The sequence below is a fragment of the Salibacterium salarium genome (assembly GCF_030813635.1).
In the GTDB taxonomy this organism is placed as follows: domain Bacteria; phylum Bacillota; class Bacilli; order Bacillales; family Marinococcaceae; genus Salibacterium; species Salibacterium salarium.
On the sequence record NZ_JAUSUM010000002.1, the window covers coordinates 403,700 to 461,370 of the forward strand.

The following is a 57,671-nucleotide window of genomic DNA, read 5'->3' on the forward strand; positions in this document are numbered from 1 at the left end:
GGAGAATCGCTGCTCAAACAGCTAAGCAAGTAGTGACTCAGCGTGTTCGGGAAGCAGAGCGAGGTATTATCTATTCTGATTTCATTGACCGTGAAGAAGATATTATGACAGGTATTGTTCAGCGCCAAGATAACCGTTTTATTTATGTTGATCTTGGTAAAGTAGAAGCATTATTGCCTCAAGGAGAGCAAATGCCTAATGAAGCATACAATCATAATGACCGTTTGAAAGTCTATATTACAAAAGTGGAAAAAACGACAAAAGGACCCCAAATATTGATTTCACGTTCTCATCCAGGACTTTTAAAGCGGCTGTTTGAACTTGAAGTTCCGGAAATTCATGATGGGACAGTTGAAGTATTATCCGTTGCCAGAGAAGCTGGGGATCGCTCAAAAATATCTGTGTATGCAGAGGATCCAGAAGTAGACCCTGTTGGTTCCTGCGTCGGTCCAAAAGGACAACGCGTACAAACCATTGTTAATGAATTGAAAGGCGAAAAAATTGATATTGTTCCTTTTTCTGAAGATGTTTTTGAGTATGTATCTAACGCGTTAAGCCCATCAAAAGTACTTGATGTACAAGTGAATGAAGAAGACAAAAGTACACTCGTCATCGTTCCAGATTATCAATTGTCACTTGCCATTGGAAAACGTGGTCAAAATGCAAGGCTTGCTGCAAAGCTGACTGGATGGAAGATTGATATAAAAAGTGAATCGGAAGCAGAAGAAAGTGGCCTTTATGACCCGGAAAATCCTTCATATGGGGCAAGAGGAAATATTGCTGAAGACGATACGGATGATGATTCTGAAGAAGACTTATTTGAATTAGATGATGTCGATTTTGAAGAAGACGTTGAGGATGAAGAAGAATATCTAGAAGAAGAGTGATGGAGGCAAAAGGAGCGGAGAACATTGAAGAAAAAAAAGCCGATTAGAAAATGCATTGTTACAGGCGACACAATGGAAAAAAAAGAGTTGATTCGTGTCGTCAGAAGTCCGGACGGAGATATATTTGTTGACCATACTGGCAAAAAAAACGGTCGTGGCGCTTATTTAACGAACAACGAACAATGTTTCTTAGAGGCGAAAAAGAAAGATGCTCTGTCTCGTCATTTGAATGTGAAGGTTTCGGAGGAAGATTATGAACGCTTGCTTGAAGAAAGGAAGAAAGGAACAAGGCGATGAAGGATGCATTCTATTCGTTTTTGGGACTTGCGGTTAGAGCAGGCAAAGTAAAAACTGGAGATGAGACGGTACTACATGAAATTAGAAAGCAGTCTCTTTCTTTAGTAATCGTCGCCGGGGATGCTTCACCAAACACGCAAAAAAAATTTAAAGATAAATCCAGCTATTATCAGGTTCCGTTATATATAACGGGAGACCGGGAAAGCCTAGGCGGTGCGATTGGGAAAGACAGTCGTGTAGTGATTGGTATTTCAGATAATGGGTTTGCAAAAAAGCTGATCTCAATGCTGGATGAATAAAGGTGGAGGTTATGCTTATGACTAAAATGAGAGTATATGAATATGCGAAATCAATCAATAAATCTAGCAAAGAAGTAGTGAACCAGCTCAAAAATATGGACGTTAATGTAACAAATCATATGTCTGTCATAGACGATGAGACTATAGCGAAATTAGAAGGTGAAAATAAGATCGAAAAAACTCAAACGAACCAAGAAGAACAAGGCTCTAAAAATAATAATAAAAATGCCAATCAAAAAAATAAATCAAATGACACGAAAAAGACAGGAAGTCAAAACAAATCCAACAATCAAAACCACTCGCAAAAAAATAACAAGCCAAACAATCAACAAAAAGGCAAAAAGGGCAAAAATAACCGCTTTTCTCAAGGTGGTAACAAACCAGCCTCAATACCGGAAAAAATCACATTCAGCGGTACACTAACTGTCGGTGAGCTAGCGGACAAGCTTAATAAAGAGTCCTCTGAAATCATTAAAAAGTTAATGAACCTTGGAGTGATGGCGACTATTAATGAGGATTTAGACAAAGAATCCATTGAATTGATCGCTACTGATTTTAACGTTGAAGTAGAAGAAGAAATTGAAATTGATGAGCTTGACCTTGAAAATCAGGTAGAAGAAGATGATCCGGAGACAATCGAAGAACGCCCTCCGGTTGTTACGATTATGGGACATGTCGATCACGGAAAAACAACGTTGCTCGATTCCATTCGTCACACAAAAGTGACGGAAGGTGAAGCAGGCGGGATCACCCAGCATATTGGTGCTTATCAAGTAAAAGAAAACAATAAAAAGATTACATTTCTAGACACACCTGGTCACGCAGCGTTTACAACAATGAGAGCCCGGGGTGCGCAAGTAACGGATATCACTATCCTTGTAGTGGCAGCAGATGATGGAGTGATGCCCCAGACCAAAGAAGCCATAAACCATGCGAAAGCAGCAGAAGTACCTCTTATTGTTGCTGTAAATAAAGTGGACAAAGAAGGAGCTAATCCAGACCGTGTCATGCAAGAGTTGACAGAGTTTGAACTAGTGCCGGAAGCATGGGGAGGAGACACGATTTATGTAAACGTCTCTGCGATAAATAATCAAGGCTTGGACGAGTTATTAGAAATGATTTTACTTGTAGCCGAAGTGGAAGAATTAAAAGCTAGTCCTGAAAAACGTGCCCGTGGAACAGTAGTAGAGGCCGAACTTGATAAAGGTCGAGGTCCTGTTGCTACACTATTGGTTCAAGAAGGTACAATGAAAGTTGGAGACCCAATCGTTGTCGGCAACACGTATGGAAAGATTCGAGCTATGGTTAGTGACACCGGTAAACGGGTGAAATCAGCAGGACCGTCGACCCCAGTTGAAATTACTGGATTGAATGGTGTACCACTTGCAGGCGATCAATTCGTACAATTTACAGATGAGAAAAAGGCGCGACAATTCGGAGAAGCCAGAGCAGTTAGAGCCCGTGATGAAGAAAGAAGCCAGACTTCTAAAGTAAGTATCGATGATTTATTTAGTCAAATTCAAGAAAACGAAATGAAAGAAATTAATATTATTGTCAAGGCAGACGTTCAAGGATCTGTTGAAGCGGTGAAAGGTTCTCTTGAAAAAATTGAAGTAGAAGGTGTGAAAATAAATATTATTCATGCCGGTGCTGGCGCTATTGCAGAGTCAGATGTTATTTTAGCTTCAGCATCTAATGCAATTATTATCGGCTTTAATGTTCGTCCGGATGCAAACGCAAAACGCACAGCAGAAGTGGAAAAAGTTGATATACGTCTGCACCGTGTCATTTATGATGCAATTGAAGAAATTGAAGCAGCCATGAAAGGTATGCTAGACCCTGTTTATCAGGAAAAAGTGATAGGCCAAGTCGAAGTACGTCAACTCTTCAAAGTTTCTCGTATTGGTACGATAGCAGGCTCTTACGTAACCGAAGGTAAAATAACACGCGATTCAACGGTTCGACTTATCCGGGACAGCGTAGTTATTTACGAAGGAAGCATAAATGCGTTGAAGAGATATAAAGATGATGTGAAAGAAGTTCAAGCAGGTTATGAATGTGGTGTAACACTACAAAAATTTAATGACCTGAAAGAAGGAGACATCATTGAAGCATATATCATGGAAGAAGTTAAACCAACATGATAGGAGCCGCTCATTGCGAATGTTTCATTTACCAAGCTCAATCTCTTAAAGAAAAGCGAGCGGTAGTAAAGAGTATAACAACGAAGATGAAGCAAAAACTAAATGTATCTGTTGCAGAAATGGATTACCATGATTTGTGGCAGCGTACAGCTATTACTATCGTATCGGTCAACCGTGACACAACGATTGTTGAAAAAGAGTTACAAAGAGCGTGTGAGTTTATGGATCAGTTGCCGGAGTTGGAACGTACCATAACCGAATTCGAATGGCTTTAGTCAAAGGAGGCAGCAGGTTATGAGCAATGTGAGAGCGGATAGAGTAGGGGAACAAATAAAAAAGGAATTGGCGGATCTTTTAGCACGTGAAATAAAAGATCCCCGGGTTCAATTTGTAACAGTAACTGGTGTTGACGTAACTGGAGATCTTCAGCAAGCAAAGGTATTTGTGACGGTTCTTGGAGATGAAGAAGATAGAGAAAAAACACTTCAAGCGTTACAAAAAGCTCGTGGTTTTATACGAAGTGAAATCGGTAATAGAGTCCATTTACGTAAAACACCAGAAATCTCGTTTGCTTTTGACGAATCCATTGATTATGGAAATCGGATAGAAAGATTACTGAAAGAACTTAATGAAGAGGAAAAGTAATTGATGCAACGCTTATCTCTACTCTTATTAAGTAGTTATTAATAAAAATGGTAAAAGGCTTGACAGTACGCCAAGCCTTTATCCTGTATTTTACAATGCTTATTTAAAGTAAAGCGTTAGAAGGTGTCATAATACATATGGTGGATGGAATTATCCCTGTTTACAAACCGGCTGGTGTCACTTCGCATGATTGTGTCATTCAAGTGCGGCAGCTTTTTGGGACAAAAAAAGTAGGACATACTGGTACCCTTGATCCTGATGTAGAAGGAGTATTACCTGTATGTACAGGAAAAGCAACAAAAATAGCAGAATACATTACGGATTTACCGAAGCGATATGAAGCGGAGGTGACACTCGGGTTTTCAACTACAACCGAAGATGCGAGTGGTTCTATCGTGGAAGAAACAGAAGTTAATGAGGAAATAACAGAAGAAAAACTAGAAGAAGCGGTTGTCCGTTTTCAAGGTAATCAAATTCAAACTCCTCCTATGTATTCGGCAGTGAAAGTCAAAGGGAAGCGTCTGTATGAATATGCACGTGAGGGTATAGATGTAGAACGGCCATCTAGAAACATTCAAGTATTTGACATAACAATGATTTCAGGTACACTGAATCAACAATCAAACACGGTACGGTTCAATATAGAAATGACTTGCAGCAAGGGGACTTATGTTAGAACTCTAGCTGTCGATATTGGTCGTTCTCTTGGATATCCTTCACATATGTCCTATTTAAAACGAACTCAATCTGGTCCGTTTCGTCTCGATCAATGTTATACTTTAGAACAACTTAGAGATTTGAAACAATCTGATAAATTGGCAGAGACTAGCTATTCTATTGAAGATGTATTGTGTGACTTTCCACACATACCTGTATCTTCGGAGCTTGCCGAGCAAATAAAAAATGGAAAAGTATTAATGCGTTGGAATGAAATAACTTCTTCTCCGTTCGTTTTCACATATAAAGGGAAAGCTCTCGCAGTGTACCAATACCATCCTAATAAGGTAGGACTTGTTAAACCGAAGACAATGCTGTCTACGCCCTGACTTACATTTCATTGAATAATTCAATACGGCAGGTGAAATCCGTTGGAAACTTATTATATGTATCATCAAAATGAGTATAAAGCTTCTTCTTTCCCGGAAATGGTGTTAGCTCTAGGTTACTTTGACGGTGTTCACATTGGCCATCAAGAAGTAATACGAACGGCAAAACAGATTGCCGTTCAAAAAGGATGCGCTCTTGGTATCATGACATTTCACCCCCATCCTAAAGCTGTGTTATCACCAAATGCTACAGAAGCAAATATGCGTTATATAACGCCGCTGTCTCATAAGCAGAGCCAATTAGAAAACGAAAAGCCAGACTACTTGTTTATTATCCATTTTGACAGTGCATTTGCAAAACTTGAGCCGCAGGAGTTTATTGATAAATACGTCATCGACCTTCAAGCTATACATGTTGTTGCTGGATTTGATTTCTCGTATGGACGTCTAGGTAAAGGGACAATGGAGACTCTTCCTTTTCATTCAAGGGAACAATTCAGCCAAACAACGGTGAGTGAAGTGAAACAATACGGTGATAAAATCAGCTCGACTCTCATAAAAAACTATATTGAACTCGGACAAATGAATGATGTTAAAATGCTTCTTGGACGTTCTTATAGTATGAGAGGAACGGTAGAGCAAGGGGAACAAAGAGGAAGAACGATTGGATTTCCAACTGCCAACATACAGCCTAGTGATGCTTATGTGATGCCAGCAACCGGAGTATATGCGGTACAGATGAAAGTGAAAGAAGAATGGCTTGATGGAGTTTGTAACATTGGTTATAAACCGACTTTTCATGAAGATAAACCAAAAAATCCAATTATTGAAGTTCATATTTTTGACTTTAACAACGATATATACGGATATGACACGGAAGTTTGTTTTGTTGAGTATATTAGACCCGAAGCGAAGTTTGAAAATGTAGAAGAACTGATTAAAGAAATGAACAAAGATGCTGAAACAGCACGAAATATTCTCGGCAGCGTATCAAAATAGTTAAGGTTTAATCTTCTCTTGCATTATGTAAAAAAAACAGGTATTCTTATGAATGTAACATGAAACTAGCCATTGCTTGGTTACTACGTTCCTCCGGCGTTTAACTAGGGAATTGGCGATTATTAAGATAAGGAGGTGCTAGGGATGGCATTGACATTAGAAAGAAAACAAGAGCTTGTGGAAGAATTTAAGACTCATGATAATGATACTGGTTCTCCAGAAGTACAGGTAGCTATCCTCACTGAGCAAATCAACACACTAAATCGGCATTTGCGTGATCACAAGAAAGATCACCATTCTCGTCGCGGCCTTTTAAAAATGGTCGGGAAACGCCGTAACTTGCTGACGTTTTTGCGTAAGAAGGATGTTACAAGATACCGTGATTTGATTAACAAGCTCGGTTTACGTCGATAAGATTGAAAAAAGCGGGAGTAATCCCGCTTTTTTGTTATAAAGATAAGTATTATATAATGAAAACGTCTATTTATTAATGTGGAACGTGCCCTAACAATAGAGCAAATGCTTTTATTTCAACGTTCACCATTGTAAAATGAGGACGGAATGGCAACACTTTACTTAAAGATTAAAATAACAGGAGGAAAATCATTTGGAAATGGAACAAGAAAAAAAATCATTTACATTTGACTGGGCTGGTAGAGAATTAACGATTGAAACCGGTCAGCTCGCAAAACAAGCAAATGGAGCTGTAATGGTGAGATATGGTGATACTGCCGTTCTTTCTACAGCTACAGCTTCAAATACAGCTAAGGATTTACCATTTTTCCCGCTTACCGTAAACTATGAAGAGCGCTTGTATGCAGCGGGGAAAATTCCAGGTGGATTTATTAAAAGAGAAGGACGCCCTAGTGATACAGCGGTATTGACAAGTCGTCTAATCGACCGTCCGATTCGTCCGCTATTTCCTGATGGATTTCGAAACGAAGTACAGGTTGTAAGTATGGTAATGAGTTCGGACCAAGATTGTTCTTCTGAAATGGCTGCTATGCTTGGTTCATCTTTAGCTTTGTCGTTATCTGATATCCCTTTTTATGGACCCATTGCTGGTGTGAAAGTTGGGAGAGTTGATGGGGAATTCATCATCAATCCAACAACAGAACAAGAAGAAAAAAGTGATATTGAGTTAACTGTCGCCGGCACAAAAGATGCAATAAACATGGTTGAGGCAGGTGCGAATGAAGTTCCTGAAGAGAAAATGCTTGAGGCTATTATGTTTGGGCATGAAGAAATAAAACGTTTAGTTGCGTTTCAAGAAGATATTATTCAAAAAGCAGGCACTGATGAAGTGATGGACGTTGAATTGCAGCAAACAGATGCTCAATTGGCGGAAAGAGTCCGGAACACGGGAGCTAGTCGAATTAAAGAAGCTGTTTTGGTGAAAGAAAAAAAAGCTCGGGAAACAGCAATAGAGGAAGCAAAAGAAACGATTGCTCAAGAATTTGAAGAAGAAGAACAAGAAGATGTAAAAGAAATTTTGCAAGGCTTTGTTAAAGAGGAATTTCGTTTATTCATTACGAAGGATAAAATACGTCCTGATGGAAGAGGTCCTGATGACATTCGAAATCTTGACTCGCAAGTGGACATGTTGCCGCGCACCCATGGTTCTGGACTTTTTACACGTGGCCAAACACAAGCACTTAGCGTTTGTACTTTAGGGCCGCTTGGTGATGTGCAAGTATTGGATGGGCTCGGAATGGAAGAGTCTAAACGATTTATGCATCATTATAACTTTCCTTCGTTTAGTGTAGGGGAAACAGGACCGATTCGTGGTCCCGGCCGCAGAGAAATTGGTCATGGTGCGCTTGGTGAACGAGCTTTGGATCCAGTCATCCCCCCTGAAAAAGATTTTCCATATACAATACGACTTGTATCAGAAGTACTTGAGTCAAACGGTTCTACTTCACAAGCCAGTATTTGCGCAAGTATTCTTGCCATGATGGACGCAGGGGTACCAATTAAATCTCCAGTTGCAGGTATTGCGATGGGCCTTGTTAAAGAGGGAGAAGACTTAAGTGTGTTAACCGATATTCAAGGCATGGAAGATGCTTTAGGAGATATGGATTTTAAAGTAGCAGGGACAAAGCAGGGTGTTACAGCGCTACAAATGGATATTAAAATTTCCGGGATTAACCGTGATGTACTTGAATACGCACTAGAAAAAGCCCGTATTGCTCGTCTGAAAGTGTTAGAAAACATGCTCTCTGCTATTAGTGAAACGAGAAGCGAACTATCAGAATATGCGCCAAAAATATTAACGATGTCGATTTCACCTGATAAAATCCGTGATGTCATTGGACCAAGCGGAAAAACAATTAATCAAATTATCGAGGATACTGGTGTGAAAATTGACATTGAACAAGATGGAACCATTTATATTTCATCTACGGATGCTCAAGCTAATAACGATGCAAAAAAACAAATTGAGGATCTTATTCGTGAAGTTGAAGTGGGAGAAACCTATCTTGGCAAAGTGAAACGAATTGAAAAATTTGGAGCATTTGTGGAACTATTTAAAGGAAAAGACGGACTAGTCCATATTTCCCAACTTGCTGAAGAGCGAGTAAATAAAGTGGAAGACGTTCTTCAAATTGGCGACGAGGTGATGGTTAAAGTAACTGAAATCGATAACCAAGGAAGAGTTAATCTTTCTAGAAAAGCGCTATTAAAAGAAGAAAATAAAGAATAGGTATGACGAAAGATACTTGGCATTGGCCAAGTTCTTTTTTCATGTTATATCCCCTTTAGATTCACATATATTTGTTGAAGAGGAGGGGAGAGAAATGAAAAGACAAATTCTTTCTATAAGTATCTTTGTTCTTATTTTTGTTTTGATGGTACAGGCAGGAACTCCTTTACATTCTTTTTCAACTATACATAAAACAGAACCAGCAGCCGCGCACTTGTCAAGTCCATCTGCTTCGTTATACGAAAAGTTAGAAAAAGCGTCTGATATGTATAATGAAGCCCCTCGTGATGCGGTTATTGATAAAGTTTGGAAAGCAATCCCCGGATATAATGGAAAGATGGTTAATGTGAAAGAATCGTATGAAGTAATGAAAGAGAGTGATACCTTTAAAGAAGAAGATTTAGTCATGGATGAGATATCCCCAGACGTTCATTTGAAAGATCTCCCTCCGTCTCCGATATATAAAGGTAACCCTGCTAAACCGATGGTTTCTTTCTTAATAAATGTCTCCTGGGGAGAAGAGCATATTCCGTCCATATTAAAAACGCTACGTGAAGAAAATGTAAAGGCAACCTTTTTTTTAGAAGGAAAATGGGTGCAAAAGCAACCTAAATTAGCTAAAATGATTAAGGAAGAAGGCCATGAAATTGGTAGTCATGCCTATTCTCATCCGAATTTAGGAGAGTCGACCGGAGCACAAATTAGACAAGAATTGCGACAAACGAACGAAACACTTGAAGCTGTATTAGGTGAACAACCATCTTTATTGGCGCCACCTTCAGGAAGTTTTAACAATGATGTCGTACAGATAGCGTCAGAATTAGATATGTATACCATTTTATGGACCGTTGATACCATTGATTGGAAGAATCCAAATCCCATGGAAATGGCTGAAAAGACAGCGGCCAAAGTAGAGAATGGTTCGATGATATTAATGCACCCTACAGCTCCCACCGCGCAAGGTTTGAAGAAAATGATACATCTCATAAAAAATAAAGATTTACAATTAGATACCGTAACAAGACTATTAGATGAAACACGTATAAATCAAAAATAGTCTTAACGTTTCATGTATGTTGAAGGAGGCATTATATTTTGGTACAAACAAGAACATTAACAAATGGACTTAGAATTGTAACAGAGGATATACCAACAGTTCGTTCGATGACAATTGGAATTTGGATTGGTTCTGGATCTAGATATGAATCGGCTGAAGAAAATGGAGTTTCCCATTTTTTAGAACATATGTTTTTTAAGGGAACGTCCACAAGGACTGCTTCAGAAATAGCGGAAAGTTTCGATAAAATAGGCGGCCATGTTAATGCATTTACTTCAAAAGAATATACATGCTTTTATGCAAAAGTATTAGACCAGCATGCCAAAAAGGCGTTATCCATTCTAGGTGATATGTTGTTTTATTCTACGTTTGACGAAATAGAATTGGAAAAAGAACGCCAAGTCATTGCGGAGGAAATTAAGATGGTTGATGATACGCCTGACGATATTATACATGACTATTTAGATGAAGCCAGTTTTGGCAATCATCCGCTTGGCCGTCCGATTCTTGGGACGGAGGAAACGATTCAAACGTTCACCCGAAATTCGCTTATAAAGCATATGGACCGTTGTTATACGGCGGATAATATTGTCATATCTCTAGCAGGTAATAAAACAGAAGAAGTGATGGAACATATAGAGTCTTTATTCGGGGGACTTCCTTCACGGCCAAACCATGTGGAGCGCTCCATTGTGGCCCCATCTTTTTTAACAGGTAAAACAGCAAAACAAAAAGAAACAGAACAAGCTCATCTTTGTCTTGGTTTTCCCGGGCTGCCTGCTGATCACGAAGATATATATTCATTAACACTGTTAAATAATGCATTAGGTGGAAGTATGAGTAGCCGTTTGTTTCAAAGCATTCGAGAGGAAAAAGGTCTTGCCTATTCGGTCTTCTCCTATCATGCTCCATTCATAGACAGTGGTTTACTTACGATTTATGCTGGTTCGAGTTTAGAACAGCTTGATGAAATGTATGAGGCTACAATGGCTGCGATTCAAGATGTTAAAGCAAAAGGATTAACTGTGAAAGAGCTGGAAAATGGGAAGGAACAGTTGAAAGGAAATATTATGCTTGGACTTGAGAGTACGAGTAGCAAAATGAGCAGAAATGGGAAAAATGAACTAATGCTTGGACATCATCGTCCATTGGATGAGGTAATACAACGCATTGAAGCGGTTGGTCTTGAAGATATAAAGAAGACAGCTGAGTATGTTTTTCAGACTGACTACTCGTTATCGTTAATTAGCCGTGAAGGGACATACCCAACGACACTATGGCAAGAATCTCTTCTTTAGTAATGAGTCATTCCGATTGAAAGGGGTGCTGTAAAGGATGTTACTAAGTGAAGTGAGTAAAAAAGAAGTATTGGATGAAAAGTTGGCAAGAAAGCTTGGTTTACCGGGAAAAACCGATTTAATTATAGATGAAAACACCGGACAAATTGAAAAGCTAGTTTTCCCTGGATCTCCGTTACAGAAAAAGTCAAAGGAATGGCTGATTTCATGGAATAATATAACTAAAATAGGACCCGATTTTATCATTATAGATACAACATCCATCTCTTCTGCAACCACATTTGAAAAATAAAGAAGTTAGGCATTCAGTAAAATGGACGGTTTTTGGGCGATTCTCCCAAGAGCCGTCCATTTTGTATCTAAGATAAGGAAGTATAAAATGTTGGCTTTTTCGGGATCCAGTTTCAGCACCCAGATGCTCGGAGTTACTGTAGGATGCAGGTCCGTTCGGTGTTAGGCAGTTTTAACCAAACCTCCTCTCCCTATGACGTCCACTATCCAGGGTGCTTGCGCTTTTCTCATTTGCTTAATGTTTTTGCTTTATAGGCATTTGCTTTTCACTTCCTCCTCCTTTCCTCATAAAGTATTAAAGGCCGAAAATATAAAAAGGAGGGAGAGGATGTATGAATTATACAGTGGCTGTTATTGGTGGAGATGCCCGGCAGATAGAAATGGCTGAATACTTGCAAGAATCAGGAGTAGATGTGATTTTGATAGGATTCGATCTATGGAATCGTAATCAAGCAGGTATTATGAAAGCAACTGGTAATGGCGATGTACCTTGGGATTGTTTGCATGCTGTTATTCTACCGGTTAGTGGATTAAAACCAAATAATAAGGTGGAAGCTGCTTTTTCAGAACAGCCGCTATATCTCGAACAAAGATGGATTCAGCAAATTAATAAAGAATGTCTAATTATAACAGGGATTTCAAGTAAGGAATTAGCTATGATCACTGAAAAAATGAATCGTAACAGTATTGCTTTATTAGAACGTGATGATGTTGCCATTTATAATTCCATACCTACTGCTGAAGGGGTACTTCTCATGGTGATGCAGGAAACAGATATAACAGTTCATCAATCTAACACCTTAGTTCTCGGTTTTGGCAGAACGGGTCAAACGATAGCAAGCACCTTTTTGGCATTGGGCGCATATGCAAAAGTAGGAACAGGTAATCCTTCTGAAAAAGCGCGGGCCGAAGCAATGGGTTTGGAGGTTTTTAATCTTTCAGAATTAAAGTCGGTTATACAAACGGCAGACATCTGTATAAATTCTATTCCAACCCGTGTTTTAACGAAAGATATATTGGTACACGTTCCAAATCATACCGTTCTTATTGATATCGCGTCACGACCCGGAGGCATCGATTTAGGATACGCTGAAAAAAGAGGAGTTAAAGCACTCCAAGCTCCAGGATTGCCAGGAGTAGTAGCTCCAAAAACCGCAGGTCGTGTTCTTGGAAGAGTGATTAGTCAATTGTTGGATGCAAACTAGGTAAACAAGGAGGCTTAACGTATGTTACCTTTTCAACAGAAGAAAATAGGATTTGGTGTTACTGGTTCCCATTGCACATTAGAAGAAGTCATTCCTTATATGAAAGAATTAAGAGACCAGGGAGCCGATGTTTTTCCATTTATTACACCAACTGTTTTAAAAACAGATTCTAAATTTGGAGCTGCCGAAAGATGGTTGAATGAAATCAAACAAGCGTCTGGTAAAGAAGAGGTTATTGATTCCATTGTTAAGGCTGAACCATTTGGCCCCAGCACTCCGTTAGATGCAATGATTGTTGCTCCGATGACGGGAAATTCAATTAGCAAATTCGCAAATGCTATGACTGATTCTCCAGTGTTGATGGCTGCCAAAGCAACTTTAAGAAATAGCCGTCCTGTTATTCTAGCTATTTCAACGAATGATGCTCTAGCATTAAATGGATCCAATATTATGAAATTGATGAATGCGAAAAATATTTATTTTGTTCCGTTTGGTCAGGATAGCCCGCACAAAAAACCAACGTCTTTAGTTGCCAGAATGGAAGAAATCTCTGCAACATTGAAAGAAGCCCTTTCTGGTCGCCAATATCAGCCTGTCATCGTAGAAAAATTCAATGATTGAATCTTTATGGCCCTTGCTAATTCTAACATTATCTTATATGTTAAAATAGACGAATCAAGAAACGTAATATAATCATTTTACGAAAAGTTGGAAGGAGCATTTATTCATGGCTAAGGAAACAGGATATTCTGTCGCAATACTTGGAGCAACAGGTGCAGTAGGAGAGCAGATTTTAAATACTTTAGATAACAATAACTTCCCAATTAGTGAGTTAAAATTATTATCTTCAAAACGTTCTGCAGGAAAAAAAATATCTTTTAGAGGACGTGAGTACACGGTCGAAGAGGCGAAGCCTGAGTCCTTTGAAGGTGTACAAATAGGTCTATTTTCTGCTGGAGGCTCCATTTCAAAAGAATTGGCTCCAGAAGCAGTGAAGCGGGGTACGATTGTCATTGATAATACAAGTGCGTATCGTATGGATGAAAGTGTTCCACTTGTTGTGCCGGAAGTAAATGAACAGGATGTAAAAAATCATAATGGAATTATTGCGAATCCGAATTGTTCCACTATTCAAATGGTTGTGGCATTAGAACCAGTTCGTAAAGCATACGGTCTCAAAAAAGTAATTGTTTCCACATATCAAGCCGTATCTGGTGCAGGTCTTGCTGCAGTAGAGGAAATGAAACAACAATCACAAGCGTTACTTGATGAAAAGGAAATTAATCCTGAAATATTACCTGTAGGCGGGGATGAAAAGCATTATCAAATCGCGTTTAATGCAATCCCTCAAATTGACAAATTTCAAGAAAACGGTTATACGTTTGAAGAGATGAAGATGATTAATGAAACAAAAAAGATTATGCATGAAAATAAATTACCTGTTGCAGCTACTTGTGTGCGTCTTCCAGTGGAGACCGGTCATTCTGAATCGGTGTATGTGGAGGTTGAAAATGGTACACCAGATGCAGAGGAACTAAAAAATACAATGGCATCAGGTGAAGGGATTACAATAAAAGATAATCCATCTGAGCAAGTTTATCCGATGGCAGTTGACAGTGTAGGGTTTCCTGACGTTTTTGTCGGAAGAATTCGACGTGACCTAGATCAATCAAACGCTTATCACTTTTGGGTCGTGTCTGATAATTTATTAAAAGGAGCTGCTTATAATACGGTTCAAATTGCAGAGAGCCTTGTAAAACTTGGATTAATCAAAGAATAAAAAGGAGTTAAACATGTCCATCATCGTTCAAAAATTCGGTGGTACGTCCGTGCGTAGTGAAGATACGAGATTAGCAGCATCCAAACATGTACAAAAAGCGGTTGAAGATGGCTATAAAGTTATTGTAGTGGTCTCTGCTATAGGAAGAAAAGGAGATCCGTACGCAACAGATACATTACTAGGTATGTTAAACAACGAAGGACCCGCATCATCAAGACGGGAACAAGATTTGCTCGTATCATGTGGAGAAATCATTTCTTCGGTTGTATTTACTGGTTTGCTTGGATCGCTTGGATTAGATGCAATGTCTTTTACAGGTGCGCAGGCTGGATTTAGAACGAATGAAGAGTTTGGAGGGGCTCACATTCTAAACATGGAATGTGAGCACTTACAAACTATGCTCCGTGATATCGATGTTGCTGTAGTTGCTGGTTTTCAAGGGGCGAGTATGAGCGGTGAAACGACAACTCTAGGACGTGGAGGCAGTGACACATCAGCGGCCGCTCTAGCAGCAGCTGTTTCTGCTGATTATGTTGATATATTTACGGATGTAAATGGAATAATGACGGCAGACCCCGGCATTGTGGAGGAAGCATCTATCATTGAATCTGTTACGTATCAAGAAATTTGTAATATGGCATATCAAGGAGCGAAAGTGATTCATCCAAGAGCGGTGGAAATAGCTATGCAGGCAGAAATTCCAATACGTATTCGTTCCACCCTATCAGATGAACCTGGGACCCTAATATCTACATCCTCCAGTAATAAAAGGATACTAGATGAACGTCAAGTGACCGGAATTGCTCATATGTCAGGGTTGTCTCAAATAACGGTCAAAAGCAATGATTATTTGACTTTGCAGGACAATGTATTTTACGAAATGGCGAGAGCAGGGATATCTGTTGACTTTATTAATATACAACCCTCAGCTGTCGTCTACACCGTTCCGGATGAGCGTGCAAATGAAGCAATCGATGTGTTGCGTGTGAAAGGCTATGAACCGGAATGTCTCTCTAGCTGTGCGAAGGTCTCGGCGGTTGGTGCAGGGATGACAGGTGTTCCAGGCGTGGCATCTAAAATAGTGACCGCTTTAACAAAAGAAAATATTCAAATATTTCAATCTGCTGATTCTCATACTACTATATGGGTACTTGTAAAGGAAGAAGATATGGAAAAAGCGGTACGGGCGCTTCATCAAATGTTTCAATTAGACCAATAGTAAGCATAGATCTGGGGCGGATGAAAAGGAAAGGGGCTGAATATGATTGGAATTCGGTCGATTGTTCACCGCTATGATCACCCCATTTGATAACAAAGGAAATTTAGATTGGCCAACACTTGAACCTTTAGTAGAGCATCTTTTAGCCACGGGTTCAGAAGGTTTAGTTGTTGCTGGTACAACTGGGGAGTCCCCTACGTTAAAAACAGAAGAAAAACTAGCTCTTTTTAAGCGTGTTAAAGAGATTGCAGATAATCGAGCTGTTGTAATAGCTGGAACGGGAACAAATGATACCGCTTATTCCGAAGAATTGACACAGCAAGCAGTGAAAACAGGGGTCGATGGTTTCATGGCCGTCACTCCTTATTACAACAAACCAAGTCAAGAAGGGATGTACCACCATTTTAAAATGATTGCGAATGCAGCGTCTTCATTGCCGCTTATGATATATAATATTCCCGGACGCTGTATTGTTAATTTAGATGCAGATACGTTGCTTCGTCTTACGGAGATACCAAATATAACATCTGTAAAAGAAGCAAGTGGAGATCTTGATCAAATTGCTTATGTCGTAGACAAGAGCCCGGATGATTTTTACGTTTACAGTGGGGATGATTCGTCTACGTTGCCAATCATGTCAATCGGAGGCTCAGGAGTGGTTTCTGTGGCAGCACATGTGATTGGAAACGAGATAAAAATGATGATTGATAACTTTGCAGCAGGAGAAACACTAAAAGCAGCAGCGGCTCACCGAAGGTTGCTGTCGCAAATGAAAGCTTGTTTTATGACACCAAATCCAGCTCCAGTTAAAGGTTTACTCGAACAAATTGGAATTGGTACAAGAATGACACGAGCACCAATTATTCCTTTGAATGAAGCGGAATTAAAACAGCTTGAGGAATGGTTCAGCCTGGCCTAAGCCAGGCTTTTCTTATTATAAAAAAGCAATTATAGGCTTGTATTCTGTTTTCTATTTGAGTTATACTACAAAGAAGTGATGTGTTCGGGTGCGTAATTTATTGTTATAGAAAAAACGATTATTTTTACAGGTACCGTGGAAGTGGTATGTAAAATAATAAGTGTGACTGTACAATAAAAAACATAACGATGTATGGTATCCATTAAACGACAGAATTGAATATTTAGGAGGAAATAACGTTGTCAAAGCAGTCATTAGAAACGATACGTGTTTTTGCTTTAGGCGGAATTGGTGAAATCGGTAAAAACATGTATGTCATTGAAACAGAAGAAGATATCCTCATTATAGATGCTGGATTGATGTTTCCAGAGGACGATATGCTCGGGGTTGATGTGGTAATACCAGATATCTCATATCTTGTACAAAATAAAGATCGAGTGCGGGGGATTGTTCTAACACATGGACATGAAGACCGCATTGGAGCTCTTGCCTATATATTAAGAAAGATTAATGCGCCGGTGTATGGAACAAAATTAACTATAGGTCTTGTTGAAGATCATATTAAAGAAAAAGGGTTGCGGAAAAAAACAGATTTGCGTTTAATACATGGTGACAGCCGCATCACTGTTGGACAGTTACCGGTTCAATTTTTTCGCACGACGCACAGCATTCCTGATTCTATCGGAGTTTGTGTAGATACACCACAAGGCAAAATTGTTCATACAGGGGACTTTAAAATTGATCAAACACCCGTTGACGGACGATTTACAGATATTGATAAATTGACGTGGATTGGGAAAAAAGGAGTATTATGCTTGTTGTCTGATAGTACCAATGCAGAACTTCCTGGTACTTCTCCTTCTGAAACGTCAACAGGTCAAGGTATAACCGACGTGTTTGAAGAAGCTGATGGCAGAATAGTGATTACAACATTTGCCTCAAATGTTCATCGAATTCAACAAGTAATTAACGCTGCTGAAAAAGAAAATCGAAAAATAGCCGTCGTCGGTCATAGTATGAGTAAAGTGATTGAAATTGCGAGAAATATGGAATACTTACACTGCTCTGATGACATGTTTATTGATACAAGCAAAGTGGAAGAATATGATGATAATCAAGTAGCGATCCTTTGTACAGGAAGCCAAGGTGAGCCGATGTCAGCTCTGACACGGATGGCAAAAGGAGCTCACCGTCAGCTGACGATTGAAAGCGGTGATACTGTCGTTATCGCAGCAAATCCAATTCCGGGAAATGAAAAGTCAGTTTCTCGCATTATTGATTTTCTTTATCAATTAGGAGCCGACGTCATTTATGGGGATGCCAATGTTCATGCATCTGGTCACGGAAGCCAGGAAGAACTTATGCTCATGCTTAACTTATTAAAGCCAACGTATTTCATCCCAGTACACGGGGAATATAGAATGCAGGCTGCTCATGCAGAATTAGCGGAGAAGACAGGAGTACTTCCAGACCATTCATTTCTTCTCGACAAAGGTGAAGTTGTTGAATTTACGAAAGGGAAAGCTAAGCGAGCAGGTAAAGTACAATCCGGTAACGTATTGATAGATGGACTTGGTGTTGGAGATGTTGGTAATATTGTCTTACGTGATCGTAGACTGTTATCTGAAGATGGCATCCTTGTTGTGGTGGTAACATTAAATAAAAAATCCAGTGGTATTGTATCTGGTCCCGATATTATTTCACGAGGTTTTGTTTATGTCCGGGAATCAGAAGAGTTGCTTGAAGAAGCTAACAAAAAAGTAACGTCAACGTTAGAAAAAGCATTGGCTGAAAATGTGAAGGAATGGTCAACGTTAAAAAGTAATATAAGAGATGTTCTTAGCCGCTACTTATATGAAAAGACTAAAAGACGCCCGATGATATTACCTATTATTATGGAAGTATAAGAAAAGAGGTTGGGACAAAAGAAAAATATGCGGTAGTAAACACGAATGTCTTGTGGCGCAGCGATTTGTCTTAGGAACGAAAAATGCCGAACGATTTTACAAAATCGTTCGGCATTTTTCGTTCTTATAAAGGTTTAGTCCCAGCCCCTTTTTAAATGGATGACTCTATTGGGAAAAGTATGAACGTTTCTTCTGCAGGGAGATGTTTTCTTATGTTACACAAGAAATAACGAATGAATGACAGGCTCTGTTGTCATACTATGAGTACAACAATAAAGGAGGTATTATACATGCCACAGGACGAAGATCCATCCACACCACAAAACCCGCCTGATACATCGCCGCAAACGCCATCTAAACAACCGGATAAAGAGGACCAAAAAAGCAGTCTTGTAAACAAAATACAAGAACTGGGGCAAACAAATGTTGCTGAGATGGAAAACTCTAATATTCATTGCATTACAGTAGTTGGTCAAATTGAGGGGCATATGCAACTCCCACCTCAAAATAAAACGACTAAGTATGAACATATTATCCCCCAGCTCGTCGCAGTGGAACAAAACCCTAAAATTGAAGGGCTTATGCTCATTTTGAATACAGTTGGAGGAGACGTAGAGGCGGGGCTTGCTATTTCTGAAATGGTGGCTAGTATGAGTAAACCGACGACAGCTCTCGTTTTAGGAGGGGGTCATTCAATTGGTGTGCCTATTGCCGTTGCCGCAAAGCATTCATTTATAGCGGAAACAGCTACCATGACGATTCACCCAATTCGATTGAATGGTCTTGTGATTGGAGTGCCTCAAACGTTTGAATATTTGGAAAAAATGCAGGAAAGAGTTATCAATTTTGTCACTCACCACTCCAATATTGAAGAAGAAACGTTTAAAGATTTGATGTTTGCGAAAGGAAATTTAACGAGAGATATTGGTACAAATGTTATTGGAGAAGATGCAGTGAAATATGGCTTAATTGACACTGTTGGTGGCATAGGTTCCGCTTTGCAGAGATTAAACGAACTAATTGAAGAAAGCAAGGATGATAAAAATGGAGGAATACTTCAATGATTTTATACACCCCACTGGGCATAGAATCTATATTTCCTCCGGATGAAAAAGGTTGGGAAAATATACGAACCATCCCTATTACTCACGGAAGCCTTACAATCGAAAAATCTGAAGATGGTACGTGGACAATAGTTGGAATGAATAGTTCGAATCCGCACGATTATATGGATCCAAACTACCAACCAGGATCAGTATGGAATGATTCATAGTGATCTTTGTGTAAGGGGAGGAAATAGAGGAAAGATATGCTATAATATAAAGAAGAAGCAAGATGACAAACAAGGCTGTCTCCCCTGCCATACATTTGGAGGCAGCCTGCTTTGTTATGAATAGTTCTTTTACATACAAATGCAATGAGATTAAACGAAGGACATGGAATGAGGTGAGAACATGGCGAAAAAAACGAAACAGAAGAAACGAACAACAAAGAAATCAAAGCAATGGAAAGAACAAATGAAATATGAACTAACCGGACTGTTTCTGTTTACTTTCGGTATTTTAGCCCTTTTTCATCTGGGTAGAGCCGGTGAAGTAACGCTGTCTCTATTTCGTTTTTTTGCTGGAGAATGGGCACCGTTGTTAAATATCGGTTTATTAATTATAGCTGCTGCTCTTATTGTGAAACGTCGGTTTCCGCCGCTCACTGGGAAGCGTTTGAGTGGAGTATATCTTGGTATTATTACTGTTCTGTTATTAAGCCACGTTCAAATGTTTGAAAATTTAGGAGCTCAAGGAACCTATCCTGAAAGTTCAGCGATTATAACGACATTTAATCTTTTTATGCTGGACCCCTTTGATCAAGGCATTATTAACGATTTAGGTGGAGGAATGGTAGGATCCCTTCTGTTCGTGCTAACTCGATTTTTATTTGACACAGCTGGAACAAGAATAATTGCAGTGTTATTATTCATTCTTTCTTTTATATTAATTACTGGTTTATCTATTCAAGATATGATTCAGTATATTTATAAAAAAACTGGACCAAAATTAAAACAGATTCAAACTTTTATTAAAGAAAAAGGAAACGTAGTGAAAAAACGAAGGGACAAAAACAAGAAAGAACAAAAAAGTACTTCAACAGCACCGGAAACTGTTACCGCGTCCGAAAAAAAATCTCTCTCTGGCCAAGGGGAAGGTGTACCAGAACCGGTAATCTATAACTTTGCCGAAAACGCTTATACATCGACAGAAAAAGAGGAAAAAACGCCGGCTAAAGTCGAAAATTCGAACGTGAAAGACATGCAAAGGGAAGAAGACGATAATGACTCGATTCGAGATGTGCCATTACACCGTGAAGAACAAGAAAACATAAATTATGAATTGCCTTCTCTTAGTATTTTGGGTTCTTCTCAGCATAACTCTCAAGAACAAGAGCGAAATTTAATTTCTTCAAATGCAAGAAAATTAGAAGAAACATTACAAAGCTTCGGGGTAAAGGCGAGGGTGAATGAAGTTCACTTAGGACCAGCTGTTACCAAGTATGAGGTGCAGCCTGATACTGGGGTGAAAGTAAGTAAAATAGTAAATTTAGCAGATGATCTTGCGCTTGCGCTTGCAGCTAAAGATATTCGTATGGAAGCACCAATTCCAGGTAAAGCGGCAATTGGTATCGAAGTTCCAAATGCAGAAGTAGCGATGGTCACTTTACGCGAAGTTATTGAAGCAGGCTATCAAAAAGAGGATCATGTCTTGTCGGTGGCTCTTGGTCGAGACATTTCAGGAGAGCCAGTATTGGCATCCCTTGATAAGATGCCACACCTCCTTGTGGCTGGGGCAACCGGCAGCGGAAAAAGTGTATGTATTAACGGAATTATCACCAGTATTTTGATGAAGGCACGGCCTCATGAAGTGAAATTGATGATGATTGACCCTAAAATGGTTGAATTGAATGTTTATAATGGAGTGCCACATTTGCTGACACCAGTTGTAACAGAACCTAAAAAAGCCGCACAAGCATTAAAAAAAGTCGTCGCTGAAATGGAAAGACGATATGATCTATTCTCTCATACAGGCACAAGGAATATGGAAGGCTATAATGAACTGGTTAAAAAGCAAAATCAAAAAAATGATGAAAAACAGCCGGAACTTCCATACATTGTTGTGATTGTGGATGAGTTAGCTGATTTAATGATGGTGGCTTCCAATGAAGTGGAGGATTCAATTACAAGACTTGCACAAATGGCAAGAGCTGCCGGCATTCACATGATTATTGCGACACAGCGTCCATCTGTTGATGTAATTACCGGTGTCATCAAGGCAAATATTCCGTCTCGTATTGCTTTTGGCGTTTCTAGTCAAACGGATTCCCGCACCATTCTTGATGCAGGAGGTGCGGATAAATTGTTAGGCAAAGGCGATATGTTATTTCAGCCTGTAGGTTCGAACCGGTCCACTCGTGTACAAGGCGCTTTTGTTTCTGATCAAGAGGTGGAACAAGTAGTTGAAGCAGTAGTTGCGCAACAAAAGGCCATTTATCAAGAGGATATGATACCCGAAGATAAGCCGGAAGTGAAAGAAGAAGTGCAGGATGATCTGTATGAAGACGCGGTAGAGCTTATCGTTCATATGCAAAGCGCTTCTGTCTCGATGTTGCAACGAAGGTTTCGAATAGGATATACAAGAGCAGCTCGTCTCATTGATGAAATGGAAATGAGAGGAATAGTTGGCCCTTATGGGGGGAGTAAACCTAGAGATGTTCTTGTAAGCGATCATAAGGAACAAGAAAGTGAAGAATTATCGTCACAATAATTATAATGTAGGAAATGAAGGAGGAAACGGTAAAATATGCATGAAGAACAAATGATAACGGTCAATGGACTAAATATCCATTTGATTCCAACTACAAAATATAAAACAGCAACGCTTGTACTTCAAATTAAAACAAAGCTATCCAAAGAGACAGCTACAAAGCGAGCGCTGTTAGCTAACGTATTACAAAGTGCAACGAATGAGTTCCCATCGAGAAAACAGATTAGATTATACTTGGATGAATTATATGGTGCTACATTTCAAACTGATGTTCAGCGAAAAGGAGAAAATCACGTTATAACAATGCGCATGGAATCTGCTAACGAAAGGTTTTTAAAAGAAGCTCCTCCGCTATTTAAAAAGAATCTTTCTTTTTTAAGAAATGCGCTTGAAGATCCTTATTTAAAGGAAGGTAAATTTTCAGAGAAAGTAATAAAAGAAGAAAAACGTACGTTAAAACAACGAATCCAGTCCATATACGATGACAAAATGAGGTATGCGAATAAACGGTTATTAGAGGTAATGTGTAAGAATGAGCCGTTTTCTGTTCATCCTTATGGAGACTTTGAAGAGGTAGATGCCATTACTGCAGATGATTTGATGGATGAATATAAACGGATGTTGGAAGAAGATGATATTCGACTTTATATCGTCGGTGATCTCAAAGCAGAAGAAGTAAAAGAAGCGGCTTCGATTTTTACAAAGGCAGAATCTAAGGCTGATGACACGACCACTCTGTCAGCTTCTGAACCGAATCAATCACAAGAAAAGATAGAAACAGATGATATTCAACAAGGTAAACTTCATATGGGATACAGAACGCCAATTACATTTTCTGACAATCGATTTCCGGCTGCTCAGGTGATGAATGGTTTGTTTGGTGGTTTTCCAAACTCCAAGTTGTTCATTAATGTACGTGAAAAGGAAAGTATGGCCTATTATGCTGCATCAAGATATGAAAGCCAAAAAGGAATTATCCTTGTTATGGCCGGTATTGAGGTAGATAATTATAATAAAGCAGTTAATATTATAAAAAAACAGCTTGAGGATATAAAACAAGGAAATATTGCTGATGAAGATGTGGAGCAGACAAAAGGAATGGTCAAAAACCAATTGCTTGAAACAGCAGATAATGCAAGAGGTTTAATTGAATTATATTATCAAGGGGTAAATGCTAATCACAATCGTTCTCTTGAAGATTGGCTTTCGGCAATAGATGCTGTCACTAAGGAAGATGTGGTTCAATCTGCTTCTACTGTTGAATTAGACACTATTTATTTTTTGAGAAGCGAGGAGGATAATAATGACGGAAGTAATTAAATTCAATCAGTTACAAGAAACGATTCATAAGGAAAAGCTCCCCAATGGATTAACCGTATATGTAATACCAAAACCTGGTTTTCATAAGACATTTGCCTCTTTTACAACAAATTACGGTTCGATTGACAATCGCTTCGTCCCGATTGGAAAGAATGAAACAGTAGAAGTACCAGACGGAATCGCGCACTTTCTCGAACATAAAATGTTTGAAGATGAACAAGGCGATGTGTTCCAAACCTTTGGCGAGCAGGGGGCGTCTGCTAATGCGTTTACTAGCTTCACAAAAACGGCTTATTTATTTTCGAGCACTCAGGAAACAGATAAAAATATAACTACTTTACTCGATTTTGTTCAGCATCCGTATTTCACCGAACAAAGTGTAGAAAAAGAAAAAGGAATCATTGCACAAGAAATCCGTATGTATGAGGATAATCCCGATTGGCAGTTATTTTTTAACTTACTGTCGAATCTCTATCAACATCACCCGGTTAAGATTGATATTGCCGGAACTGTTGATTCGATTCATAAAATTACCAAAGATGATTTATATGAATGCTATGAAACGTTTTATCATCCTTCTAATATGATATTATGCGTTGCTGGAGATGCAGATCCGGAACATATAATTCAGTTGGTAAAAGAGAATCAAGCAGCTAAATCGTTTAAAGCCCCAGATAAAATAGAACGAGTGTTAGAACAAGAGCCAGAAGCTGTGGCAAATTCTAAAACAGTAGTACCAATGAGTGTTAATACACCTAAAGTGATGATAGGCTATAAAATATTACCTACTGAAAAAGAAGGACAGGATTTACTCCGCTATGAACTTTCCGTTGAAATTTTATTAGAAGCGTTGTTTGGAGCAGGATCCGATGCCTATGAAGCCCTATATGAAGAAGGGTTGATTGATGATTCTTTTTCATCAGAGTTTATGCTGGAACGTTCAGTTTCTTTTGTTGCAATTGGCGGAGATACGTCTGATCCTGAAACGTTCGAACAGCGAATTATGGATACTTTAGATAAAGCAATGAATGATGGTATCGATGATGAACAAATAGAGAGAGTAAGAAATAAGAAAATTGGCGGGTTTTTAAAACAATTGAATTCACCAGAGTTTATGGCTAATCAATACACGGATTATGCTTTTCATGACTTGCACATGTTTGATGCTGTACCTTTACTAGAACAAATTACGGCAGAAGAAGTGAATGCCTTTCTTTCTACTTTGTTTCAAGAAAAAGCACGGGCGGTGTCCCAAATTACCAAAAAGCAGGCTGGATAATAATGAACGGTTTTACGCTTATTACAGGAGCTAGTGGTGCAATAGGTGGAGCAATTGCACTTTCTTTAGCAGAAGAAGGGCACTCTTTATTTCTGCATTACCATCGTTCTAAACAAGCCATTATGAAATTAAAAGCACAATGTGAAGCATTAGGCGTAAAGGCATATATTGTCCAAAGTGATTTGTCAAAACGGGAGGGGGTGGAGCAACTATACAATCAGCTCCATTCTCCTGTGGAGACGGTAGTGTATAATTGCGGAACACAAAACTACGGATTTTATCAGGATAATACCGATGATGAGTTATATGAACTGGCTCATCTTCACTTATTAAACGCGATGCTGCTAGTAAAAAAATTAATCCCATCCATGATTACCCAAAAAAGAGGACAAATTGTAATGATTTCTTCCATTTGGGGAGACAGAGGAGCTGCTCTTGAAGCGGCTTATTCTGCTATGAAGGGCGGTATTAACACGTTTGTTAAAGCGCTCGCGAAAGAAACAGCCCCCTCTAATATTCGAGTGAATGCTGTTGCTCCAGGTGTTATCGATACTCCAATGATGGAGAACTTTTCAGAAGACGTACGGGAACAGCTTAGAGAAGATATCCCATCCGGACGGTTAGGTACAGTAGATGAAGTGGCAGATGCCGTCACTTTTTTGATAGGAGAAAAGGCTCGTTATATAAATGGCCACATTCTCGATATAAACGGTGGATGGTAAAAGACCATGCAATAAAACACATATATTCCCTCTTTGTTGAGCATGCTAGAAAAGAAAACATCTTGAAGGAGGAAATAAAATGTCTGTTTTAGATAATTGGGATCAATGGAAACAATTTCTGGATGGAAGGTTGGATCAAGCTAAACAAGAAGGGATGAACGATGGTGTAGTGTCAGATGTAGCCTATGAAGTTGGAGAATATTTAGCAAATGATGTAGATCCAAAGAATGAACAAGAACGAATTCTTTCCGATCTTTGGCATGTGGCTGATAACGAAGAACAGCACGCGATAGCGAACATGATGGTAAAGCTGGTACAATCAGATTCATCAAAATAAGAGGACAAAGCTGCCCAACAAGGTGTACTCACCGAAGGGCGGCTTCTTTTATAGTTGAATATAAACAAGGAGATTATTCTTAATCTGGGAATAGTACTGTTCAAATGAAGAAAAATAGCGTAAAATGACAAATATCTGAAAAGATTGTCTGTCAAATAAGGAGAGAGTAGCATGGAAGGGAAGAAAGAATGGTACTTGGAATATGAAATCCATCAAAATCGTCCTGGACTTTTGGGAGATATTTCTTCTTTGCTTGGTATTCTTTCTATAAATATTATTACGATAAATGGTGTCGAAGATAGACGACGAGGATTGCTGATTCGAAGCAAACATGACGATCAGGTTATCCGTTTAAGAGCTATTCTCGATACGATGGACAACATTACAGTACGAAAGGTAAGAGAACCACGCCTTCGTGATCGACTCGCAGTAATGCATGGTCGTTATATAGAGCGAGATGCGGATGATAAAAAGACTTTCCGCTTTGTGCGTGATGAACTCGGCTTACTGGTTGATTTTATGGCAGAATTGTTTAAAAAAGACCGGCACTATCTCGTTGGTATAAGAGGTATGCCAAGAGTTGGAAAAACTGAATCTTTGGTGGCAGCAAGTGTATGTGCCAACAAACGCTGGTCTTTTATTTCATCGACACTGCTAAGACAAACGGTGCGTAATCAGTTAGCTGAGGACGAATTGGAAGAGGGGCATATATATATTATTGACGGCATCGTGTCGATGATGCGTGCCCCGGAAAAACATCAACAACTGGTTCATGATATTATGAAACAGCCGGCGGTTAAAGTGGTGGAGCATCCCGACATTTTTGTGAGGGAATCTAGGTACACAATGGACGATTTTGATTGTATGATTGAACTGCGTAATAATGAAACAGAAGAGATTACGTATGAAGTGATAGAATCTGGCTTTTCGTCTTTCGATATCAGTTAAGTGGTAGGTGTTAATAGTGTCAGAGCTTGGGCAATTTTTAAAAACAAAAAGAGAAGAACAAGGATTATCTATTGAAAAACTGCAAGACATGACAAAGATTCAAAAGCGCTATCTTACAGCGATTGAAGAAGGACGTTATGATTCTTTGCCTGGGGCATTTTACACGCGTGCATTTGTAAAAAGTTACTCAGAAGCTTTAGGATTATATCCAGACGATGTGTTTGAATCATTTGGAAATGAGTTGCCTCAACCTAAACAACAAACAACAGATTTACCATCTCGGGCAGAAAAAGCGAGTCCGAAAGTCCCGAAAAAAAAGCGCCGGAAATCTACGTTTCTTCCAGCTATAATGGGCATTTTATTTTTGGTAGTAGTAGCAGCAGGCATATATCTTGTTGTGCAAGATGCAAATCAAGGAAACTCGGAAGGAAATAATCCTGACGAAGAACCTTCTATTGAGATGGATGCAAGTGAGGAATCTGATTCAAATGAGCAAGATCAAGCAGATGAGAACGGGCAATCTGAACCTAATGAAGAACAACAAGAGGATGTATCTGAGGAAGAATCCGATTCTAATGAGAATACGGAAAAAGATAGTGAGGATGAAGAACCCGAAGAAACAATAAAACCAGAATTAGTTTCTACAGAACAAGGGAACCGCTCTACATATGATGTATCCGGAGCGAAAGAGATGCAGATTGAATTGCAAATTGATGGAAATTCCTATATCGATATTAAAGACGAAGAGGGAGCTACTCTTGAAGAATCAGCTACTTTTAAAGAGGAAAGTACGTTTGAACTTGACTTTAGCGATGAGGAATATGTGAAAGTCAATATTGGTAATACATCTGTTGTTACGCTCTATTTCAATGGCGAAGAAATAGATTACCCCGTAGATAATGCTCATCAGCATATTATCTTTGATAAACAGCCATAATAATAAAATTTCCTCCGGTAGGTTCCTATTCCTCCGGGGGATTTTTATTATAGAGAACAGCGTTAATACGAAAAATATACTTATTGTTCTTTTCTTTGTGAGCTTGCTAGTCACTTTTTGGTTGATTGTATGATACAATAGGAATGAATTCTTTAGGTGCGGACTGACATGCTCATTTTACGTACAGGTTAACACGGTAATGAAACGAGGGACCAACTGATGAACTTGCCTAACAAGATAACGCTCGCCCGGATTCTTCTAATTCCTGTTTTTATGGTATTGATGCTTGTTCCTTTTTCATTTGGAAATTGGAATTTTCAAGGGACTGTACTCCCTTTTACTCATCTTGCGGGTGCGATTTTATTTATTTTGGCTGCTGCTACCGATTGGCTTGACGGTTACATAGCTAGAAAGCAAAACCTTGTCAGTAATTTTGGTAAATTTCTAGACCCTTTAGCTGACAAATTGCTTGTAACAGCTGCTTTATTATCGTTAATTGAAATCGGAATTTTGCCGGCTTGGATGGCCATTGTGATTTTAAGCCGAGAATTTGCAGTGACAGGAATGCGGTTAGTTGCAGCTTCTGATGGACAAGTGATTGCAGCGAGTGGAATAGCAAAGTGGAAGACAGTATTTCAAATGGCTGCGCTTGCTATATTACTCTTGCATAACGTACCGTTTGAAACATGGAATATACCACTTGGGATGATTCTTATGTGGATTGCCGTCTTATTAACGATTATTTCGGGGATTGACTACTTTGTAAAAAACAAGCATATCTTTCGCCATTCGATGTAAGGAGAATTCGGAGGGAAAACAATGAATGCAGAAATAATTGCAGTAGGATCTGAACTATTATTAGGACAAATTGCAAACACGAATGGTCAATATTTGTCAACGGAATTAGCTGGAATCGGTGTGAATGTCTATCGTCATACTGTTGTGGGCGATAATGAGAAAAGATTGCTAGCTTCCCTTGATGAAGCAACAAATCGAGCAGATGTTGTTATGATTACAGGCGGGTTGGGCCCGACTCAAGATGATTTAACAAAAGAGGTCGTTTCCCGTTTTATCGGTAAACCATTAAAATATCATGAAAAAACCCTTGAAAATATGGAACAGTTTTTCAAGAAACGACAAAAAGAAATGCCGATGAATAACAAAAAGCAGGCTCACTATACAGAAGGTGCTGATGTGTTTTATAATAGAGCCGGACTTGCCTGCGGTATGGCTATTGAATATAAAGATACTTTCATTATTTTATTACCGGGACCGCCTCGTGAATTAAAGCACATGTATGAACATGACGTGAAATCCTATATATTAAACAAGCTTGAGGAAGATTCTCTTGTACTATCAAGAGTTCTCCGCTTTTTTAGTATTGGAGAATCCAGATTAGAAGAGCAATTGCTCGACCTCATTGAAGCTCAAACCAACCCAACCATTGCTCCGCTTGCTTCTGATGGAGAGGTTACCGTAAGAATGACAGCCAAAGCCGTTAATCGTAAGGAAGCGGAAGGATTATTGGATACATTGGAAAGTCGTATTAGAGAAAGAGTCGGGGATTATATATACGGTAAAGAAACAGAATCTCTTCCCTTTCAGACCGTTCGTTTCTTTCAGGATACAGGGAAAACTCTTTCCGTTGCTGAAAGCTTGACGGGAGGTTGGTTTTCAAAGGCTTTAGTGGACGTTCCAGGTGCTTCAAATATTTTTGAAGGATCTTTGACCGTATACTCTGAACAAGCAAAGACAGATGTATTAAGAGTAGACAGTAGTGTGATAGAAGAATTCGGCACGGTCAGTAAAGAATGCGCAGAACAAATGGCTGAGCGTGTACGTCAATTGTATAGTACTGATATCGGTATTAGTTTTACCGGAGTAGCGGGTCCTGATGCGGTAGAAGGAAAGGAGCCGGGAACGGTTTGGATTGGTATTGCTGGTCCTGAGCATGTTACAGCACATTTATTAAATCTCACTGGAAACCGTGATTACGTCCGTCTGTTGGCGGTTTATTACGGTTGCTGGTTTTTATTGAAAGAAAAGGTGGTAAACGAATGACGTATTTTGATGATTTTGAAGTAAAAGATGAAATAAAACAAGCAGTGCGGGAAATGGGTTTTGAAGAACCTTCCCCTGTTCAAGAAAAAGCGATTCCGGAGATTTTGCAATCAAAAGACTTAATCGGGCAGGCTCAAACCGGAACTGGGAAGACTGCTGCGTTTGGCATTCCGCTCATTAACCGCATAACAGATGAATCTCATGTTCAAGCAATGATTTTGACGCCGACCAGAGAATTGGCTATCCAAGTATCTGGAGAATTGCAAAAGCTGTCTAAACATTTAAACATTCGAACCCTTCCTATTTATGGTGGACAATCAATTGGTCATCAGATTAAAGCGTTAAAACAAGGTGTTCAAATTGTAATTGGGACTCCGGGACGTGTTCAAGACCATTTGCGTCGTAAGACGTTAAAATTGGACCGTGTTCGCTCGGTAGTACTTGATGAAGCAGACGAAATGTTGGATATGGGTTTTATTGACGATATTGAGACAATTTTAAAACAAATTAATGTAGACCGCCAAACCTTGCTATTTTCTGCGACAATCCCTCCAGCGATTCGAAAGTTATCGAAGCGTTATATGGTGAAACCAACAACGATTTCGGTTAATAAAAGTGAAGTAACTGCACCTTCCATTGATCAAGTCTATTATAAAGTACTTGAACGCAACAAACAGGAATCGCTTTGCCGTATTCTTGATAGCCAAGACCCTGAGCTTGGAATTATTTTTTGCCGTACGAAAAAAGGTGTCTCTGAATTAGCAGAAGTTCTGCAAGCTAGAGGTTATTTAGCAGATGGATTGCACGGGGACTTAACTCAATATCAACGAGATGAAGTGATGAACAAATTTAGAAAAGGAACGATTGAATTTCTAGTTGCAACAGATGTTGCTGCTCGCGGTATTGATGTATTGAACGTAAGCCACGTTATTAATTATGATATTCCACAGGACCCTGAAAGTTATGTACATCGTATCGGCAGAACAGGAAGAGCAGGACGAAAAGGACAAGCATTAACTCTTGTTACACCAAGGGAAATGAAACACCTTCGTTCAATTGAAGCGGAAATTAAAATGGTTATTCCTACTCAAAATGTTCCAACCATAGAAGAAGTTGTGGAAAAACAACAGGAATCTTGGAAAAAATTAATTGTTGACCAGTTTCAAGATGAACAAAGTTTATCCTTATTTGATGATATATCGGATGAACTTTTGGCAGAATATGACGCAAAAAATATTATCCGTTCTTTAATGAAAATGAATTTTTCTGCGTCTATAGCCCAAACCAATGATGGTTATAACTTTGGTGAAACCGGTGGCGCTAAGGGCATGATTCGGTTCTTTATCAATGTAGGAAGAAATGTAAATATGACTCCTAAAATTTTGATTCAAGAAATATCGGATGCGGTAGGTATTTCCGGGAAAGCAATAGGACGTATCGATATTTTTGAAAACTTCACGTTTGTTGAAGTACCGGAAGATTCTGCTCCTTTTGTTTATGAAGCTCTTCGTTATTCGCGTATTAATGGAGCAAGAGTTAACCTTGAACCTGCTAAGCCACGTCCAAAGCGTTCCAACACAGCGCCTGCACAATCACGTTCTTCTAAATAGTACAACGGAACTAAAACTGTTCAAAGGAGTTTCCTTTGAACAGTTTGTTTTACACTTGAGTGTTGTATTTATCTGTGGTTAAATATTTTTCCTTGACTATTGTATCTTTTATCTTCACAATAAAAGACGAATAAATGTTCGCAAAAAGTATTGGCAAACTATATAAAAAAAGGTATGATAATTGTGGTGGTGAATCATTAACGGTCTTCGTTTCAATGGTCGTTCTAAATAGTTGTTTAATGTCTTTTTAACAGGGGCTGAGTATAAAAAGATGAGTCCGTTGTGTTAAACGCTAGGTCATTCGCAACCGGATATAGAACATATAAGAACGTCATACATCTGTAAGACTATTGCAGATTCGAATGTAAATTTTGTGCGTTTTCTTTATTAGAAAAAAGGAGAGATGGTCATGAGTGAAAGAAAAACAGCGCTGGATCAAGCGTTAAGAAATATTGAGAAGCAGTTTGGAAAAGGTTCCATTATGAAACTTGGAGAACAGACGGAAAGAAGAATTTCCACTTATTCAAGCGGGGCGCTAGCTATCGATGTGGCTTTAGGTGTAGGCGGTTACCCACGAGGACGTATTGTGGAAGTATTTGGTCCTGAATCATCTGGTAAGACAACTGTTGCACTTCATTCTATCGCGGAAATTCAGCGTCAAGGCGGGCAGGCTGCTTTTATTGATGCAGAGCACGCACTAGATCCTGTATATGCGCAAAATTTAGGAGTCGATATAGATGAATTGCTATTGTCTCAGCCTGATACAGGTGAACAGGCGCTTGAAATAGCAGAAGCTCTCGTTCGAAGTGCAGCTGTGGATATTATTGTTGTCGATTCTGTTGCGGCGCTTGTACCAAAAGCAGAAATTGAAGGAGAGATGGGAGACAGTCATGTCGGTCTACAGGCAAGACTAATGTCCCAAGCACTGCGGAAGCTTTCTGGCGCAATCAGTAAATCAAACTCGATTGCTATGTTCATTAACCAGATCCGTGAAAAGGTCGGGGTGATGTTTGGGAGTCCAGAAACAACAACCGGCGGTCGGGCACTGAAATTCTACTCGAGTGTAAGATTAGAAGTACGTCGTGCGGAAACATTGAAACAAGGAAATGAAATGGTAGGGAATAAGACTCGAGTAAAAGTAGTGAAAAACAAGGTAGCCCCTCCATTTAAACAGGCAGAAGTGGATATCATGTATGGTGAAGGTATTTCTCGCGAAGGTTCTATATTAGATATGGGAGCGGAACTTGAGATTATTCAAAAAAGCGGAGCATGGTATTCTTATGAAGGGGACCGTTTAGGCCAAGGTAGAGAAAATGCAAAGCAATTTTTAAAAGAAAATAAAGAAGTAACGAACGCGATTGAAAAAAGTATAAGAGATTATCACGATCTTGATTCCATCCAAGCCGAGACAGACACTGAAGAAGACGGATTGCCTTTAAACGTTGAAAATAATGAATAAAGAAACAACAGGGCTGACCTCAATCGTCGTTCACCGACCTTTGGGGTCAGTTTCCTTTCTGTGTAAAACATAAAAAAATGAGAACCTAGTTTACATTATTTGTAGGGTGAAAGTATGTCTCAAGTGATTGTAAGAGAAGGGATACACCTTTGCCAAGTGTTGACATGTCTAGTGTGGAAGGATACAATTAAATAGAATGGTGCTTATAAAGCATAATGGAATGTTTACCAAATTGGAGCCATTGCTTTTTATTGATGATGGAATTAGCAAAAGGTCTTGGCCTTTTGTAGCGCAACCGGTCGACACCACGTCAAAGAAACATTCATTATTCGTTTATGCTGTATGGATTCACAAATGAAACATGCCCCTTTATGATGGCAATGAGCTGAAAACAAGGGTTCAAACAAACAGATAGCAAGAGGAGGTGAAAAGACTTGGATAATATCTTTCTCATCTCCATTTTGCTTGTTGTCGTTGCAGCTTTGAGTGGATTGATTGGTTATTTTGTTCGTAAATCGATAGCAGAAGCGAAAATTGCCAGCGCGGAACAAGCTTCTAAACAAATCATTGATGATGCGGAGCGCCAAGCAGAATCAAGTAAAAAAGAAGCGATTTTGGAAGCTAAAGATGAAGCGCATAAGCTTCGTGAAGAAGCAGATCAAGATTTACGTGAACGTAAAAATGAAGTTCAAAAGCAAGAAAACCGCTTAATGCAAAAAGAAGAGATTCTTGACCGTAAGAGCGAAACTTTGGACAAGAAAGAGGAATCGTTGGAAAAGAGAGAAGAATCTCTCGCCGACAAACAACGACAGGTAGATGAACAAAACAGCAAAGTGGAGGAGATTTTAACAAAGCAACAAGAAGAATTAGAAAGAATTTCAGGAATGTCTCGTGATGAAGCTAAAGAAATTATTAAAAATGATATGAAAAAAGAGCTTGAACACGATTCTGCTTTGATGGTAAAAGAATATACAGATAAAGCGAAAGAAGAAGCAGACAAGAAGGCTCGTCAAATTCTTTCGTTGGCAATTCAACGATGTGCAGCCGATCATATTGCCGAGACAACGGTTTCTGTAGTTAATCTGCCAAACGATGAAATGAAAGGACGAATTATTGGTAGAGAGGGCAGGAACATACGTGCACTTGAGACATTAACAGGGATTGATCTTATCATAGATGATACACCGGAAGCGGTCATCCTGTCTGGTTTTGACCCAATCCGCCGAGAAGTGGCACGTACGGCTCTTGATAAACTGGTACAAGACGGCCGAATTCATCCTGCACGTATTGAAGAAATGGTTGAAAAGTCACGCCGTGAAGTAGATGATGCCATTCGCGAATATGGCGAAGAGGCAACATTTGAAATGGGTATTCACGGACTACATCCTGATTTGATTAAAATTCTTGGTCGAATGAAATTCCGTTCAAGTTACGGGCAAAACGTCCTTAAACATTCGATGGAAGTTGCTCATTTAACAGCTTTGATGGCTGCTGAACTTGGAGAAGATGAGCAGTTGGCAAAACGAGCCGGATTGCTTCACGATATTGGAAAAGCAATTGACCATGAAGTGGAAGGCAGTCACGTGGAAATCGGTGTGGAATTAGGACAAAAATACAATGAGCACGAAGTTGTGATTAACAGTATCGCTTCTCACCATGGAGATACAGAAGCCACATCTGTTATATCAACGCTTGTGGCAGCTGCTGATACTTTGTCCGCGGCAAGACCAGGAGCTAGACGTGAAACGCTTGAAACATACATTCGTCGTTTGGAAAAACTCGAAGAAATTGCAGAGTCATTCGAAGGCGTAGAGAAAACTTATGCTATTCAAGCGGGACGAGAAGTAAGAATCATGGTAAAACCTGATTTGGTTGATGATATGATTGCTCATCGTTTAGCGAGGGATATTACAAAACAAATCGAAAATGAATTAGATTATCCGGGGCATATCCGGGTTACTGTTATTCGAGAAACGAGAGCAGTAGAATATGCAAAATAAAGCGGCATCTCGCCGCTTTATTTTTTACTATTCAGTATTTGCTATTCCACTCTTCATTTGTTATAAAAGAATGGCAAGTGACCTAGCAAAAAAGGGGATATATAGATGAAATTATTGTTTATAGGTGATGTCGTTGGAAAGCCGGGACGACAGATGGTAGATGAATACCTACCGAAATTAAAGAAAAAGCATAAACCGGCTGTAACCATTGTGAATGGAGAAAATGCAGCTGGTGGGAAAGGAATTACAGAAAAAATTTATAAAGGCTTTTTAGAAAAAGGAGCTCAAGCTGTGACTCTTGGTAACCACACGTGGGACAATAAGGAAATATTTGAATTTATTGAGCACGCTTCTTCCATGATTCGTCCCGCTAATTATCCGGAGGAAACACCTGGTCAAGGTTACACCATTATTAAAGTCAACGAACTGGAAATAGCTGTTGTTAATTTGATAGGAAGAACATTTATGCAGCCCAATGATTGTCCGTTTAAAAAAGCAGATTCGATTTTGAAAGAAGTTGAAAAACGAACTTCCTATATTTTTGTCGATTTTCATGCGGAAACGACAAGTGAAAAACAAGCGATGGGATGGTTCCTGGATGGACGAGTAACAGCTGTTGCAGGAACTCATACACATGTACAGACAGCAGATAATCGAATATTGCCTAAAGGAACAGGGTATATAAGTGATGTAGGAATGACAGGCCCTATGGACGGTATATTAGGAATGGAAAAGGAAAATATCATTAATAAATTTTTGACAAACCTACCGGTTAGGTTTGAAGTTGCTGATGGACGGGAACAATTAAATGGAATCCTTATAGAGGCTGACCCTAAAACGGGTAAGACTAAAAAAATAGAACGCCTACAAATTAGTGAAGATCAACCGTTTTTTGAATAACTATTCAAATTCCTTATAAAATAATATACTTATAAAGAAGGAATATTGAGGGAATATCATGAATATAAAGTAAAGAGGGGCATTATTCCACATAAGGAGGTACTACAAATGGAAGTATTAAAAGTATCAGCCAAATCCACTCCAAACTCTGTTGCCGGCGCATTAGCGGGAGTTATTCGAGAAAGAGGCGCTGCTGAAATTCAAGCCATTGGTGCAGGTGCTCTTAATCAATCAATCAAGGCGGTTGCGATTGCTCGTGGTTTTGTGGCTCCAAGCGGTATTGACCTCATATGCATTCCTGCTTTTACGGACATTCAAATTGACGGTGAAGAAAGAACAGCTATTAAGTTAATTATAGAGCCCCGTTAAAACATGATAGGTTTAAACTCCAACCCGGACCCGATCAATACTCGGATATTCCGGGTTTTTCTATTTCATATGTCGTTTGCTAAAGAAGAGATAAAGCAGGTAAACTATAAAGGAAAAGTTAACATATTTTGAATGAGTCAGTAGTCAAAGGGAAGAAAGAAAGGAGAAATCGAAGATGCAGCAATTAATTAATATATTGGACAGAATCGATAACAAAGGATATAAAGCATATAATGATACGTTAGGAAAATATTCATTTCGTGAATTTACTTTACATATTGATCATGTGCAAGCTGATCCATATGCGAGCCCGACGCGTGCGCGAGTTGTAATGAAAAGAAAAGATTTAGGATTAAACGACGAGAGTGATAAAACAAGTGCTCGTCGCATTGCAACTATTGACTTTTTGGCTCGCGAGATTCAAAAAGAACTGAATAAAAACAACCAACGAAAGGCAATTATGATTGATGGCCCGGGACAAGAAGTCCTAGATCGTACGGCTGTTGTATTAAAGCAAGATGTAGTGGATATTCGTTTATCCATTCATTTCCCAGCGAGAGGAAGGACAATTCTTGGAAAACAAGCAAAAGAACGATTGACGAAGGATTTGCCAAATATTATTCATCATGCAGTGACGCGCTTTCAAAAACAAGAATTAGAGGAATGTTGGAAGCTTGCCGATCAACAAGAAGCGATTCGTGACTATCTTCATCAAAATAATTTTATTACGTTCGTTGCCAATGGATCGGTATTACCAAGAGAAAGTGGAATAAGTAATAAGCCATTGCAAACGAGCAATGTTGTTTCATTTAAGTCGCCATCTACCCTAGAAGTAGAAATAGATTTGCCGCACGGAGAACAGATAAAAGGAATGGCCTTAAAAGAAGGTATCAATATAATAGTCGGCGGAGGTTATCACGGTAAAAGTACGTTGCTTGAAGCAATTGAAAGGGGCGTATACAACCATCGTGCGGGAGACGGCCGTGAATTTGTCCTTACAAACGATACAGCTTGTAAGGTTCGTGCTGAAGATGGTCGCAGCGTTTCTGGAGTTAATATTTCCCCGTTTATATCTAATCTTCCGAATCAAAAAGATACACGCACATTCTCAACAGAAAACGCAAGTGGAAGTACGTCCCAAGCGGCCAATATTATAGAAAGTCTTGAGGCAGGAACAACATGTTTGTTAATGGATGAAGACACCAGTGCAACTAATTTTATGATTCGAGATGGACGTATGCAGGCACTGGTTTCAAAAGAAAAAGAACCAATCACACCATTTATAGATAAGGTAAGGGCATTGCATGAAGAACATAGTGTATCGACAATTTTGGTAGTTGGCGGTGCTGGTGATTATTTTGATGTTGCTGATTGCGTCGTAATGATGGAAGAATATGTGCCGAAAGATGTCACTACAAAGGCAAAAAATATAGCTAAGGATTTTGGAACAGATCGTAAAACAGAAGCAGGAATGACGTTCGGTGACATTACGAATCGAACCATCAAGTTAAGTAGTTTTGATGCGAGAAAAGGGAAAAAAGAAAAAGTTAGCGGTAAAGGACTTCATACCATTATGTATGGTAGTAATAATATCGAACTTTCAGGTGTTGAACAGTTGCTCAATCCAAGTCAAACGAATGCTATTGCTGCAATGATTCGTCATGCTGTGCGAGAACTAGGTAATGAAGCAGCACTAGAAGATATCTTGCGTTTGTTAGAAAATCAAATAGAAAAAGAAGGACTCGATATTGTTTCTCCTTTCCAAGGAAAACATCCAGGAGATTTAGCCTGGCCGCGTCGATACGAACTTGCTGCTGCGATAAACCGTTATCGCTCTCTGCAAATTAAATAGACAAGCTTAGACATAGTGCGTCGTTTCACGAGCGGCGCACTACTATTGTTTTCCGTGTTTATAGGCGGTATAATTTCAAGGGAAGTCTTTATTGTATAAGAAACAATATTACTATACATGGTTAGTATCGGAAAAATAGAAAGGAAGACAATCGATGAATGAAGAACAACGTAAAAAACAGCAGTCCGAAACTTCTCCATCGGACATAAAATCCGTAAGTGGCGAAGATACGAAGGCTAACTCAGATTACAGTAAATATTTCGACTTTTCCGGCGCTAAAATGGAAGAAGATGAAAGCGGCAAGCAATTTATGAAAATTGGTGGTCGCAGTATTTTAATCAATGAACAGCCGGATCATAAAAAAGGAAGACGCCGTGGTAGAGAAGATGTTGAGGTTCATTATGACTTCTCGATTCCACCTGAAATGCAAGGGATTGGTCTAGGGAAGCATTATCTTATTCGAACGTATGGCTGTCAGATGAATGTTCACGATACAGAAAATATGGCTGGAATTCTTGAGGATATGGGTTTTACTGAAACCGATGATACACAAGAAGCCGATGTTATTTTCTTAAATACGTGTGCGATACGTGAAAATGCTGAAAATAAAGTCTTTGGAGAAATTGGACACTTAAAATCGTTAAAACAAGAAAAGCCAGAACTGATTTTAGGTGTGTGTGGCTGTATGTCTCAAGAAGAATCAGTCGTGAACCGAATTATGCAAAAGCATCAGCATATAGATTTAATTTTTGGTACACACAATATTCACCGGATGCCGCATCTATTGTGGGATGCTATACAAGGTAAAGAAATGGTCATTGAAGTATGGTCAAAAGAAGGCGATGTTGTCGAGAACATGCCGCGTAAACGGGCAGGAAAGACACAGGCTTGGGTAAATATTATGTACGGCTGTGATAAATTTTGTACGTATTGCATCGTTCCTTATACAAGAGGAAAAGAACGCAGTCGTCTTCCGGAAGATATTATAGCCGAAGTTCGTGATCTTGCGCGTCAAGGTTATAAAGAAATCACCCTTCTTGGCCAAAACGTGAATGCGTATGGAAAAGACCTTGATATAGAGTATGGTCTCGGAGATTTGATGGATGCGCTGCATCAAATTGATATTCCGCGAATTCGTTTCACGACAAGTCATCCACGCGATTTTGATGATTATTTAATTCAGGTGCTATCAAAAGGTGGAAACTTGGTGGAACATATCCATCTTCCGGTTCAATCTGGAAATAATGAAGTGTTAAAATTAATGGGACGAAAATATACAAGAGAGCACTATGTAGAACTGGCTGATAAAATAAAAACAGCGATTCCTCATGCGTCATTTACAACAGATATTATTGTTGGTTTTCCTAATGAAACAGAAGAACAGTTTCAGGATACATTATCTTTAATGAAAGAAATGGATTATGACAGTGCTTTTACGTACATTTATTCACCACGAGACAAAACACCGGCAGCGCAATTTGAAGACAATGTACCAATGGATGTAAAAAAAGATCGCTTAAAACGTTTGAACGAAGTCGTCAACGAAATTTCTGCACGTAGAAATAAAGAACTTGAAGGTGAAATTGTTGAAGTTCTCGTCGAAGGAGAAAGCAAGAAAAACGCAGACGTTTTGTCGGGACGCACTCGAACGAACAAGCTTGTCAATTTTCAAGGTCCTAAATCCTGTATCGGTAACATCGTATATGCAAAGATTAATGAAGCTAAAACATGGTCGCTTAACGGCGAAATGTTAGAAACAGCAGAGGTGAATCAATGATGAGTGAAGAGGTTTATTCAAAAAATGAAGTGCTTGATAAAGCAAGAGAGTTAGGGAAACTTATTTCTGAAACAGAGGAAGTAGATTTTTTTAAACGTGCTGAATCTCAAATTAATAGAAATGTGCGTGTGCAGGAACTGATTCAAATGATAAAAAATAAACAAAAAGAAGCTGTAAACCTGCAACATTACGAAAAACAAGAAGCATTGAAAAAAGCAGAAAAAGAACTTGAGGATCTCAACAATGAAATAGAAAGTATTCCTATTGTCCAAGAGTTCCAACAAAGTCAAAAAGATGTGAACCAGCTATTGCAGCTTGTATCCACTACTATCTCTAACACAGTGACCGATGAAATTATTGAGTCAACAGGCGGGGATAAACTAAATGGAACAACGGATAAAAGTCCGTTCATGGATATTAAAAATGGCTGAGGCTATATAATCTAACGAATTCCTCTGGTTGTAATAAAACAGCCAGAGGAATTTTTACGCATTGATAAAATTTCACGTACTGTATTTATATATTAAAATCATATAATAAATGAACAAATAAAATGGGCAACTTAGACGGTTGTCTTGCATATAGTTAAACAAGAACGATAGTGAATGTTTTCAAATCGGAATGCATTCGTATAATTCACTGTGAGACGAATAGTTTTAATAGTGAACAGTATAGGAAGATCTTCGGCTTTAACTATGAGTTTTCGGTAGCTAGCCGAGCTTTTCTAATTAAAAAGGAGGGTAATACATGCCGTCGGAAAATGATGCTAGATATCGTGAGATTGTAACAAAAGCAGTGTGTGGGAAAGGGAAAAAGAATTGCAAAGATACCCATTTTATTAAGCCGCCTCAAAAGCCATCGAGTATTCTTGGCTGCTGGATTATTAATCATGAGTATGAAGCAGATCGAAAAGGTGATTCTGTTGAAGTAATTGGAAGCTATGACGTTAATGTTTGGTACTCATATGACGACAATACGAAAACAGACGTCATCACCGACAATGTTTCTTATACTGAAGTCGTCCCATTGAAGATGAAACAAAAAGAATTAATTGGAGATGAAGTAGACGTTATCGCTCGTGCTATCAAGCAGCCGAATACGTTGGAAGCATCTATCGGAGAAAAGGGAAAAGAAGTAGAAGTAGAAGTGGAAAAAGAATTTTCAGCAGAAATTGTTGGAGAAACAAAAGTTTGTATTCAAATACATCCGGATGCTGAAGACGACGATTATAAAAATGTGAAGTGGGAAGAACAGGTATCTGAAGAAGAATTGAAAAAAATTGATACCGACTTTTTAGAAGATAAAAATCAATAATATTCATTCTTGCCTGGCTCAAATGATGAGTCGGGCTTTTCCTATATATTGCAGGCGTATGATATAATAACAAGATACATAACGAGTAGTGGAGGAATCAATTTTGTCAGAAGAAACGCCGATGATGAAGCAATATAAACAAATAAAATCCGAATATGAAGACACTTTTTTATTTTATCGGCTTGGTGACTTTTATGAACTCTTTTTCGATGATGCTATTAAAGCCGCACAAGAATTAGAAATTACACTTACGAGAAGAGGAAGCAAAAATGAGCAGCACATTCCTATGTGCGGTGTACCGTATCATTCAGCCGAGCATTATATATCGACGCTGATTGAAAGAGGATTTAAGATAGCCATTTGTGAGCAGGTCGAGGATCCAAAAACAGCTAAGGGTGTCGTCAAACGAGAGGTTGTTCAAATAGTTACACCTGGAACAGTGATGGAAGGAAAATCAATACAGGAAAAAGAGAACAATTTCATTGCTGCACTGTATCCTTTTTCAGGTCAAAGTGCTGCATTTGTAAAGGCCGATTTAACGACCGGAGAAACAACAGGTGCGGTTTTGAATGAAGATATTATTGAATGGAAGCGTGAAATACTGCGATCTGACATTAAAGAACTTGTCGTTCCATCTTTTTTTGAAGGCGAGGAACTAGCTATGTCGTCCATCGTTTTTTCAGAAGAAGATGACACAGAATTACAGTCGGAATTTAAACAATTAATAACCGGTAACGTTGATAAAAGATTAGAAACAGCATTTGCGATTTTGACAAATTACTTTAAACGCACCCAAAAAAGGGCGCTGGCTCACTTACAACCGTTACATGTTTACAATCCAAATGAGCGCATGCAGTTAGATTTACATTCACGCAGGAATTTGGAATTAACAGAAACAATGATGGAAAATAAAAAAAGGGCTCATTACTATGGCTGATGGATCAAACCGTAACTGCGATGGGTGGCAGGCTTGTGAAAAAATGGATAGAAGAGCCGCTATTGAACACAACCGATATTAATAACCGTCATTCCCTCGTGCAGTCCCTTTTGGATCATTATTTTGAAAGAGAAGAGTTAAGAGATCGGCTTCGTCACGTATATGATTTAGAGCGGCTTGCGGGAAAAACTTCTTATGGAAACGTTAACGCGCGGGAATTAGTTCAGTTGCGACGTTCACTGCAAGAACTCCCGGATTTGTTTCAGCTCTTAGAAAAACTGAACAATTCATACGTAGAAGAGTTAACCGAGCGGGCTGATGACTTTACCGAACTGCGTCAATTATTAGAAGAAAGTTTGACCGATGATCCGCCAATCTCTATTACAGAAGGTGGTCTAATAAAGACGGGTTATAATGCCAAACTTGACGAATATAAAGAAGCAAGCAGAAATGGGAAAGAGTGGATTTCAAGACTCGAACAAGAAGAACGAGAAGAGACAGGAATTAAATCGTTAAAAGTCGGTTTTAACCGGGTGTTTGGTTATTATATTGAAGTAACTAAAGCAAATATTCCTTTTCTGCCAGAAGGGCGTTACGAGCGTAAACAAACACTTACAAACGCTGAACGTTATGTCACTCCGGAGTTGAAAGAGAAAGAATCTCTCATTTTAGGGGCTGAAGAGCATAGCACTCAATTAGAATATCAACTATTTTTAGAAATAAGAGAGAAAGTGAAATCGTACTTGTATCCCCTTCAGCATACAGCTCGCATTGTTAGTGAAATAGATGTACTGCAAGGATTTTCCCTTGTGAGTGAGCGCCATCAATATGTTCGCCCTGAATTTTCTCAAGAACACACACTTTCGATTCGAGAAGGACGGCATCCTGTAGTTGAGCAAGTATTAGACCGCGGGGATTATGTCGCAAATGATATTGATTTGGATAGCAATCAGCAGATGCTATTAATTACGGGTCCTAATATGGCAGGAAAAAGTACGTATATGCGTCAAATAGCACTTATCTCTATTATGGCACAATCAGGCTGTTTTGTACCGGCACTTTCTGCCAATTTACCTGTATTTGATCAAGTGTTCACGCGGATTGGAGCAGCGGATGATTTGTCTTCAGGTCAAAGTACTTTTATGGTTGAAATGTTGGAGACTAGACAAGCACTCTCATTGGCAACACCAGACAGTTTAATTCTTTTAGATGAAATAGGCCGTGGTACATCAACGTATGACGGTATGGCACTAGCTCAATCTATTGTCGAGTATATTCACAATGAGGTTGGTGCAAAAACTCTGTTTTCAACGCATTACCATGAGTTAACTTCGTTGTCCAATACCTTGGATAAGTTAAAAAATGTTCATGTACGTGCTGTCGAAGAAAATGGAGAAATAGTGTTTTTGCATAAGGTAGAACAAGGAAAAGCAGATCGAAGTTATGGTATTTACGTTGCAAAGCTTGCTGATTTGCCAAAAGACGTTCTCGAACGGGCCGAGACATTGCTTCATCAGTTTGAATCGAGTAATAGTTCGGCTAGAGATACCGTTACCGTTGAAAAAGAGGAGCATTTGTCTTCTAGTCAGGTGGAAAATACTATTCCGACGTCTATACAAAAACACGAAGAACAACCGGAACAATTAGCTTTGTTTCAACCCGAAGAACAATATTCTCACGAGGACAACGTGACAAAAGAAACAGAAACGATTATCAAAGATCTAAAACAAACGGATATTTTACGTATGTCACCAATTGAAGCTTTGGAAACTTTATATAAATATCAACAAAAATTACGATCATAAAAGGGGGATCGAGTAATGGCAGCGATAAAAAAACTTTCGGATGAATTATCAAATAAAATCGCAGCCGGGGAAGTCGTCGAACGCCCTGCGTCTATTGTCAAAGAATTAATTGAAAATGCAATAGATGCAAATAGCACCAGAATCGATATTCAAATTGAAGAAGGCGGATTATCTAAAATACGGGTTGTTGATAACGGAAGCGGGATGGAAAAAGAAGATGCCAAAATCGCATTTTTAAGACATGCAACGAGTAAAATACAAACGGAAAAAGACTTATTTAAAATAGCGACACTTGGTTTTCGCGGAGAAGCACTCCCGAGTATCGCTGCAGTCTCCAATTTAGAACTCGAAACAGGGACCGGTCAAGATGCTGGAACGTTAATTCGATATCAAGGAGGAAAACGAATCACTTTTGCGTCTGCGAAAGGTAGAAAAGGGACGGAAATAACGGTACGAGATTTGTTCTTTAACACACCAGCTCGGTTAAAATATTTGAAGACGATAAACACTGAAATTGGTAATATCAGTGATATTGTGAACCGTCTAGCCCTTGCTAATCCCTCCATATCCTTTAGATTGTCACATAACGACAGGCAGTTATTATTTACAAATGGCAACGGAGATATTCAAGCCGTTCTAGCTGGTATTTACGGTCGTCAAACTGCTAGCCAATTTTTAAAAATAAATAATCAATCGATGGATTATAAAGTAGAAGGTTATGTTGCAAAACCAGAAATAAACCGAGCCTCACGTCAATACATTTCCACCTTTATAAATGGCAGGTATGTGAGACATTATCCGCTAGTTAAAGCGATTGAAAATGCGTACCATACTTTGCTTCCAATTGGACGACATCCATTAGTTGTATTACACATCCAAATGGACCCAGTATTAATCGATGTTAACGTCCACCCGGCTAAACTAGAAGTTCGTATAAGTAAAGAAAAAGAATTGTTGAATATAATTGAAGAAGCAATAAGGACACAACTTACACAAGTAACATTAATTCCCGATGTTGATCAGTCGCGAACAAAACGACAAGTAACAGAACAAGTACCATTACATTTTGAACAACGAACGGCTTCATCTGAAAGACCGGAAGATTACCCAGTAAGTCAACAATTTTATGATACATCGGTTTCAACAAGCGCCCAACAACGGGAACCTTTACAAAATGTCACGAAAGAATCTTCACCAGCTGTGTCGTCAGAGCAGGAATATAACAGTTATCAAGATGATAGTGAGACTTTTGACGATGAATTAACGAATTCACCAGGTGTCGAACAATCAACACAAGATCGAGTACCAACGTTGGAACCGATTGGACAAATGCATGGGACTTATATTTTGACCCAAAACGAAAAAGGACTTTATATTATTGATCAACATGCTGCCCAAGAACGAATTTATTATGAATTTTATCGTGACAAAATTGGAGAAACGAACTCTCAAACCCAAGATTTAATTATTCCGTTAACGCTGGAGTTATCGCCAGAAGAGGATATGATTGTCCAATCGTATCAGAAGGAACTTGCAGAGGTAGGGGTTTTCTTAGAGCCATTCGGTTACCGCACTTATCGAGTGACCACTTATCCTGCCTGGTTTCCTAGTGGAGAAGAAGAAAGTACGATTAGGGAACTGTTAGAGCAATTAATGTTGGATAAAAAAATAAGTATTTCAAAACTAAGAGAAGATGCTGCCATACTCATGTCTTGTAAAGCAGCTATTAAAGCTAATCGTCATTTACGTGAAGATGAAATGATATCTTTAATTGAAAGTCTTCGTAAATGCGACATTCCCTTCACTTGTCCGCACGGCAGACCGATTATTATCCATTTTTCCAGTTATGACATGGAAAAAATGTTCAAACGGATTATGTAAAAGGAAATGCGTCCATAAAAATGTTCGAATCTTCGTCACATTTTCGGGAAAAATGATAAAGAGCGTCATGTTAAAATGAAACCAAAAGTTTTTGGAAGGGAAGTTTGTACATGACTGCCTTAGATCTTATTATCGTTTTAAGTGTGGCTGGTTTTGCTATCTTTATAAGTATCATAATGGCCATCTTCTTATTAAAACAATCACAATCCGACCACTAAAAAACAAAAGTTTTTAATCCCTTTATATGCGTATAGAGGGATTTTTTATAAGATCAGAAAAGATTGTGCTGATGCTACGGGTGTTCTGGTCATACTTGAATATATTGGAGCACACCTGAAAGAAGAAAGGATAATATATGATTCTGACGACAGCGAAATCAAGCTCATACGAAGAGAAGGAAGAAGCAAATCGATTGGCTGATAAATGGAATCTCCGTTTTGAACCGAGAAAAAAGAGGTCGTTAAATAAATGGATGAATGAAACGAATGAATCTATATATGTTATAGGAAATAAACAAGATAAACTATACCATCCTGATGCTACTCAACCATTTATGTTTCATCCAAGTATGGCTTGGATTCGATTTCAACGTCTTCAACAAGGCGGTACTGACCCGATGATTGAAGCGATGCAATTACACGTTGGTATGTCATGTCTTGATGCAACGATGGGACTAGGCTCAGATAGTGTTCTTATGAGTGCAGTAGCAGGGAAACAAGGAAAAGTGGCAGCTATTGAATCACATCCGTATATTGCTCATCTAGTTAGGAAAGGCTTGAATCATTGGGAGGAAGATGATGAAGCATTTAATAAAGCAATGAGGAGGATTAATGTAAGAACAGGAGAACATCTTGATTTATTACATAAACTGCCGGACAATAGTTATGATATCATTTATTTTGATCCAATGTTTGAGCAACCAGTCTTGAATTCGGTTCATTTAGGACCATTACGAAAGTTTGCGGTGAACGAATCGCTGAAAAAAGAAGCTATTCAAGCAGCAATCAGGGTAGCTAAAAAACGCGTGGTTGTAAAATGTTCAAACCTTTATGAGGATCTTGCTTCGTTTGGTTTTATGTTCAGTCGCAGAAAAGGGGCTTCCTTTTCTTATGCTGTTTTTCGAAAAGGAGAAGAGGGATGAGTAAAGATAAAGTGATTGTTATAGCAGGCCCTACAGCAGTGGGGAAGTCAGAAGTAGGAATGCAACTTGCCTCATATTTCAATGGGGAAATTATAAGTGGAGATTCTATGCAAATTTACAAAGGTCTTGATATAGGAACAGCAAAAGTATCAAAAGCAGAACGCAATCAGATTCCCCACCATTTTGTTGACGAATTAACGCCGTCTGATACTTATTCTGCTGCTGATTTTAAGCAAGCAGCAGCGGAGAAAATCAAAGAAATAAATAGTAAAGGAAAAGTTCCTTTTATCGTAGGCGGAACCGGGTTTTACATACGTGCGGTAACAAGAGACTTGGAATTTCAAGATGCACCATCTGATGCATCATTTCGCAAAAACATGGAAAATATTGTAGCAGAACAAGGTGTATCCGTTTTGCATGAACAATTGAAATCTGTGGATGAAGAGAGCGCTCGTGTCATTCACCCTCACAATGTAAAAAAAATAATTCGTGCCTTGGAAATTTATCACTTAACGGGACATACCAAACAGTCATTTACAGAACAAGAAAATAAAGATTCACCATATGACCTTGTGATGATTGGTTTAACGATGGATAGGGACAACCTTTATGCTCGTATCAACCAACGAGTAGATGAGATGGTCGATAAGGGAATCATTGATGAAGCTAGGTGGTTGTTTGAAACATTCCCTCCCGAATCTCAGGCTGCACAAGCAATCGGTTATAAAGAGTTTTTTCCGTATTTTAGAGGTGATTGTTCCATGGACTCGGCTGTTTCACAGTTGAAAAAAAATTCACGGCATTATGCCAAACGACAGCTCACTTGGTTTCGTAATAAAGAAGATGTGGAATGGTTTGAAATGACATATGAAAATAAACATGAAAAAATACAAAAAATGATTCGGTTTATAGAAGGAAAATATTATATATCGTCGAATAGTAGTAATTAGAGAATGATGAGGGGGACGAATTGAAATGAAACAGCCGGTAAATATTCAAGATCAATTTTTAAACACTTTACGTAAAGAAAAAATCCCTGTCACCGTTTTTTTACTTAACGGTTTCCAATTGAGAGGCCATGTAAAAGCATTCGATAATTTTACGGTTGTATTGGACAGTGACGGGAAACAACAGTTGGTTTACAAGCACGCAATCTCTACTTTCGCACCGCAACGTCAAATCTCAATACAGTTGGAACCAGATACTGAAAACGCATCAACGAAGACATAAGTATATATTGTATGTTGATAGGATTAATAAAAAGCTTTCGGTATAGACCGGAAGCTTTTCCCTATTTTTGACTAATGTTTTCTACATATTCGATATATTTGTTCAGGGTAAGAATAGTATTTAATCCAAGTTTCTCTTTCAATTGTTTTGTCGTGTACCCTTTTTCTAACGAACGAACAATAAAAGTATTACGAAAATGTCTTGCAGAAATAGAACGGTTAATACCAACCCGTTTTCTTTCTTCTCTTATCATCTTCTGAATGGCGATTTCTGTTAAATGTTTTGGCATATCTAATTCATAACTCCACCGATAAGTTTGACGTTGAAAGTCAAAAGCGACGAATAAAGGGTGGTGTTCCATAAACGGACGTATTACGGCAGGTATAGCCTGTAGATAATGATATAACAACGTTTGATCTTTTTTAGATAATGAAATGACACGGGGATTACCGGTGTTTTCGGAAATGGATAAATAGCCCTGCCCCTGATTAATATCTCCGATTGTTAACGATGATAACTCATGTAACCTTAATCCATGATATAAAAACCAGTGTATGATGACCAAATTTCGAGGAGCAAGCATAGGTCTTGCGGCCTTTTGTTTATCAGATAGACCGAGGTCAGATTGTATGCCGTCTATCAGCTTTTTTTCTTCTCCTCGTTTCAATAATTCATCAGCGTGTAATTCGTTCCATATAGAATCATCTAAAGACAGAGAAGCCATCGGGTTTATATTCATCTTACCTGATGTTTTTAAAAAAGAAATATATTGTTTAAGAACTGTTTGTATTCTTTTTAATGTACGTATTTGATATTGTCTGTTTGATTCCAATATGTAAAAATATCCTTCTACAATATGCGGGGTGATGGAAGAGGTTTTACACACTGCATCTTCTCCCGAAGTTATTGCGATATACCGAAAGAAATCAGTTAAATCATATCGGTATCGAATAATGGTACTTTCCTTACGCCCGTGTGTCATCAAATGATTAAGGAATTTTTCAGCATCTGAAGGCAAATTAAAACCTAGTCTAGTCATTAAAAGTCAGCCCTCTTTTCTACGAGGTTTTGATTTCATTATAGCAGATAGTGCAATCACCAATCAGCTCTTTGTGCGTATAATATGGGTAAAAGCCCGTATTCTTTAGAAAGAGGGGATTTCTGTGATGGTACACACAAAAGGCCGGGAGAAAATACAAATAACGCTAACTGCAACGGACAAAGAATTATCAAAGGAAGAAAAAACGTTGCTTTCTCCTGATCAGCATTATCCCTTGCTAAAAGCAGAAAAAAAACTAAGCGGTATGATTGGAATGCAACACGTTAAGGATTTTATTAGAGAAATGTATGCCCTTGTTTATGTAAATGAAAGCAGAGCGAACCTAGAGCTTGAAACGACACAGCAAAATTACCATATGCTTTTTATAGGTAATCCAGGAACTGGTAAAACAACGATTGCAAGAATTATGGCAGATATGCTTAAAGAAATGAAAATTATTGAAAAAGGGCATTTTATTGAAGCGGATAGAGCAGATCTGGTTGGAGAATATATTGGTCAAACGGCTCAAAAGACGAAAGATATAATAAAAAAAGCAGAAGGGGGTATTCTTTTTATCGATGAAGCCTATTCTTTGGCACGTGGAGGAGAGAAAGATTTTGGACGGGAAGCTGTTGATGCATTAGTGAAAGCAATGGAAGATAATCAACACAAGTTTATCCTTATACTTGCTGGGTATCCAGAAGAAATGAAACAATTTTTGAAGTTAAATCCCGGGTTGCCTTCAAGGTTTCCCAACACTTTAACCTTTCAAAATTTTTCCGGTTCCGATATGCTTGAATTGAGTAAACGAATGATGGCAGAAAAAGACTATCAACCAACGGAATCGTTGTTGAATAAGCTTCACAGTCATTTCCAAACCCTAGACTATCCTTATGTCAGTCATAATGGAAGATATGTTCGTAACCTAGTGGAACGAATGATAAGGCAGCACGCTCTTCGTCTGCTCGAACAAGGAGAACAATTAAATAAAAAAGTATTGATGACCTTAGAAACACGCGACTTACTAATTTATGAGGAATAAGGAGTGCATATATGAAGGAAAAAGTTATTATTGTAGGGTGTCGGTTTCCTAAAATGAATGAACAACAATTTCAAATGTCGATGGAGGAGTTAAAAGCACTTGTTAATACAGCCCAAGGTGAAATCGTCGGAGAAATTGTTCAACTTCGTGATCGACCGGAGCCGGCTACGTACATCGGAAAAGGTAAAGTATCTGAATTAATCGAAAAAGTAACGGAAACAAAAGCAGATTTAATTGTGTTTAATGATGAACTATCGCCGGGTCAGGTTCGGAATTTGGATAGAGAAATGAATGTACGAGTGATTGATAGAACTCAAATGATACTTGACATTTTTGCGAGTAGAGCTCATACGAAAGAAGGAAATATTCAAGTAGAGTTGGCACAACTGTCTTATTTGTTACCACGTCTAGCAGGTCAAGGTCACACCTTATCTAGACTTGGGGGCGGCATAGGAACACGAGGGCCCGGTGAAACAAAATTAGAAACAGACCGCCGTTATATATTGAAAAAGATGGACGATTTAAAGAAGCGATTAGCGGATGTTCAAGCTCATCGTGAAAGTTATCGAAAACAACGACGCAATAATAAAACAGTTCAATTTGCTCTTGTAGGATATACCAATGCTGGTAAATCAACGTTATTGACTAAGTTGTCTGGTGCCCAAACGTTTCAGGAAAACTTATTGTTTGCGACGCTCGATCCTCTCACGAGAAAAATGACACTGCCTTCAGGTTATCCTGTTCTTTTAACAGATACGGTTGGCTTTATTAGAGATTTACCAACGACACTTGTGGCTGCTTTTCGATCAACACTTGAAGAGGTAAAAGAAGCAGACATATTGCTTCATGTTGTAGATGCTTCTCATTCAGAAGCGCTATCGCAGATGCAAACAGTGGACAAGCTCTTAAAAGAATTAGATGCCCAATCTATTCCCGTTATTACTGTATTTAATAAAAGCGATCAATTACAGGAAACAATAACATTTCCTGAGGCAGATAATCCTTATCTTTACTTGTCTGCTTATAACGATGACGATATTATGGCTTTAAGCGAATTAATGGAAAAAACTGTCAAAGAGCAGATGAACTATTATCAAGTAAAAATTCCTGTTCAAGATGGAAAGAGTCTCTCAGATATTCAACAGTATACAATGATTCAACAAGAACAGCTCGATGAAGAAACAAATTGTTTCGAATATAAAGGATATGTTCTAAAAGACCATCCAGTAAATGGAGTCATAAAAAAATACGTACAGGACGTGTAGAAAGTTGGTCATAGCATGAGTTTTTCACAAGAACTGCAATCGTTGTCTTTCGCAGCCCAAGCAAAAATTAAAGACAATATAACCGCTGTCGAACAGACGGCAGAAAAGAATCAAATGAAAATCTTACGTATATTTAAAGAAGAAGGTGTCTCTGCCTTTCATTTTCAATCTTCAACGGGATATGGATATGATGATACAGGTCGGGAAACGCTAGATCGTATATACGCTAAAATATTTGGAACCGAAATGGCTATCGTACGTCCCCAGTTCATATCAGGAACACATGCGATAACGGCTGCACTGTTTGGGGTTTTGCGTCCTGGAGATCATCTATTATATGCTGGGAAACCATACGATACGTTAGAAACGGCTATAGGAATATCTGGTAATGAAAAAGGCACAATGAAAGAATTTGGAATTTCAAGTCATGCTGCTCCTTTAGATAAACATGGTTATCCCGATGCCGATACGTTAGTAAATCATTTACAAACCAACACTAAAGTTGTGGCATTGCAGCGTTCTAAAGGTTACGCTGATCGCCCATCTATGAATATAAGTTATATAAAAGATATTATTGCTAAATTGAAAAAGGTAAAGCCGGACCTTATTATATTCGTCGATAATTGTTATGGAGAATTCGTGGAAGAAATAGAACCAGGTCATGTCGGTGCTGATTTACTAGCTGGATCTTTAATAAAAAATCCAGGAGGCGGTTTGGTACGGACAGGAGGGTATGTTGCAGGAAAAGCAGATTATATCGAACAAGCCTCCGCTCGTTTCGCAGCACCAGGAATAGGTTTAGAAGGGGGGGCTACTTTAAATAGTTTATTAGAAATGTATCAAGGAGTGTTTATGGCTCCTCATGTTGTGTCCGAAGCCTTAAAAGGAGCGCATTTCACCGCATCACTGTTAGAAGAAGCAGGTTTAAAAACCGTCCCCGCGTCGAACGAATCAAGGACTGACCTTATTCAAGCTGTTATGTTTGAAAATAAGGAGAGAATGATTCGTTTTTGTCAGGCAATTCAAGAAGCATCGCCGGTTGATTCCAGGGTTACCCCTCAACCATCTGCTATGCCTGGCTATGAGGATGAAGTTATTATGGCAGCCGGGGCATTCATTCAAGGCTCAAGCATAGAGCTTTCGGCGGATGGACCAATTAGAGCGCCTTATACTGCATATGTTCAAGGCGGTTTAACGACTGCTCATGTTAAATTTGCAGTTATGTATGGATTAGAAACCTTAATGAAAGAGCAATTAATTGAACTCCCGTCATTTCAGTAATATTAAAATTTGATGTGAAAATAGTTAACATGCTATTGACTAAAAACCTCACATCATGTAGGATTAACTTAACTTCTTAGGGAAAGGAGGCAGCCAGATGAATGATCATATCCGGCGTAATATGCCTTTATTTCCTATCAGCATCGTGAAGAAACTGACGGAGTTGTCTGCTCGTCAAATTCGCTATTACGAAGAGCATGGATTGATTTATCCTTCAAGATCAGAAGGAAATCAACGATTATTCTCGTTTAATGATGTAGACAAACTGTTGGAAATCAGAAGTCTGATTGAAAGAGGCGTGAATCTATCAGGGATTAAAGAAATCTTTGAACTTCGCGCTGAGAAAACACACGATAAGCCAGCTTCTGCTTTGAAGAATACAGAAAGCATGAGTGATAAAGAGCTTCGTCAACACTTGCAAAAAGAAGTGATGATGGCTGGTGCACAAGGAAAATCATCTATGATTCAAGGGCAGCTTTCACGATTTTTCCATTAAGAGAGATGAATATTCTTTTGTTCATTAACAAAAGATTTCATATTATTTTTATTAAAAGAGAGGAGTCTCAAAACATGGCCAATAGTTATACAAAAAAAGACATTCAAAAAATGGCTGAAGAAGAAAACGTAAAATTTATTCGTTTACAGTTTACGGATTTACAGGGAATTATTAAAAACGTAGAAATACCGGTAGATCAACTTGATAAAGCACTTGATAACCTAATGATGTTTGACGGATCTTCTATTGAAGGTTTTGTTCGAATTGAAGAATCTGATATGTACTTATATCCGGATCTTGATACATGGGTTGTATTTCCATGGACACCGGAAAAAGGCAAGGTTGCACGCCTTATTTGCGACATATATGAACCAGGACCTCCTGGGGCAGAGCCAACACCATTTGAAGGGGATCCGCGCGGCGTATTGAAGCGTGTATTGAAAGAAGCAGAAGATCTTGGCTTTACTGACTTTAATATTGGACCAGAGCCGGAATTCTTCCTCTTCAAAAACGATGAAAACGGCGAACCGACAATGGAATTGAATGATAAAGGTGGTTATTTTGACCTTGCTCCAACGGACCTTGGTGAAAATTGCCGTCGTGATATTGTATTGGAACTTGAAGACATGGGCTTTGAAATCGAAGCTTCTCACCACGAAGTAGCTCCTGGACAGCATGAAATTGACTTTAAATATGCTGATGCGGTAACAACATGCGACAATATCCAAACATTTAAACTTGTTGTTAAAACAATTGCTAGAAAGCATGGACTACACGCAACCTTTATGCCTAAACCTCTATTCGGTGTGAACGGTTCCGGTATGCACTGCAATATGTCTTTATTTAAAGGGAAAGAAAATGCATTTTATGACAAGAAAACGGACTCTCAGTTGAGTGAAACAGCTATGCAATTCTTAGCTGGTATCTTAGAGCACGCTCAAGCGTTTACTGCATTGACTAACCCAATTGTTAATTCTTATAAGCGTCTAGTTCCAGGCTTTGAAGCACCAGTATATGTAGCTTGGTCTCTTAGAAATAGAAGTCCGCTTGTACGTATTCCGTCATCACGTGGAATGAGTACTCGTGTTGAAGTAAGAAGTCCGGACCCTGCAGCAAATCCATACCTTGCAATGGCATCCATGCTTGCTTCTGGACTTGACGGTATCAAGAGAAAACTAAGTGCTCCAGAGCCGACAGATCGTAACATTTATGTGATGGGTAAAGAAGAACGGGAAGAAGAAGGTATTAAAGACCTTCCTGCTGACCTAAGAGTAGCACTTGATAATCTTCTTGCTGATGAAACACTTGTTAATGCAATCGGCTCCCATGCTATTGAACACTTTGCTGAAGCAAAAGAAATTGAATGGGACATGTTCCGTTCCCAAGTTCACCCTTGGGAAAGAGAACAATTCCTTTCCACTTACTAAAAGCCAAAACCCTTGTCACTACTGATGGCAGGGGTTTTCTTTTTTATGTGAACAAACTTAAAAGTTACCCATAGAGTTGCCCATAAAATTTTTGAAAAGTAAAAGCCTGACATGTGTTGTTTTTAAAATATATCCTTATATATTTTTTCGTGTGATGGGAAAGATAGGATGGGTGATGTTTATGAAAGCTGATAAAAATGATTTCAAAAAGTACAGTGAAGCTATTGATAAGATACAAGAAGGAAATGAATCGATGATTGAACTGTTTAATGAATTAGAGGATGACGATCCGTTAATCAATTTTGGACATGATGTCGTTGAGAATATTGGAAAAGCAAAGGAAAAGTTTGGGGATGAAACGATAGATGAGAAAATTAATTCTGTCGTTCGTGAAATGCTTTCCTGGCTTCATTTAAACGATGAAGAAAACCCCGAATGAAAAATTCAACCGGGGTGTCGTTCTTTCATTAATGTAGTGTTCGAAATACACCTGTTACTTTACCGAGTATAGAACAATTATCCAAAATAATAGGTTCCATCGCAGCATTTTCTGGTTGTAGACGGATAAAATTATCTTCTTTATAAAAACGTTTCACGGTTGCTTCGAGTTCATCTGTCATTGCAACAATAATGTCTCCATTATCTGCCGATTGTTGTTGTTTCACAATGACTAAATCGCCGTCGTATATCCCAGCCTCAATCATACTTTCCCCTTGAATAGTTAAGACGAATACTTTTTCATCCGAAACCATACGATCTGGTAGAGGTATATACTCATCTATGTTTTCAATCGCTGTAATTGGTTCCCCTGCTGTTACTTTACCCAACACAGGGACATAAACAGCTTGACTCTCCGAAATAGAAATTTCTGAATCCTCAAGTTCGAGCACTTCAATAGCTCTTGGTTTAGTAGGGTCACGACGGATGTAACCTTTATTTTCGAGTCTTGATAAATGTCCGTGAACGGTAGAGCTGGATGCTAGACCGACAGATTCCCCAATTTCACGAACAGAAGGAGGATACCCTTTAAGTTTAACTTCATCTTTTATATAATCTAGAATCTGCTGCTGGCGCTTTGATAACTTGGGCATAAGCTGCACCTCATTTTCTATATTTTATTGGATTCATTGTAACATGCAAAACATATGTGCGCAAACACTAGTTCTAATTTTCGCTTGACGGGAACAATAGTTCTGTTATACTCTTTGTATAGAGAACAGATATTCTTATTTTTGGAGGTTGATTGTAATGATTTCAAAAATAAAAGAGTTAAGCAGTCAAGAATGGGCCATATTAATCCTTTTTATTTTTTCTATTATAGCTCTTATAGCAACAGTAGAATGGGTTGACAACTCGGATCTAGACAGCAGCTATGTTCATGAAGTAGAAGATGTAGAGGACGATGTGATAACCTATAAATGGACGAGCAATTGATGATAAGTAGATTGAGGGGAAAAAATGAAGACTTGCATTATTTATTGTCGTGTTAGTACGAACAAACAAACGCAACAGACATCTTTAAAACGTCAGGAAAATGAATTGATTCAATTGGCTGAACGGAATCAATGGAATATAAAAGAACGAATAGTAGAAGAAGGAAGTGGCTATTCACTAGAAAGGGAAGGATTAATTGAGGTACTTGAGCTTTTTAATAGTGGTGAAGCTGATGTACTTTGCATTCAGGATGAAACGAGACTTGGACGTGGGAACGCCAAAATCGCCATCCTTCATCAATTATTTAATATGAACATTCCTATATACACGGTTAGGGATGAAGGTGTCTTGGCACTTTCAGAAAATGACAGTATGTTAATGGATATTTTGTCTATGGTGGAAGAACAGCAGCGCAAGTTACATAATTTAAAAATAAAAAGAGGAATGAATAATGCAATAGCAAACGGATATCAGCCTGAATATAATTTTGCTGACAGGCATAGTGGAGGTCGCAAGAAGAAAGAAGCCCCGATAGAGGAAATTGTACGTTTGCGTAAACGTGAACTACCATTTTATGATATTGCTACTACATTAAGAGGTCTTGGCTATGATATTTCCAAAGCTACTGTCCACAGAAGATATAAAGCTTATATAGATGAACAAACGGAACCTATTTCTAAATGGGAGTAATTCTTTAGGTGAGTTTGTGTCATAACTTTTAAGAGCAATTGATTCTTTCTCATCGTAAACAAAACGATTTGCCTTCCACTTGGATTTTGTTTTACATTAATATTATAAGTAGTAAAGATGAATGAGGGAGGTTTAATATCAACCTATGCTTTCTCAAGAAAAGATAGCACGTATAAATGAACTGGCTCATCGTTCTAAAACAACTGGTTTAACAGAACAAGAGGAAGAAGAACAGCATAATCTTCGAAATGAATATTTGTCTAAATTTCGTTCATCGTTTAAAAGTCAGCTCCAATCTGTCAAAGTAGTTGATCCAAAAGGTGAAGATGTTACGCCAAGTTCGTTGGATAAGGCCAAAAAGAATAATCCAAATAATCGTCAATGATAATACATGACAACGCATAACCGGATATAATGTTAAAAGACCTGATGTTAATATCGTCAGGTCTATTTATATGATTAATAAAAAATGGAAGAACAAAATCGATACAATTAGAAAGAAACGATGTAGGGGAGATGTAGAAGTTAAACGAAAATTCGCTTGTACAAATATTGAAATACGTTTATGATAAAAAACGTAGGATATCATACATAGTGAAACGCTTGAAA

The 57,671-nt window shown here is 38.7% G+C and carries 54 protein-coding genes and 2 pseudogenes (1 of these 56 cut by a window edge); 54 read left to right on the forward strand and 2 right to left on the reverse strand.

The features are described 5' to 3' along the window. From nusA to hfq, 45 genes and pseudogenes are all read left to right on the forward strand, one after another. Positions 1 to 887: the 3' portion of a transcription termination factor NusA gene (gene nusA / locus J2S78_RS07845; RefSeq protein ID WP_306897574.1), read on the forward strand. 307 nt of this gene lie to the left of the window's left edge; 887 of the gene's 1,194 nt are visible here — the last part of the coding sequence; the start codon falls outside the window, past its left edge; it ends in the stop codon at positions 885 to 887. 24 nt (positions 888 to 911) lie between these two features. Beyond that, positions 912 to 1,184, forward strand: coding sequence for an RNase P modulator RnpM (gene rnpM / locus J2S78_RS07850; protein ID WP_306897576.1), 273 nt, complete (start codon positions 912 to 914; stop codon positions 1,182 to 1,184). Continuing rightward, positions 1,181 to 1,483 carry a YlxQ family RNA-binding protein gene (locus tag J2S78_RS07855; RefSeq protein WP_306897578.1) on the forward strand — a complete coding sequence of 101 codons (303 nt, stop codon included), beginning with the start codon at positions 1,181 to 1,183 and terminating at the stop codon, positions 1,481 to 1,483. The genes rnpM and J2S78_RS07855 overlap by 4 nt, the downstream gene beginning before the upstream one ends. Positions 1,484 to 1,500: 17 nt before the next feature. After that, complete coding sequence (infB, locus tag J2S78_RS07860; RefSeq protein ID WP_306897580.1) at positions 1,501 to 3,627, forward strand: translation initiation factor IF-2; 2,127 nt, start codon at positions 1,501 to 1,503, stop codon at positions 3,625 to 3,627. Then, entirely contained in the window at positions 3,624 to 3,902 is a 279-nt protein-coding gene (locus J2S78_RS07865; RefSeq protein WP_306897582.1) for a DUF503 domain-containing protein, read from the forward strand. The genes infB and J2S78_RS07865 overlap by 4 nt, the downstream gene beginning before the upstream one ends. Positions 3,903 to 3,921: 19 nt before the next feature. After that, a complete protein-coding gene (rbfA, locus tag J2S78_RS07870) occupies positions 3,922 to 4,272 on the forward strand; it encodes a 30S ribosome-binding factor RbfA (protein ID WP_306897584.1) in 351 nt (116 codons plus the stop codon). A 137-nt stretch (positions 4,273 to 4,409) separates the two neighbouring features. Continuing rightward, a complete protein-coding gene (gene truB / locus J2S78_RS07875) occupies positions 4,410 to 5,318 on the forward strand; it encodes a tRNA pseudouridine(55) synthase TruB (protein ID WP_306897586.1) in 909 nt (302 codons plus the stop codon). A 57-nt stretch (positions 5,319 to 5,375) separates the two neighbouring features. Further along, complete coding sequence (gene ribF / locus J2S78_RS07880) at positions 5,376 to 6,317, forward strand: riboflavin biosynthesis protein RibF (RefSeq protein WP_306898757.1); 942 nt, start codon at positions 5,376 to 5,378, stop codon at positions 6,315 to 6,317. A 144-nt stretch (positions 6,318 to 6,461) separates the two neighbouring features. Beyond that, a complete protein-coding gene (rpsO, locus tag J2S78_RS07885; RefSeq protein WP_306897589.1) occupies positions 6,462 to 6,731 on the forward strand; it encodes a 30S ribosomal protein S15 in 270 nt (89 codons plus the stop codon). Positions 6,732 to 6,930: 199 nt separating this feature from the next. Then, positions 6,931 to 9,021, forward strand: a complete 2,091-nt coding sequence (locus J2S78_RS07890; RefSeq protein WP_306898758.1) for a polyribonucleotide nucleotidyltransferase — start codon at positions 6,931 to 6,933, stop codon at positions 9,019 to 9,021. Positions 9,022 to 9,115: 94 nt separating this feature from the next. Then, positions 9,116 to 10,078: a polysaccharide deacetylase family protein gene (locus J2S78_RS07895; RefSeq protein WP_306897590.1), complete on the forward strand. Its 963-nt coding sequence runs from the start codon at positions 9,116 to 9,118 to the stop codon at positions 10,076 to 10,078. A 38-nt stretch (positions 10,079 to 10,116) separates the two neighbouring features. Further along, entirely contained in the window at positions 10,117 to 11,376 is a 1,260-nt protein-coding gene (locus tag J2S78_RS07900) for a M16 family metallopeptidase (RefSeq protein ID WP_306897591.1), read from the forward strand. A 37-nt stretch (positions 11,377 to 11,413) separates the two neighbouring features. Continuing rightward, the gene (locus J2S78_RS07905; RefSeq protein ID WP_306897593.1) at positions 11,414 to 11,668 is read left to right on the forward strand and encodes a YlmC/YmxH family sporulation protein; all 255 of its coding nucleotides are present in this window, start codon (positions 11,414 to 11,416) and stop codon (positions 11,666 to 11,668) included. 331 nt (positions 11,669 to 11,999) lie between these two features. Beyond that, positions 12,000 to 12,872 carry a dipicolinic acid synthetase subunit A gene (gene dpaA, locus J2S78_RS07910; protein ID WP_306897595.1) on the forward strand — a complete coding sequence of 291 codons (873 nt, stop codon included), beginning with the start codon at positions 12,000 to 12,002 and terminating at the stop codon, positions 12,870 to 12,872. Positions 12,873 to 12,893: 21 nt separating this feature from the next. Then, positions 12,894 to 13,493 (forward strand): dipicolinate synthase subunit B, encoded by a 600-nt coding sequence (locus J2S78_RS07915; protein WP_306897596.1) that lies wholly within the window; start codon positions 12,894 to 12,896, stop codon positions 13,491 to 13,493. 106 nt (positions 13,494 to 13,599) lie between these two features. Next, positions 13,600 to 14,652 (forward strand): aspartate-semialdehyde dehydrogenase, encoded by a 1,053-nt coding sequence (gene asd / locus J2S78_RS07920; RefSeq protein ID WP_306897598.1) that lies wholly within the window; start codon positions 13,600 to 13,602, stop codon positions 14,650 to 14,652. A 13-nt stretch (positions 14,653 to 14,665) separates the two neighbouring features. Next, positions 14,666 to 15,871 (forward strand): aspartate kinase, encoded by a 1,206-nt coding sequence (gene dapG / locus J2S78_RS07925; RefSeq protein WP_306897602.1) that lies wholly within the window; start codon positions 14,666 to 14,668, stop codon positions 15,869 to 15,871. A gap of 46 nt (positions 15,872 to 15,917) precedes the next feature. Beyond that, on the forward strand, positions 15,918 to 16,790 hold the full coding sequence (gene dapA / locus J2S78_RS07930; protein ID WP_306897604.1) for a 4-hydroxy-tetrahydrodipicolinate synthase: 873 nt from the start codon (positions 15,918 to 15,920) through the stop codon (positions 16,788 to 16,790). A gap of 239 nt (positions 16,791 to 17,029) precedes the next feature. Next, the gene (locus tag J2S78_RS07935; protein ID WP_306897605.1) at positions 17,030 to 18,697 is read left to right on the forward strand and encodes a ribonuclease J; all 1,668 of its coding nucleotides are present in this window, start codon (positions 17,030 to 17,032) and stop codon (positions 18,695 to 18,697) included. 290 nt (positions 18,698 to 18,987) lie between these two features. Then, complete coding sequence (locus J2S78_RS07940) at positions 18,988 to 19,761, forward strand: ClpP family protease (RefSeq protein WP_306897607.1); 774 nt, start codon at positions 18,988 to 18,990, stop codon at positions 19,759 to 19,761. Then, a complete protein-coding gene (locus tag J2S78_RS07945) occupies positions 19,758 to 19,970 on the forward strand; it encodes a YlzJ-like family protein (protein WP_306897608.1) in 213 nt (70 codons plus the stop codon). The genes J2S78_RS07940 and J2S78_RS07945 overlap by 4 nt, the downstream gene beginning before the upstream one ends. A gap of 181 nt (positions 19,971 to 20,151) precedes the next feature. Further along, the gene (locus tag J2S78_RS07950; protein WP_306897610.1) at positions 20,152 to 22,509 is read left to right on the forward strand and encodes a DNA translocase FtsK; all 2,358 of its coding nucleotides are present in this window, start codon (positions 20,152 to 20,154) and stop codon (positions 22,507 to 22,509) included. A 36-nt stretch (positions 22,510 to 22,545) separates the two neighbouring features. Next, complete coding sequence (gene yfmF, locus J2S78_RS07955; RefSeq protein WP_306897611.1) at positions 22,546 to 23,829, forward strand: EF-P 5-aminopentanol modification-associated protein YfmF; 1,284 nt, start codon at positions 22,546 to 22,548, stop codon at positions 23,827 to 23,829. After that, positions 23,813 to 25,108: an EF-P 5-aminopentanol modification-associated protein YfmH gene (gene yfmH, locus J2S78_RS07960; protein ID WP_306897612.1), complete on the forward strand. Its 1,296-nt coding sequence runs from the start codon at positions 23,813 to 23,815 to the stop codon at positions 25,106 to 25,108. The genes yfmF and yfmH overlap by 17 nt, the downstream gene beginning before the upstream one ends. A gap of 2 nt (positions 25,109 to 25,110) precedes the next feature. Then, positions 25,111 to 25,830: an elongation factor P 5-aminopentanone reductase gene (ymfI, locus tag J2S78_RS07965; RefSeq protein WP_306897613.1), complete on the forward strand. Its 720-nt coding sequence runs from the start codon at positions 25,111 to 25,113 to the stop codon at positions 25,828 to 25,830. 79 nt (positions 25,831 to 25,909) lie between these two features. Then, a complete protein-coding gene (locus tag J2S78_RS07970; RefSeq protein ID WP_306897615.1) occupies positions 25,910 to 26,167 on the forward strand; it encodes a DUF3243 domain-containing protein in 258 nt (85 codons plus the stop codon). A 171-nt stretch (positions 26,168 to 26,338) separates the two neighbouring features. Further along, complete coding sequence (locus tag J2S78_RS07975) at positions 26,339 to 27,115, forward strand: DUF3388 domain-containing protein (protein ID WP_306897616.1); 777 nt, start codon at positions 26,339 to 26,341, stop codon at positions 27,113 to 27,115. 16 nt (positions 27,116 to 27,131) lie between these two features. After that, positions 27,132 to 27,323: pseudogene (locus J2S78_RS17090) on the forward strand (helix-turn-helix domain-containing protein); the annotation flags it as partial. Between the two features lie 483 nt (positions 27,324 to 27,806). Next, positions 27,807 to 28,052: a RodZ domain-containing protein gene (locus J2S78_RS17095; protein WP_370871561.1), complete on the forward strand. Its 246-nt coding sequence runs from the start codon at positions 27,807 to 27,809 to the stop codon at positions 28,050 to 28,052. 219 nt (positions 28,053 to 28,271) lie between these two features. After that, positions 28,272 to 28,850: a CDP-diacylglycerol--glycerol-3-phosphate 3-phosphatidyltransferase gene (gene pgsA / locus J2S78_RS07985; protein WP_306897620.1), complete on the forward strand. Its 579-nt coding sequence runs from the start codon at positions 28,272 to 28,274 to the stop codon at positions 28,848 to 28,850. A 21-nt stretch (positions 28,851 to 28,871) separates the two neighbouring features. Continuing rightward, positions 28,872 to 30,113 (forward strand): competence/damage-inducible protein A, encoded by a 1,242-nt coding sequence (locus tag J2S78_RS07990; protein ID WP_306897623.1) that lies wholly within the window; start codon positions 28,872 to 28,874, stop codon positions 30,111 to 30,113. Further along, a complete protein-coding gene (locus J2S78_RS07995; RefSeq protein ID WP_306897624.1) occupies positions 30,110 to 31,723 on the forward strand; it encodes a DEAD/DEAH box helicase in 1,614 nt (537 codons plus the stop codon). Before J2S78_RS07990 ends, J2S78_RS07995 begins: the two co-directional genes overlap by 4 nt. A 409-nt stretch (positions 31,724 to 32,132) precedes the next feature. Beyond that, on the forward strand, positions 32,133 to 33,182 hold the full coding sequence (recA, locus tag J2S78_RS08000) for a recombinase RecA (protein ID WP_306897626.1): 1,050 nt from the start codon (positions 32,133 to 32,135) through the stop codon (positions 33,180 to 33,182). A gap of 434 nt (positions 33,183 to 33,616) precedes the next feature. Beyond that, positions 33,617 to 35,182 carry a ribonuclease Y gene (gene rny / locus J2S78_RS08005; protein ID WP_306897627.1) on the forward strand — a complete coding sequence of 522 codons (1,566 nt, stop codon included), beginning with the start codon at positions 33,617 to 33,619 and terminating at the stop codon, positions 35,180 to 35,182. Positions 35,183 to 35,287: 105 nt separating this feature from the next. After that, positions 35,288 to 36,082, forward strand: a complete 795-nt coding sequence (locus J2S78_RS08010; RefSeq protein ID WP_306897629.1) for a TIGR00282 family metallophosphoesterase — start codon at positions 35,288 to 35,290, stop codon at positions 36,080 to 36,082. A 108-nt stretch (positions 36,083 to 36,190) separates the two neighbouring features. Then, a complete protein-coding gene (locus J2S78_RS08015) occupies positions 36,191 to 36,451 on the forward strand; it encodes a stage V sporulation protein S (protein WP_125555993.1) in 261 nt (86 codons plus the stop codon). A gap of 175 nt (positions 36,452 to 36,626) precedes the next feature. Next, complete coding sequence (locus tag J2S78_RS08020) at positions 36,627 to 38,303, forward strand: ABC-ATPase domain-containing protein (protein WP_306897632.1); 1,677 nt, start codon at positions 36,627 to 36,629, stop codon at positions 38,301 to 38,303. Between the two features lie 154 nt (positions 38,304 to 38,457). Then, positions 38,458 to 40,080 (forward strand): tRNA (N6-isopentenyl adenosine(37)-C2)-methylthiotransferase MiaB, encoded by a 1,623-nt coding sequence (miaB, locus tag J2S78_RS08025; RefSeq protein ID WP_306897633.1) that lies wholly within the window; start codon positions 38,458 to 38,460, stop codon positions 40,078 to 40,080. After that, complete coding sequence (locus J2S78_RS08030) at positions 40,080 to 40,511, forward strand: YlbF/YmcA family competence regulator (protein ID WP_306897634.1); 432 nt, start codon at positions 40,080 to 40,082, stop codon at positions 40,509 to 40,511. The genes miaB and J2S78_RS08030 overlap by 1 nt, the downstream gene beginning before the upstream one ends. 316 nt (positions 40,512 to 40,827) lie before the next feature. Then, positions 40,828 to 41,394: an outer spore coat protein CotE gene (gene cotE / locus J2S78_RS08035; protein WP_306897635.1), complete on the forward strand. Its 567-nt coding sequence runs from the start codon at positions 40,828 to 40,830 to the stop codon at positions 41,392 to 41,394. A 103-nt stretch (positions 41,395 to 41,497) separates the two neighbouring features. Continuing rightward, positions 41,498 to 44,136 (forward strand): annotated as a pseudogene (gene mutS / locus J2S78_RS08040) (DNA mismatch repair protein MutS). Between the two features lie 15 nt (positions 44,137 to 44,151). Next, positions 44,152 to 46,017: a DNA mismatch repair endonuclease MutL gene (mutL, locus tag J2S78_RS08045; RefSeq protein WP_306897636.1), complete on the forward strand. Its 1,866-nt coding sequence runs from the start codon at positions 44,152 to 44,154 to the stop codon at positions 46,015 to 46,017. A 355-nt stretch (positions 46,018 to 46,372) separates the two neighbouring features. Further along, a complete protein-coding gene (locus J2S78_RS08050; RefSeq protein WP_306897639.1) occupies positions 46,373 to 47,158 on the forward strand; it encodes a class I SAM-dependent methyltransferase in 786 nt (261 codons plus the stop codon). After that, on the forward strand, positions 47,155 to 48,108 hold the full coding sequence (gene miaA, locus J2S78_RS08055) for a tRNA (adenosine(37)-N6)-dimethylallyltransferase MiaA (protein WP_306897640.1): 954 nt from the start codon (positions 47,155 to 47,157) through the stop codon (positions 48,106 to 48,108). Before J2S78_RS08050 ends, miaA begins: the two co-directional genes overlap by 4 nt. A gap of 25 nt (positions 48,109 to 48,133) precedes the next feature. Then, positions 48,134 to 48,388, forward strand: a complete 255-nt coding sequence (hfq, locus tag J2S78_RS08060) for an RNA chaperone Hfq (protein ID WP_125556406.1) — start codon at positions 48,134 to 48,136, stop codon at positions 48,386 to 48,388. 61 nt (positions 48,389 to 48,449) lie between these two features. Here hfq and J2S78_RS08065 read toward each other — a convergent pair whose 3' ends face one another. Beyond that, positions 48,450 to 49,427, reverse strand: coding sequence for a tyrosine-type recombinase/integrase (locus tag J2S78_RS08065; protein ID WP_306897643.1), 978 nt, complete (start codon positions 49,425 to 49,427; stop codon positions 48,450 to 48,452). A gap of 127 nt (positions 49,428 to 49,554) precedes the next feature. Between J2S78_RS08065 and J2S78_RS08070 the strand changes: the two genes are divergently transcribed. The 6 genes from J2S78_RS08070 (at position 49,555) to J2S78_RS08095 (ending at position 55,377) form a co-directional block, all read left to right on the forward strand. Further along, positions 49,555 to 50,469: an AAA family ATPase gene (locus J2S78_RS08070; RefSeq protein WP_306897644.1), complete on the forward strand. Its 915-nt coding sequence runs from the start codon at positions 49,555 to 49,557 to the stop codon at positions 50,467 to 50,469. Positions 50,470 to 50,480: 11 nt separating this feature from the next. Then, on the forward strand, positions 50,481 to 51,734 hold the full coding sequence (gene hflX, locus J2S78_RS08075) for a GTPase HflX (protein WP_306897646.1): 1,254 nt from the start codon (positions 50,481 to 50,483) through the stop codon (positions 51,732 to 51,734). A gap of 15 nt (positions 51,735 to 51,749) precedes the next feature. Further along, complete coding sequence (locus tag J2S78_RS08080) at positions 51,750 to 53,015, forward strand: methionine gamma-lyase family protein (protein ID WP_306897647.1); 1,266 nt, start codon at positions 51,750 to 51,752, stop codon at positions 53,013 to 53,015. Between the two features lie 97 nt (positions 53,016 to 53,112). Further along, entirely contained in the window at positions 53,113 to 53,511 is a 399-nt protein-coding gene (locus J2S78_RS08085) for a MerR family transcriptional regulator (RefSeq protein ID WP_306897649.1), read from the forward strand. 74 nt (positions 53,512 to 53,585) lie between these two features. Then, a complete protein-coding gene (gene glnA / locus J2S78_RS08090) occupies positions 53,586 to 54,938 on the forward strand; it encodes a type I glutamate--ammonia ligase (RefSeq protein ID WP_306897651.1) in 1,353 nt (450 codons plus the stop codon). Between the two features lie 181 nt (positions 54,939 to 55,119). Next, on the forward strand, positions 55,120 to 55,377 hold the full coding sequence (locus J2S78_RS08095; protein ID WP_306897653.1) for an atypical membrane-integrating protein (Mistic protein): 258 nt from the start codon (positions 55,120 to 55,122) through the stop codon (positions 55,375 to 55,377). 28 nt (positions 55,378 to 55,405) lie between these two features. Here the strand turns inward: J2S78_RS08095 and lexA are convergent, their stop codons facing one another. Continuing rightward, positions 55,406 to 56,029: a transcriptional repressor LexA gene (gene lexA / locus J2S78_RS08100; RefSeq protein WP_125556392.1), complete on the reverse strand. Its 624-nt coding sequence runs from the start codon at positions 56,027 to 56,029 to the stop codon at positions 55,406 to 55,408. A gap of 157 nt (positions 56,030 to 56,186) precedes the next feature. Between lexA and J2S78_RS08105 the strand changes: the two genes are divergently transcribed. From J2S78_RS08105 to J2S78_RS08115, 3 genes are all read left to right on the forward strand, one after another. Further along, positions 56,187 to 56,372 carry a hypothetical protein gene (locus tag J2S78_RS08105; protein ID WP_306897656.1) on the forward strand — a complete coding sequence of 62 codons (186 nt, stop codon included), beginning with the start codon at positions 56,187 to 56,189 and terminating at the stop codon, positions 56,370 to 56,372. Positions 56,373 to 56,396: 24 nt separating this feature from the next. Continuing rightward, on the forward strand, positions 56,397 to 57,062 hold the full coding sequence (locus J2S78_RS08110; protein ID WP_306897657.1) for a YneB family resolvase-like protein: 666 nt from the start codon (positions 56,397 to 56,399) through the stop codon (positions 57,060 to 57,062). 145 nt (positions 57,063 to 57,207) lie between these two features. Continuing rightward, the gene (locus tag J2S78_RS08115; protein ID WP_306897658.1) at positions 57,208 to 57,447 is read left to right on the forward strand and encodes a DUF896 domain-containing protein; all 240 of its coding nucleotides are present in this window, start codon (positions 57,208 to 57,210) and stop codon (positions 57,445 to 57,447) included. Positions 57,448 to 57,671: the final 224 nt, after the last annotated feature.

Bases quoted from the DNA above. Each gene is read 5' to 3' on its own strand.
- J2S78_RS07855 (WP_306897578.1), top strand. From the start codon at position 1,181: ATGAAGGATGCATTCTATTCGTTTTTGGGACTTGCGGTTAGAGCAGGC.
- infB (WP_306897580.1), top strand. From the start codon at position 1,501: ATGACTAAAATGAGAGTATATGAATATGCGAAATCAATCAATAAATCT.
- J2S78_RS07865 (WP_306897582.1), top strand. From the start codon at position 3,624: ATGATAGGAGCCGCTCATTGCGAATGTTTCATTTACCAAGCTCAATCT.
- rbfA (WP_306897584.1), top strand. From the start codon at position 3,922: ATGAGCAATGTGAGAGCGGATAGAGTAGGGGAACAAATAAAAAAGGAA.
- truB (WP_306897586.1), top strand. From the start codon at position 4,410: ATGGTGGATGGAATTATCCCTGTTTACAAACCGGCTGGTGTCACTTCG.
- ribF (WP_306898757.1), top strand. From the start codon at position 5,376: ATGTATCATCAAAATGAGTATAAAGCTTCTTCTTTCCCGGAAATGGTG.
- rpsO (WP_306897589.1), top strand. From the start codon at position 6,462: ATGGCATTGACATTAGAAAGAAAACAAGAGCTTGTGGAAGAATTTAAG.
- J2S78_RS07890 (WP_306898758.1), top strand. From the start codon at position 6,931: ATGGAACAAGAAAAAAAATCATTTACATTTGACTGGGCTGGTAGAGAA.
- J2S78_RS07895 (WP_306897590.1), top strand. From the start codon at position 9,116: ATGAAAAGACAAATTCTTTCTATAAGTATCTTTGTTCTTATTTTTGTT.
- J2S78_RS07905 (WP_306897593.1), top strand. From the start codon at position 11,414: ATGTTACTAAGTGAAGTGAGTAAAAAAGAAGTATTGGATGAAAAGTTG.
- dpaA (WP_306897595.1), top strand. From the start codon at position 12,000: ATGAATTATACAGTGGCTGTTATTGGTGGAGATGCCCGGCAGATAGAA.
- J2S78_RS07915 (WP_306897596.1), top strand. From the start codon at position 12,894: ATGTTACCTTTTCAACAGAAGAAAATAGGATTTGGTGTTACTGGTTCC.
- asd (WP_306897598.1), top strand. From the start codon at position 13,600: ATGGCTAAGGAAACAGGATATTCTGTCGCAATACTTGGAGCAACAGGT.
- dapG (WP_306897602.1), top strand. From the start codon at position 14,666: ATGTCCATCATCGTTCAAAAATTCGGTGGTACGTCCGTGCGTAGTGAA.
- J2S78_RS07940 (WP_306897607.1), top strand. From the start codon at position 18,988: ATGCCACAGGACGAAGATCCATCCACACCACAAAACCCGCCTGATACA.
- J2S78_RS07945 (WP_306897608.1), top strand. From the start codon at position 19,758: ATGATTTTATACACCCCACTGGGCATAGAATCTATATTTCCTCCGGAT.
- J2S78_RS07950 (WP_306897610.1), top strand. From the start codon at position 20,152: ATGGCGAAAAAAACGAAACAGAAGAAACGAACAACAAAGAAATCAAAG.
- yfmF (WP_306897611.1), top strand. From the start codon at position 22,546: ATGCATGAAGAACAAATGATAACGGTCAATGGACTAAATATCCATTTG.
- yfmH (WP_306897612.1), top strand. From the start codon at position 23,813: ATGACGGAAGTAATTAAATTCAATCAGTTACAAGAAACGATTCATAAG.
- ymfI (WP_306897613.1), top strand. From the start codon at position 25,111: ATGAACGGTTTTACGCTTATTACAGGAGCTAGTGGTGCAATAGGTGGA.
- J2S78_RS07970 (WP_306897615.1), top strand. From the start codon at position 25,910: ATGTCTGTTTTAGATAATTGGGATCAATGGAAACAATTTCTGGATGGA.
- J2S78_RS07975 (WP_306897616.1), top strand. From the start codon at position 26,339: ATGGAAGGGAAGAAAGAATGGTACTTGGAATATGAAATCCATCAAAAT.
- J2S78_RS17095 (WP_370871561.1), top strand. From the start codon at position 27,807: ATGCAGATTGAATTGCAAATTGATGGAAATTCCTATATCGATATTAAA.
- pgsA (WP_306897620.1), top strand. From the start codon at position 28,272: ATGAACTTGCCTAACAAGATAACGCTCGCCCGGATTCTTCTAATTCCT.
- J2S78_RS07990 (WP_306897623.1), top strand. From the start codon at position 28,872: ATGAATGCAGAAATAATTGCAGTAGGATCTGAACTATTATTAGGACAA.
- J2S78_RS07995 (WP_306897624.1), top strand. From the start codon at position 30,110: ATGACGTATTTTGATGATTTTGAAGTAAAAGATGAAATAAAACAAGCA.
- recA (WP_306897626.1), top strand. From the start codon at position 32,133: ATGAGTGAAAGAAAAACAGCGCTGGATCAAGCGTTAAGAAATATTGAG.
- J2S78_RS08010 (WP_306897629.1), top strand. From the start codon at position 35,288: ATGAAATTATTGTTTATAGGTGATGTCGTTGGAAAGCCGGGACGACAG.
- J2S78_RS08015 (WP_125555993.1), top strand. From the start codon at position 36,191: ATGGAAGTATTAAAAGTATCAGCCAAATCCACTCCAAACTCTGTTGCC.
- J2S78_RS08020 (WP_306897632.1), top strand. From the start codon at position 36,627: ATGCAGCAATTAATTAATATATTGGACAGAATCGATAACAAAGGATAT.
- miaB (WP_306897633.1), top strand. From the start codon at position 38,458: ATGAATGAAGAACAACGTAAAAAACAGCAGTCCGAAACTTCTCCATCG.
- J2S78_RS08030 (WP_306897634.1), top strand. From the start codon at position 40,080: ATGAGTGAAGAGGTTTATTCAAAAAATGAAGTGCTTGATAAAGCAAGA.
- cotE (WP_306897635.1), top strand. From the start codon at position 40,828: ATGCCGTCGGAAAATGATGCTAGATATCGTGAGATTGTAACAAAAGCA.
- mutL (WP_306897636.1), top strand. From the start codon at position 44,152: ATGGCAGCGATAAAAAAACTTTCGGATGAATTATCAAATAAAATCGCA.
- J2S78_RS08050 (WP_306897639.1), top strand. From the start codon at position 46,373: ATGATTCTGACGACAGCGAAATCAAGCTCATACGAAGAGAAGGAAGAA.
- miaA (WP_306897640.1), top strand. From the start codon at position 47,155: ATGAGTAAAGATAAAGTGATTGTTATAGCAGGCCCTACAGCAGTGGGG.
- hfq (WP_125556406.1), top strand. From the start codon at position 48,134: ATGAAACAGCCGGTAAATATTCAAGATCAATTTTTAAACACTTTACGT.
- J2S78_RS08065 (WP_306897643.1), bottom strand. From the start codon at position 49,427: ATGACTAGACTAGGTTTTAATTTGCCTTCAGATGCTGAAAAATTCCTT.
- J2S78_RS08070 (WP_306897644.1), top strand. From the start codon at position 49,555: ATGGTACACACAAAAGGCCGGGAGAAAATACAAATAACGCTAACTGCA.
- hflX (WP_306897646.1), top strand. From the start codon at position 50,481: ATGAAGGAAAAAGTTATTATTGTAGGGTGTCGGTTTCCTAAAATGAAT.
- J2S78_RS08080 (WP_306897647.1), top strand. From the start codon at position 51,750: ATGAGTTTTTCACAAGAACTGCAATCGTTGTCTTTCGCAGCCCAAGCA.
- J2S78_RS08085 (WP_306897649.1), top strand. From the start codon at position 53,113: ATGAATGATCATATCCGGCGTAATATGCCTTTATTTCCTATCAGCATC.
- glnA (WP_306897651.1), top strand. From the start codon at position 53,586: ATGGCCAATAGTTATACAAAAAAAGACATTCAAAAAATGGCTGAAGAA.
- J2S78_RS08095 (WP_306897653.1), top strand. From the start codon at position 55,120: ATGAAAGCTGATAAAAATGATTTCAAAAAGTACAGTGAAGCTATTGAT.
- lexA (WP_125556392.1), bottom strand. From the start codon at position 56,029: ATGCCCAAGTTATCAAAGCGCCAGCAGCAGATTCTAGATTATATAAAA.
- J2S78_RS08105 (WP_306897656.1), top strand. From the start codon at position 56,187: ATGATTTCAAAAATAAAAGAGTTAAGCAGTCAAGAATGGGCCATATTA.
- J2S78_RS08110 (WP_306897657.1), top strand. From the start codon at position 56,397: ATGAAGACTTGCATTATTTATTGTCGTGTTAGTACGAACAAACAAACG.
- J2S78_RS08115 (WP_306897658.1), top strand. From the start codon at position 57,208: ATGCTTTCTCAAGAAAAGATAGCACGTATAAATGAACTGGCTCATCGT.